The 41,082-nt window shown below is 59.7% G+C and carries 39 protein-coding genes, 1 tRNA gene and 2 rRNA genes (2 of these 42 running past the window's edge); 20 read left to right on the forward strand and 22 right to left on the reverse strand.

The features are described from left to right. The 4 genes in view from LOKVESSMR4R_RS12810 to LOKVESSMR4R_RS12825 are tightly spaced (at most 5 nt apart) and all read left to right on the forward strand, a layout consistent with a single transcriptional unit that may run on beyond the window. Positions 1-507: the 3' portion of a hypothetical protein gene (locus LOKVESSMR4R_RS12810; protein ID WP_087208965.1), read on the forward strand. It extends 54 nt beyond the left edge of the window; the window shows 507 of its 561 coding nt (coding positions 55-561); its start codon lies beyond the left edge, outside the window; it ends in the stop codon at positions 505-507. Between the two features lie 5 nt (positions 508-512). After that, positions 513-920 carry a DUF6950 family protein gene (locus LOKVESSMR4R_RS12815; RefSeq protein WP_237331784.1) on the forward strand — a complete coding sequence of 136 codons (408 nt, stop codon included), beginning with the start codon at positions 513-515 and terminating at the stop codon, positions 918-920. A gap of 3 nt (positions 921-923) precedes the next feature. After that, entirely contained in the window at positions 924-3,518 is a 2,595-nt protein-coding gene (locus tag LOKVESSMR4R_RS12820; protein ID WP_087208967.1) for a host specificity protein J, read from the forward strand. Beyond that, positions 3,518-3,748 (forward strand): hypothetical protein, encoded by a 231-nt coding sequence (locus tag LOKVESSMR4R_RS12825; protein WP_087208969.1) that lies wholly within the window; start codon positions 3,518-3,520, stop codon positions 3,746-3,748. The genes LOKVESSMR4R_RS12820 and LOKVESSMR4R_RS12825 overlap by 1 nt, the downstream gene beginning before the upstream one ends. On the opposite strand, the gene LOKVESSMR4R_RS12830 is transcribed toward LOKVESSMR4R_RS12825, so the two are convergent. Both LOKVESSMR4R_RS12830 and LOKVESSMR4R_RS12835 read right to left on the reverse strand, forming a co-directional pair. Further along, positions 3,745-4,035: a type II toxin-antitoxin system RelE family toxin gene (locus tag LOKVESSMR4R_RS12830; RefSeq protein WP_087208972.1), complete on the reverse strand. Its 291-nt coding sequence runs from the start codon at positions 4,033-4,035 to the stop codon at positions 3,745-3,747. The genes LOKVESSMR4R_RS12825 and LOKVESSMR4R_RS12830 overlap by 4 nt on opposite strands. Next, positions 4,025-4,270 (reverse strand): type II toxin-antitoxin system Phd/YefM family antitoxin, encoded by a 246-nt coding sequence (locus LOKVESSMR4R_RS12835; protein ID WP_087208974.1) that lies wholly within the window; start codon positions 4,268-4,270, stop codon positions 4,025-4,027. The genes LOKVESSMR4R_RS12830 and LOKVESSMR4R_RS12835 overlap by 11 nt, the downstream gene beginning before the upstream one ends. A gap of 97 nt (positions 4,271-4,367) precedes the next feature. On the opposite strand from LOKVESSMR4R_RS12835, the gene LOKVESSMR4R_RS12840 reads away from it, so the two are divergent. Continuing rightward, entirely contained in the window at positions 4,368-4,679 is a 312-nt protein-coding gene (locus tag LOKVESSMR4R_RS12840; protein WP_087208976.1) for a phage holin family protein, read from the forward strand. Positions 4,680-4,776: 97 nt separating this feature from the next. Beyond that, positions 4,777-5,586 (forward strand): TIGR02594 family protein, encoded by an 810-nt coding sequence (locus tag LOKVESSMR4R_RS12845; protein WP_237331785.1) that lies wholly within the window; start codon positions 4,777-4,779, stop codon positions 5,584-5,586. Positions 5,587-5,969: 383 nt separating this feature from the next. Here LOKVESSMR4R_RS12845 and LOKVESSMR4R_RS12850 read toward each other — a convergent pair whose 3' ends face one another. After that, positions 5,970-7,010, reverse strand: coding sequence for an IS110 family transposase (locus tag LOKVESSMR4R_RS12850; RefSeq protein ID WP_087213186.1), 1,041 nt, complete (start codon positions 7,008-7,010; stop codon positions 5,970-5,972). 283 nt (positions 7,011-7,293) lie between these two features. Here LOKVESSMR4R_RS12850 and LOKVESSMR4R_RS12855 point away from each other — a divergent pair, with 283 nt between their 5' ends. The 8 genes from LOKVESSMR4R_RS12855 (at position 7,294) to LOKVESSMR4R_RS12890 (ending at position 11,630) form a co-directional block, all read left to right on the forward strand. Beyond that, the gene (locus LOKVESSMR4R_RS12855; RefSeq protein ID WP_087208978.1) at positions 7,294-7,551 is read left to right on the forward strand and encodes a hypothetical protein; all 258 of its coding nucleotides are present in this window, start codon (positions 7,294-7,296) and stop codon (positions 7,549-7,551) included. 132 nt (positions 7,552-7,683) lie between these two features. Beyond that, positions 7,684-8,037, forward strand: a complete 354-nt coding sequence (locus tag LOKVESSMR4R_RS12860; protein ID WP_087208981.1) for a hypothetical protein — start codon at positions 7,684-7,686, stop codon at positions 8,035-8,037. Next, complete coding sequence (locus LOKVESSMR4R_RS12865; RefSeq protein ID WP_087208985.1) at positions 8,034-8,240, forward strand: hypothetical protein; 207 nt, start codon at positions 8,034-8,036, stop codon at positions 8,238-8,240. Before LOKVESSMR4R_RS12860 ends, LOKVESSMR4R_RS12865 begins: the two co-directional genes overlap by 4 nt. Next, on the forward strand, positions 8,240-9,355 hold the full coding sequence (locus LOKVESSMR4R_RS12870) for a head decoration protein (RefSeq protein WP_087208988.1): 1,116 nt from the start codon (positions 8,240-8,242) through the stop codon (positions 9,353-9,355). Before LOKVESSMR4R_RS12865 ends, LOKVESSMR4R_RS12870 begins: the two co-directional genes overlap by 1 nt. Before the next feature lie 47 nt (positions 9,356-9,402). Beyond that, positions 9,403-9,693, forward strand: coding sequence for a hypothetical protein (locus LOKVESSMR4R_RS12875; RefSeq protein WP_157898221.1), 291 nt, complete (start codon positions 9,403-9,405; stop codon positions 9,691-9,693). Positions 9,694-9,696: 3 nt separating this feature from the next. Then, positions 9,697-10,479 carry a hypothetical protein gene (locus LOKVESSMR4R_RS20235; RefSeq protein WP_157898222.1) on the forward strand — a complete coding sequence of 261 codons (783 nt, stop codon included), beginning with the start codon at positions 9,697-9,699 and terminating at the stop codon, positions 10,477-10,479. A gap of 12 nt (positions 10,480-10,491) precedes the next feature. Next, entirely contained in the window at positions 10,492-10,974 is a 483-nt protein-coding gene (locus LOKVESSMR4R_RS20240; RefSeq protein ID WP_157898223.1) for a hypothetical protein, read from the forward strand. Continuing rightward, the gene (locus LOKVESSMR4R_RS12890; RefSeq protein ID WP_087208999.1) at positions 10,971-11,630 is read left to right on the forward strand and encodes a hypothetical protein; all 660 of its coding nucleotides are present in this window, start codon (positions 10,971-10,973) and stop codon (positions 11,628-11,630) included. The genes LOKVESSMR4R_RS20240 and LOKVESSMR4R_RS12890 overlap by 4 nt, the downstream gene beginning before the upstream one ends. A 54-nt stretch (positions 11,631-11,684) precedes the next feature. Here LOKVESSMR4R_RS12890 and LOKVESSMR4R_RS12895 read toward each other — a convergent pair whose 3' ends face one another. From LOKVESSMR4R_RS12895 to LOKVESSMR4R_RS12915, 5 genes are all read right to left on the reverse strand, one after another. Further along, the gene (locus tag LOKVESSMR4R_RS12895) at positions 11,685-12,215 is read right to left on the reverse strand and encodes a hypothetical protein (RefSeq protein WP_087209002.1); all 531 of its coding nucleotides are present in this window, start codon (positions 12,213-12,215) and stop codon (positions 11,685-11,687) included. Positions 12,216-12,603: 388 nt separating this feature from the next. Next, positions 12,604-13,842 (reverse strand): GIY-YIG nuclease family protein, encoded by a 1,239-nt coding sequence (locus LOKVESSMR4R_RS12900; protein WP_087209007.1) that lies wholly within the window; start codon positions 13,840-13,842, stop codon positions 12,604-12,606. Between the two features lie 3 nt (positions 13,843-13,845). Beyond that, on the reverse strand, positions 13,846-15,930 hold the full coding sequence (locus LOKVESSMR4R_RS12905; protein WP_087209011.1) for a DEAD/DEAH box helicase: 2,085 nt from the start codon (positions 15,928-15,930) through the stop codon (positions 13,846-13,848). Continuing rightward, positions 15,930-18,614: a class I SAM-dependent DNA methyltransferase gene (locus LOKVESSMR4R_RS12910; RefSeq protein ID WP_087209014.1), complete on the reverse strand. Its 2,685-nt coding sequence runs from the start codon at positions 18,612-18,614 to the stop codon at positions 15,930-15,932. The genes LOKVESSMR4R_RS12905 and LOKVESSMR4R_RS12910 overlap by 1 nt, the downstream gene beginning before the upstream one ends. Positions 18,615-18,659: 45 nt before the next feature. Beyond that, entirely contained in the window at positions 18,660-19,532 is an 873-nt protein-coding gene (locus LOKVESSMR4R_RS12915; RefSeq protein ID WP_204248672.1) for a WYL domain-containing protein, read from the reverse strand. 201 nt (positions 19,533-19,733) lie between these two features. Here LOKVESSMR4R_RS12915 and LOKVESSMR4R_RS12920 point away from each other — a divergent pair, with 201 nt between their 5' ends. From LOKVESSMR4R_RS12920 to LOKVESSMR4R_RS20720, 3 genes are all read left to right on the forward strand, one after another. Continuing rightward, positions 19,734-20,177: a glycine zipper family protein gene (locus tag LOKVESSMR4R_RS12920; RefSeq protein WP_087209018.1), complete on the forward strand. Its 444-nt coding sequence runs from the start codon at positions 19,734-19,736 to the stop codon at positions 20,175-20,177. Positions 20,178-20,204: 27 nt separating this feature from the next. Then, positions 20,205-21,503, forward strand: a complete 1,299-nt coding sequence (locus LOKVESSMR4R_RS12925) for a peptidoglycan-binding domain-containing protein (RefSeq protein WP_087209020.1) — start codon at positions 20,205-20,207, stop codon at positions 21,501-21,503. A gap of 78 nt (positions 21,504-21,581) precedes the next feature. Then, positions 21,582-21,716 (forward strand): hypothetical protein, encoded by a 135-nt coding sequence (locus tag LOKVESSMR4R_RS20720; RefSeq protein ID WP_257790132.1) that lies wholly within the window; start codon positions 21,582-21,584, stop codon positions 21,714-21,716. A gap of 462 nt (positions 21,717-22,178) precedes the next feature. Here the strand turns inward: LOKVESSMR4R_RS20720 and LOKVESSMR4R_RS12930 are convergent, their stop codons facing one another. The 8 genes from LOKVESSMR4R_RS12930 to LOKVESSMR4R_RS12965 form a co-directional block, all read right to left on the reverse strand. Continuing rightward, positions 22,179-23,303: a Gfo/Idh/MocA family protein gene (locus tag LOKVESSMR4R_RS12930; protein ID WP_087209023.1), complete on the reverse strand. Its 1,125-nt coding sequence runs from the start codon at positions 23,301-23,303 to the stop codon at positions 22,179-22,181. Then, positions 23,300-24,358: a sugar phosphate isomerase/epimerase family protein gene (locus LOKVESSMR4R_RS12935; protein WP_087209026.1), complete on the reverse strand. Its 1,059-nt coding sequence runs from the start codon at positions 24,356-24,358 to the stop codon at positions 23,300-23,302. Before LOKVESSMR4R_RS12935 ends, LOKVESSMR4R_RS12930 begins: the two co-directional genes overlap by 4 nt. Further along, complete coding sequence (locus LOKVESSMR4R_RS12940) at positions 24,355-24,666, reverse strand: putative quinol monooxygenase (RefSeq protein ID WP_087209028.1); 312 nt, start codon at positions 24,664-24,666, stop codon at positions 24,355-24,357. Before LOKVESSMR4R_RS12940 ends, LOKVESSMR4R_RS12935 begins: the two co-directional genes overlap by 4 nt. Before the next feature lie 4 nt (positions 24,667-24,670). Then, positions 24,671-25,624 (reverse strand): ABC transporter permease, encoded by a 954-nt coding sequence (locus LOKVESSMR4R_RS12945; RefSeq protein ID WP_087209031.1) that lies wholly within the window; start codon positions 25,622-25,624, stop codon positions 24,671-24,673. Further along, positions 25,617-27,185, reverse strand: a complete 1,569-nt coding sequence (locus LOKVESSMR4R_RS12950) for a sugar ABC transporter ATP-binding protein (protein WP_087209035.1) — start codon at positions 27,183-27,185, stop codon at positions 25,617-25,619. Before LOKVESSMR4R_RS12950 ends, LOKVESSMR4R_RS12945 begins: the two co-directional genes overlap by 8 nt. Continuing rightward, positions 27,182-28,348 carry a Gfo/Idh/MocA family protein gene (locus LOKVESSMR4R_RS12955; protein ID WP_087209038.1) on the reverse strand — a complete coding sequence of 389 codons (1,167 nt, stop codon included), beginning with the start codon at positions 28,346-28,348 and terminating at the stop codon, positions 27,182-27,184. Before LOKVESSMR4R_RS12955 ends, LOKVESSMR4R_RS12950 begins: the two co-directional genes overlap by 4 nt. Positions 28,349-28,452: 104 nt before the next feature. Continuing rightward, entirely contained in the window at positions 28,453-29,574 is a 1,122-nt protein-coding gene (locus LOKVESSMR4R_RS12960) for a substrate-binding domain-containing protein (RefSeq protein ID WP_087209041.1), read from the reverse strand. 58 nt (positions 29,575-29,632) lie between these two features. Beyond that, the gene (locus tag LOKVESSMR4R_RS12965; RefSeq protein ID WP_087209044.1) at positions 29,633-30,454 is read right to left on the reverse strand and encodes a sugar phosphate isomerase/epimerase family protein; all 822 of its coding nucleotides are present in this window, start codon (positions 30,452-30,454) and stop codon (positions 29,633-29,635) included. A gap of 229 nt (positions 30,455-30,683) precedes the next feature. Between LOKVESSMR4R_RS12965 and LOKVESSMR4R_RS12970 the strand changes: the two genes are divergently transcribed. Continuing rightward, a complete protein-coding gene (locus tag LOKVESSMR4R_RS12970; RefSeq protein WP_087209047.1) occupies positions 30,684-32,048 on the forward strand; it encodes an ROK family protein in 1,365 nt (454 codons plus the stop codon). A gap of 101 nt (positions 32,049-32,149) precedes the next feature. Beyond that, positions 32,150-33,088 carry a substrate-binding domain-containing protein gene (locus LOKVESSMR4R_RS12975; protein ID WP_204248673.1) on the forward strand — a complete coding sequence of 313 codons (939 nt, stop codon included), beginning with the start codon at positions 32,150-32,152 and terminating at the stop codon, positions 33,086-33,088. A gap of 344 nt (positions 33,089-33,432) precedes the next feature. Here the strand turns inward: LOKVESSMR4R_RS12975 and LOKVESSMR4R_RS12980 are convergent, their stop codons facing one another. Together LOKVESSMR4R_RS12980 and LOKVESSMR4R_RS12985 are read right to left on the reverse strand one after the other, a co-directional pair. Continuing rightward, complete coding sequence (locus LOKVESSMR4R_RS12980) at positions 33,433-34,818, reverse strand: IS1182 family transposase (RefSeq protein WP_087209052.1); 1,386 nt, start codon at positions 34,816-34,818, stop codon at positions 33,433-33,435. 251 nt (positions 34,819-35,069) lie between these two features. Beyond that, positions 35,070-36,449: an exodeoxyribonuclease I gene (locus LOKVESSMR4R_RS12985; RefSeq protein WP_087209055.1), complete on the reverse strand. Its 1,380-nt coding sequence runs from the start codon at positions 36,447-36,449 to the stop codon at positions 35,070-35,072. A 140-nt stretch (positions 36,450-36,589) separates the two neighbouring features. On the opposite strand from LOKVESSMR4R_RS12985, the gene LOKVESSMR4R_RS12990 reads away from it, so the two are divergent. Further along, a complete protein-coding gene (locus tag LOKVESSMR4R_RS12990; protein ID WP_237331786.1) occupies positions 36,590-37,843 on the forward strand; it encodes a Fic family protein in 1,254 nt (417 codons plus the stop codon). Between the two features lie 109 nt (positions 37,844-37,952). Here the strand turns inward: LOKVESSMR4R_RS12990 and LOKVESSMR4R_RS12995 are convergent, their stop codons facing one another. The 4 genes from LOKVESSMR4R_RS12995 to LOKVESSMR4R_RS13010 all read right to left on the reverse strand — a co-directional run. Then, positions 37,953-38,675: a hypothetical protein gene (locus LOKVESSMR4R_RS12995; RefSeq protein ID WP_087209057.1), complete on the reverse strand. Its 723-nt coding sequence runs from the start codon at positions 38,673-38,675 to the stop codon at positions 37,953-37,955. 449 nt (positions 38,676-39,124) lie between these two features. After that, positions 39,125-39,201: transfer RNA gene (locus LOKVESSMR4R_RS13000), tRNA-Met, on the reverse strand. 83 nt (positions 39,202-39,284) lie between these two features. Then, positions 39,285-39,399: ribosomal RNA gene (gene rrf, locus LOKVESSMR4R_RS13005) — 5S ribosomal RNA — on the reverse strand. A 225-nt stretch (positions 39,400-39,624) separates the two neighbouring features. Next, positions 39,625-41,082, reverse strand: a 23S ribosomal RNA gene (locus tag LOKVESSMR4R_RS13010); it runs 1,386 nt beyond the window's last position.

Raw genomic sequence — 41,082 nt, forward strand, 5'->3', positions numbered from 1 at the left:
AGGCCTGCCATCTTGTTTGAAGGCGCCTTCCCCTCCGGCATGGTGCGGATCTGGACAGGGGCTGGCCCTTTGGAATGGGACGACAAGACCTGGACCGGCGTCGGTGTACTTCTGGGGCTTGGTGCGCTGGAAGAGACCTCCGATGTTGTGGCCTCTGGTACCACGGTCTCGCTCTCTGGCGTGCCGCTTGATCTTGTGGGGCTTGCGATTGATGAGGCGCGCCAGGGTCAGCCGGGGCGCATCTGGCTGGCACTTCTGAGCGAGGACCGTCAGATCATCGCTGATCCCGTGCAGGCCTTCTCGGGCCGCCTTGATGTGCCGGAGATCCAGGAGGATGCGCAAAGCTGCCGGCTCACGATCAGCTATGAGAGCCGGCTCATTGATCTGAATGTGCCGCGCAACTGGCGCTACACCCATGAAAGCCAGCAAGTCCTATTCCCGGGCGATCTCGGCTTTGCGCATGTCACGGCCATCCAGGACCGCGAGATTACCTGGGGGCGGGGGTGAATACCATGACCCGCATCCCGCATTGGGAACAGCTTTTTGCCGCCGCCATTACTGAGGCCCACACGCGCCCCTTCGCTTGGGGCCAGCATGATTGCGCAACCTGGGCCTTTGATCTGCGCCGGAATCTGACGGGCGGGCCGGACCATGCCACACTCTGGCGGGGGCGGTACCGCACGCCCGGCGGCTGCCAGCGGGTGCTACGTCGTCTGGGCTGGCGCAGGCTCGAAGACGGTGGGCGCGCCCTGCTTGGAGAACCGCTGCCCGATCCGCGGCTGGCACAGCGCGGTGATATTGTTTTGGGCGGGGATCCCGAGGCCTTTGGCGTCTGCATCGGCGCGCGGGCTGCCTTTGTCTCGCCTGTTGGTCTGGTGACCCTGCCACTGAGCTCTTGCCGCCTCGCTTGGAGAACCTGATCCATGCCACCCATTATTCTTGGCGCCGTCGCACTTGGCGGTGCGGCGATCGCTGCAGGCGGCGTGGCGGCCGCTTTTGCAGCGACGGGTCTGATCGGCTTTGCTGCCAACTTCGGCGCGTCGATGCTGCTCTCAGCGGCGGCGCAATCGATGATGCCGAAACCCTCGGTGGGCCAGATCGCGTTACAGGCCCGCACGGTGACCGTGCGCGAGCCGGTGATGCCGCGCCAGATGGTTTATGGACGGACGCGCAAGGGCGGGGTCATCACTTTCCTGCATTCCACGGGGGAAAAGGACAAAGACCTGCACCTCGTCGTGGTGCTGGCCGCCCATCGCGTGCAATCCATCGGCGCGATCTACTTCGAGGGCGAGATGGCGCTCGATGCCGCCGGAACGGCCCAAGGCCGATGGGCAGGTAAGCTCGCGGTCGAGAAACGCCTCGGGCATGACGATCAAAGCGCATTTGCAGGGCTGATCACAGCAGCACCTGATCTGTGGACGCCCGCCCATCGACTGGCGGGCTGTGCTGCAATCTATCTGCGCCTGACCTATGACTCGGATGCCTTCCCAAGCGGGATCCCGAACATCACCGTCGATCTGGAGGGCAAGGACGATATCTTCGATCCACGTATGGGCACGCGCGTCTATACTGAAAACGCAGCCCTCTGCGTCGCGGATTACATGGCGCATCCCATCTTCGGGATCGGGGCGGGTATTGGCGCGCCAGATGGGATCGAGACCGACAGCCTGATTGAGGCCGCCAATATCTGTGATGAACAGATTGCCTTGGCAGGCGGTGGTACCGAGCCACGTTACAGCTGCAATGGCGTCGTCTCGCTCTCGGAAACCCCCAAGACCATTATCGAGGCGCTGCTGACGGCGATGGCCGGGCGCTGCATCTGGCAGGCAGGTCAGTGGCGGATACGCGCGGGCGCCTACCGCATACCATCAAGCCTGCTCACAGCCGATGATGTGCGCGAAGGCGGCATGACGCTGACCACGCGCCAAACCCGCGCTGCAAACTTCAACGCTGTGCGCGGCCAGTTCGTGAGCCCGCAGAACAACTGGCAGCCTGATGACTTTCCGGCCTATGCCTCTGATGCTTACCTCACCGAGGATGGCGGTGAGCAGGTCTGGCGCGATATCGCGCTGCCCTTCACCATCTCGGCGGCGATGGCGCAGCGTCTGGCCAAGATCGCGCTGGAGCGCGCACGGCGGCAGATGAGTGTGCGGCTTTCCGGCAAGCTCAAGGCCTGGCGTGTGACAGCCGGCGATACGACGCTCTTGCGCTATTCCCGCTGGGGCTTTGGCGGGCCGGATCCAAATGATGGCAAGCCCTTTGAGGTGGAGGCCGTGCGCTTGGACCTGACCCAGATCGGGTCCGGCCCGCGGATCGCACCAGAGCTTCTGCTGCGCGAGACCTCGCCCTTGGTCTATGACTGGGACGCCTCTGAGGAACAGATCTATGCGGCCGCCCCGCGCACCACGCTGCCCTCGGCTTTTGACATTGCACCGCCTGGCGCGCCGCAGGGCGAGGAAGAGCTCTACGTCACGCGCGACGGCTCAGCCGTAAAGGTGCTGTTGCGGGTGCGTTGGACTGCAGCCCAAAGCGGCTTTGTTGAGAGCTACCAGTTCGAGGCCCGCCGCGATGGGGGCGATTGGCAAGACTATGGGCGCACCACCGGCACGCTGATCGAGCTGCGCGACATTGCGCCAGGGCAATGGGACTTCCGCGTCAAAGCACTCTCTGTGCTGGGTGTCTCCTCGCCCTGGCGCGAGGGAACGCGCGAGGTGGTCGGGCTGACAGCCCCGCCGGCTGCCTTGGAAGGTCTGACCATCCAGTCTGCAGGGGGTCTTGCGGTCTTGAAATGGCAGCGGGCAGTCGATGTCGATGTCCGCGTGGGTGGCAGTGTGATTATCCGCCATAGCAAGGATGCAAATGCCTCTTGGGCGAACTCGACGCTGATGGACCGTGTCTCGGGCGGGGAGGCCATTGCGGTCGTGCCGCTCAAGCCTGGCACCTACTTGCTGCGGGCCGAGGATAGCGAGGGGCGGATTGGTCCCGTCAGCACGGTTGCGACCAAGGGCGTGCAGATCCTGAGCTTTGCGCAGCTGAACACGCTTGTGGCTGATCCGGGCTTTGCGGGGACAAAGATCGGCCTTGAAGCCGCTACGGGCACGCTGAAACTGGAAACTGGAGTCGACGCCGCAGGCAGCCCTGTCGTGCTGGCAACCGAAGGGCTCTACCAGTTCGATGGGATCCTTGATTTTGGGGCGCTAAGGCGCGTGCGCTTACGCTCGGACATCATGGTCGGTGCCTCCGCCCTGTCGGATTACATCGATGACCGCATGACACCGATCGATAGCTGGGCTGACTTCGACGGCTCGGAAGGCGCCGATATCGACGTTGTGCTCGAGGTTCGTGAAACCGATGACGATCCAGCAGCGGCACCCCCCCTCTGGGGCCCATGGGGACGGATCGACAACAGCGAGATCGAGGCGCGCGCGGTTGAGGCGCGGGCGTGGCTTAGAACGAACGACCCCGCATTCACGCCGATCGTGTCGGAGTTGCGGCTGATAGCAGATGAGGTGGCCTAGTGTCTCAAGTTCCAAGCTTTGTGATCATCAATGACAATGGCGCAGCTGTGCGCGCGCAGATCAACCAGATCATCGCAGCGCTGAGATCGACCAGCAGCGCCGCTATCGCCCCAACGGCGACCGCGCCGGGGATGCTGTGGGTCGATACAAGCACCACACCGCCAACCCTCAAGATCCGCAATCTTGCCGACAGTGCCTTTGAGGCGTTGCTCGACGGCGGAGACTATTAGGGGGCAGCACGTTTCTGCGCGGCTTTATAAACGGCGTTCCGCTCGCGTTTGCCCACAGCCACCACTGTTACCGTGACAGTGGTGTCCTCAACGCGGTAAACGAGGCGATAGCCCGCGCTGCGCAGCTTGATTTTGTAGTGGCTCGGCATGCCGTGCAGGCGATCAGCAACAACATGGGGCTGAGCAAGTCGCTCTTTTAGCTTCTTTTTGAACTGCGACTGCAGCGTTGCGCCGAGTTTGTCCCATTCTTTGAGGGCTGACGGCAGGAATTGCAGCTCATAGCTCATCCAAGCTGACCCGAACCGGTGTCTCATCGGCACGTTGTTTGATGGTCTCGGCCAGCTCCAAGTCGTCAAGATGCTCCATCATCGCCTCATAGCGCGCGGCGGGCACCATATAAGCCATGACACGGTTATGGTTCAGCACAGCAACGGACTCGCCATGCGCCATCGCCATGACCTGCGACGGGTTTTTTTTGAGGTCCGAGACGCTCACAGCGACATTGGCTTCGACCCGCTGCATGGTGTCCTCCTAAATAGGTCTAAAGACAGGTCTGAATATAGACCAAAATACCATGCGCGCAAGTTGTCTTACCACCGCAACCAAAAGGAAGGTGTTCATGTCCGAGCCGGGCTTTTTAGAAACGTTAAACAGCCTGTTTGGCGGAGCAGTCACGACGCTGATCGGGGCCTTTACCGGGCGGCTGATGTATCACTCGGGCGAGGTCAAGCTTGGTCGGCGGCGGTTTTTTGGCAAAGAGCTTTTGTGGGAAATCCCTGTCGCTATCGGCATGGCGATTATTGGTGAGGCCATCGCAAGCCACTTTGATCTTGGCCAGCCGGTCCGCACGGGGCTTGTGGCAATGCTGGCTTACCTTGGGCCACGCGGAGCAGAGGCCCTGATGACGGCGTGGCTTTGCCGGAAAAAATAAGCCGCGCTGCGCCGATCTGACCAGAAGACCAACACATTCAGAGACACCAGAGTGCCGCCCCTGTCCAAGGCGGCGCTTTGCTTTTGCATGGGAGAACATGATGACACCATTTGAGATTGCCCGCGGCTATATCGGCACGACCGAGGGTCCCGGCCCTGAGAACAACCCAGTCATCGTGGCAATGTATGCCTCGGTCGGCCACGACTGGGTTGAGCACGACAGCGTGGCCTGGTGCGCGGCCTTTGTGGGGCACTGCCTTGAGCGGGCCGGCATGCGCTCGACGCGCAAGCTGACTGCGCGCTCTTATCTCGACTGGGGCATTCCGGTCGATATCGCCGACGCCCAGCCCGGCGATATCGGGGTTATCCCGCGCGGGACCTCCAGCTGGCAGGGACATGTGTTCTTCATCGACCGGATTGAAGGTCCATGGGTCTGGGGCCTCGGCGGTAACCAGTCTGATGCGGTCAATGTGAAGCGCTATCCGGTCTCGAAACTCTTGGGTATCCGGCGCGCTGGCAATGTGGCGCCTGCCGTCACCCTGAGCGTCCGCGATGTGCAGACCCGTTTGCGTGCACTTGGCTATCACGAGGTGGGAACGGTTGACGGTATGATAGGGCCCCGTACGCGCGCGGCCATCCTTGCCTTCCGCGATGACCATGCGCTGCCGCTCGTGCCAATCATCGATGTGGCGCTGACAGAGGCGCTGGAGCACGCCGCACCGCGCGAGGTCGCACCTGCGCGCGCCGCGGGCAGCCCTGAGCAAAGCCGGATTGTTGCCGCGGCCAATGCCCAGATCGGGCTGGGCATTGTGGGTGCTGCCGGCACGCTTGGCGCGCAGATCGCGCCCGCCTTGGCTGAGGCAGAAGAAGTGCAGGATTTGGCGGGGCGGATGATTGCGCTTCTGTAACAGGGTGGTCGAGGTCAAGAGAAATTTTCGACACGAAGCCAATGGCCGAACGGTTAAGTTGGCCACCACGTGCTGCGTCATCGGTGTTGTGAGTTATGGGTAAACGCGTTGCTGGATACGCTGGCGACCGAGTGTTGTCCCGCATCGGGATCGTGCTTCTGTCCGTAGTCAGCGCTGCGGCTGCCACATCATGCCAAGTCCAAGAGCGGTTCCCGCGTGCCTATCTCAACAGCGTCCTCAGACAGCGTGCCTGATGACTAGCGCACTCACGGCATCATCGGGGACCGCGTCCCGGGTTGGGACATCGGTGAACCAGCGCCATCGGGCGCGGCCAAACCTCCTATATTTCAACCTTGTTTTGGGCGTGCATCGCAGAGTTACTCCTATGCAGTAGCAACGTGTGCGGCCTCTTCCCGGGTGAAGCGGAAGTCCGTGCCGTCCTTCCACATACGATGCAGAACCACCCCGATCCGTCGCGCGAGCGCAACAGTGGCGCGCTTTTTGCCCCGCCGCTTGGCGACATTCAGCGCCCATGCGGTCAGCCAGTTCTTGCGGCCGCGATGCAGCATGACCGTCGCTGCCTGGTACAGCGCCGTGCGCAGCCCAACATCGCCAGCCCGAGACACTTGGCCAATGATGTCGCGCTCGCCTGACTGCTCACGTCGCGGGGTCAACCCAACCCACGGACCGATGTCCTTGGAAGATCGGAACCGCTCCGGGTCATCAATAGACGCCTTGACGGTCAGGGCCACGACGGGACCAACCCCAGGCATCGTCATGAGCGAGTGACAGACCGGGTCTTCCTTGGCGTGGTTGCGCAGGAGCTTCTCCAAACTGGCCAGTTCCTGTCGCAGCATCCGTCGTGATGCAAGGATCGGGGTAGCTGCAGCCTCCAGCATGGGATTACCTTCGGTCAGTTCCTGCACCCGCGCTTCAAAGCGACCCTTTGCAACACGTCCCATCTTCAGTCCAAAGTTTCGCAACACACCACGGATCGATAGTTCGAGATTCATCGCCGCCTGCTGGACAGTCTTGCGCGTGGCCAGAAGGGCGCGCATCTCTTGAGCTGATATCGATTTGCAATGGACAGGCCGGTACCAGCCCATCTGCAGCAGCCGTGCAATCCCCTCTGCATCCCGACGGTCCGTCTTGATGGGCATCGCTTTCAGCGCACCCTTCACCTGCCGCGTCTCCATCAGCACTGTGGCAAAGCCTGCGTCGGTCAAATGCCGATAAAGCCATTGCGAGAGAGGACCGGCTTCTAGGCCCACTGCAACAACAGCCCCAGGAATTGCCTTTAGCGTCGCAACAAGGTCCTCCGGTTCACTGACTGCGGTCGTTTCCTTGACGATCTTGCCCTGCGCGCTCACCGTGCAGATCGCAGTGCTTGCGAGAGAGACATCCAATCCGATATAAGTTTCCATGTCGTTGTCCTTTCGTTGTTCAAAACTTGGGGCGCGCATCACAGCACCACCCCGTCGACACGCCGCACAGCGTGCCAAGGGCAACGACACCTCACATCGAACGGTCGATCAACTCACAACGATGCCATTTGGGTCGAACCCTGTTACGGCATCTCTTTGGGATGGATGGCTGGCTGGCCGCCGCACTCCCCTGGATTGGCATGGCCGTGTTTGTCGGTGTCATTCTCTACGCGCTGAAGGCACGCACCGCCCGGATTGACGATCACCGCACAGGGCGCACGCCATGATGGGGTTTGCCTATGCCCTGCTCTCGGGGTTCGGCCGACGGGCTGTTTTTGCGGGCGCCATCACCTTTGCTCTGATCACCGCGCTTTGGGTCGCCATCCGTCAAGGCCGCCAGGCCGCTGAAGCCAATTACGCCATCCGCCGCGCCGATGCCCGCATCCGCGCGCTCCAGACCGCCAAGGACACCCGCTATGATGTTGAGACTGCCAGCCCTGCTGAGCGTGAGCGCCGCCTTGCTCGCTGGATGCGCGACTGATGTCCTCTTCCAGACGGACTGCGACTGGGCAGCACCCATCCGCCCCTCACGCGCTGATCAGCTGACCGATGGCACCGCGCGCCAGATCCTCGCCCATAATGAAACAGGCGCCCAGCTCTGCGGGTGGCAGCCATGAGTATCACCACCATGACCGAAGGCCCGGCGGTGATGATCGGCTATCCATGGCGCTTGCAGATCGAGGCGGCTGCCCCCGTCTTTGTCGAAGGGGCCGCCTATGCCGGGCAGCTGCGGCGGCGGGCCAGTGATCCGACAGTGCTGGCGTTGATCAGCACCGCCGAGGGCGGCGTCTTGCGGGTAAGTGACACGATACTGGAGCTGGGCTTGCGCGCGGACCAAACCGCAGGCCTTCCGCCCGGGCGTGTGGTGCTTGATCTGGTGCGCGTCGACGTTGATCCCGATCTGCATCTGGGCTTCTTTCTTGAGATACCCGTCGCACTGCCAGTGACACGCGGGCTTGCACCATGAGCTACGTTTTGCCCCAGATGGGCCCCATCACCCTCACAGCACCTGTGCGCCTGCGGGTCGCAAGCGGTCCTTACCGCATCCGGATCGGTGGTCAGCCCGGGCCGCAAGGCGCGATTGGTCCGCAAGGTGACAAGGGCGACCAAGGCGATCCCGGCATCACCATCCTTCCCACAAACACACCTATCAACGGAGGCTTCTTCTGATGGCCAATACGATCCAGTTCAAACGCCGCCAGGCCGGCAATGCCGGCGCGCCCGCTGCCCTGAAATCCGGCGAGGTCGCCCATAACGAAGTCGATGACACGCTTTATATCGGCAAGGGCGATGACGGCGCAGGTAATGCCACAGCCATCTTGCCGCTGGCCGGACGCGGGGCTTTTGTGGATCTGACCGGGGCCCAGAGCATTGCGGGTGCCAAGACCTTCGCGGTGGTGCCGAAATCAAGCCAGGATGCGAGCGCCAGTACCGATCTTGTGCGTAAGTCGCAGTTCGATGCTGGGCTCGCGGGCAAGGCAGCCAGTAGTCATAGCCATGCGATCGCGGATGTGAGCGGTTTGCAGACGGCGCTTGATGGGAAAGCCGCAGCCTCCCACAGCCATGCCATTGCCGATGTGACAGGATTGCAGACGGCGCTGAACGCCAAGGCCGCACTCGCCTCGCCCGGCTTGACCGGTACGCCAACGGCCCCCACAGCGACCGGCGGTACCAACACCACCCAGATTGCCACCACTGCCTTTGTGCAAGCCGCCCTAACAAGCTTTGGGGCAGGCGACATGGCCAAAGCGACCTATGACAGCAACAATAATGGCAAGGTGGATGCGGCAGAGGCCGCTGACAGTGTCCCTTGGACAGGGGTGACGGGCAAGCCCACGAGCTTTACGCCCGCCACCCACAGCCACGCGATCGCGCAGGTCACTGGGCTGCAGGCAGCGCTTGATGCCAAGGCAGCACTGGCCTCGCCGACGCTGAGCGGCACGCCCACCGCGCCAACACCTGCTGCCGGGACCAACACAACACAGCTTGCAACCACGGCCTTTGTTGCGAGCGCGATTGGCGCGCTGGTCGATGCAGCCCCCGGCGCGCTTGATACGCTGAATGAACTTGCCGCCGCCTTGGGCGATGATCCGAACTTTGCCAGCACGGTGACCAACGGGCTGGCCGGCAAGCTGGCCGCAGCCTCCAACCTCGCGGATCTGCCAAACAAGACCACGGCGCGCAGCAATCTCGGGCTTGGATCGCTTGCAACCCAAGCTGCCAACTCGGTGGCCATTACCGGTGGCAGCATCACCGGCATCACCCTTGACGGCGGCACGTTCTGATCCGCCTTGATCCTTGCCTCACATGAGGCTGAACCGCAGGAGGCCACATGGCCAGTATCATTCGTATGAAACGCTCTTCGGTTGCCACCAAGGTGCCAACAACGGCTCAGCTTGATCTGGGCGAGCTCGCAATCAACACCCGCGATGGAAAGCTCTTTCTTAAGCGCGCTGATGGCACAGAGCAGATCGTCGAAGTGGGAGCCCGCTGGGGCGCCTTCACGGCACATGCCACGGGCACGACCCTGACCTTTCGCCACAACGGCACCAATATCATGGTGCTCGACGCCTCGGGCAATCTGACTGTGCTGGGCAATGTCACAGCCTTTGGGAGCCCGTGACCCATGCCGCTTCCTACCATAGGGCCGCTCTCACTCTCGGCCGTTAACACCGAGCTTGGCCGCCCCGCCACGGCGACCATCTCGCTTGGCGAAGCGGCCGTGCGCGCACTCGCGGGCGTGCCGACCGGGCCCATCGGCAAACTCAGCCTCAGGGGCAAGTCTGCGCAGTTCTCGCACACACTCACCGCGCATCAGCTGCATTTGAACTTGCGCAGTTACCTCTTGGGCCAAGGCTGGAATGGGGTATCTGCCGCGAGGGTCACAATCGCGGCCGGAATCTACATTTGGTCCGATAGTGCCGCGACACCGGCACTCGATATGGGCGGCGCTTTCCCTGGTGGGCTCACACTGATCAACAAAGGCTTCATCATCGGCAAGGGCGGGGATGGCGGCTATCTGCAAGCCGACCGTGTCACATACGTCGCGCCAACACCGGGTGGGCCAGCCATCGCCCTGACCGGTCCGATCAGCATTGATAATGCGGGCGGCTATATCGGTGGTGGCGGTGGTGGGGGTGCAGCCCAAACCGGCACACCAGCAATCATCGTTACCAATGCAAGGATCTACGCCTCCGGCGGCGGTGGCGCAGGTGGGGGTCGCGGTGGTCCTGCCAACATAGGCAACACCAACGGGACAACACTTGGCAGTTTTGGCGCAGGCGGGCCGATCGGACAGGTTGGTACCGTGGCACTCGATGCCAACAGCTGGGCAGGACAAACAATTGCCACGCACGGCGGCGCAGGCGGCGCGAGTGGTGCGGCCATGCAAGAAGGTGGCGGGCTTTAAAAGGAGACTGGAATGGGTGGTGGAAGTGGAAACCCCGGTCCGTACAAGATCGGTGGCATATCGGGGCAAGGTGGCGGCCGGGTCATACCAGGCACTGCGGGCGGTGTGGGTGAGGTGTTTACGACGACAAGTCGCATACAGGTCACCGCGGATACGGGCTTTGCGGACTTGCGGCCAGTAAAGCCGTTTGGCTCAGCATTTGATACCGCCTTTGCGGCCCCCGGCGGTGGGGCCGGACAAGCCGGACGCAGCGATACCTTCGCGGTTTACCGAGACAGCGCCAACAACGGGGCCTTCATCACGCCGTTGGCAGGCGGTGGTGGTGGCTGGGGTGCAGCCGGCGGCGCTGGCCTGATAGACACAGGTGGTTTTGAAGAGCCAACTTCCATTACCGCAGGCAACCCCGGCGCGGCAGGCGGCAAAGCCATCAACACCAACGGGCATGCCGTCACATGGCTGGCCGGATCAGCACGCACATATGGGGCCGTCGGATGAAAACCACATTGCAATTCTTCAAAGACATGGGTGTGTGCGACGGCGCATATCAGACATTGCAGCGGGTCTTTGACGCGGCCGGTGTGACGGAGTTCGACTATGCGCAGGGGTATGAGGTCATGCTCGGCATGATGGATACAATTGAAGTTGATGCAGCCCAAAGTGCGGACCCCGACCACGCGACAGCCGAAGGGTGGCTGAAATGGTGTTACGATCTGCGCACGCGCCCTGAGGCCATCATGTACTTTGGTGACCACATCGCAGAAAACGTCTTCCGCACCGCCGATGGGCAGATCCATGAAAGCCTGGTCGCTGCTCGGGATTACGATCGACGTCGCTTCGCCGCGTTAAAGCAGGATCATGCCGCGGCGCGCGTGATAAATGGTGTGCGCATCGGCGATGACGGTGCCGAGACTTGGGAACTGGTCGATCCCGCACGCGATGATCTCGCAGGCTTTGACGCCTTCATCTGGCATGACAGCACCACGGGGCTGAACCATCAGACCGAAAGCATTGATGAGGCTCTGGCCTTCAATGCCGCGCAGGCCAAGATCCTTGATGCGATTGATGCCGCAGAGCAAGCGGCGCGAATCGAGCAAAGGATCACAGACGAAAGTGGGGTATTCTCTGTTTGGGTGCCGATGGCGGAAGGGTGACTGGGTGGCCCGAGCGCTGGGCACACGATACGTTGGCAGTTCTACCTGGTAAGATCAGCTACTGCGCACGCCTTGCACAAACCCGACGATCAAGTCCCAGATGAACAAGACAGGCAACGATAAGAGCCAAGCCAGAAACACGAAGATCTTCACGCCAAAGACGGCGGCAAACACCACGGCCATGATCAGCATATAGATCATCTGTAGTTCTGCTGCCTTCCGTCCGCGCAATTGGATTCCAGCAAGTTTAAAGGATGAATACTGCGGTTTGAGAAAATTAAAGGTGCCAGCTTTGTTCTTCACAGATGCGCTGACGCCGGTTTTGGACAGGTTAAAGCCAAGAGGGCCCGACCGCCAGCGTCCGATTAGCTGAAACCGGCCATTCTGCAAGGCGACGCGGGTGCCGTTCGCGATGCGCGTTGATGCACGCAGGCCCTTGGACGAATTGGCGGTCAGATTGACCGGGCCGACCTTCTTTTCGGCACGAACGGCCACGCCCCCAGTACGCGAGGCACGCGTATACTTTCCACGGTGCTCAATTCGGACCTGTTTGCCGTCTTCGTCTTTTTTGCCCAGGCCAAACATGCTTTAGTGCCTAACCCTTCGATACAAGGTGCTCACGTTGGCCTCTTAGGCAATGCCCGATCAATCTGAGCATGGAGCTCTCTGCCAGTCTTGGCAAAGCCAAGGATGCGCGCAGTTGCTACAATCAGATCATCGCGGGGCATTTCACCACTTTCTGCAATTACGCGCGCAGCGGCGGCTCGAGTCTCCAGCGGGGGGATTAGATCGGCCTTAGTCGGAGCACCTTCGCCTGACCGATCCCGCACTGGGCACTCATCGCGCTGGGCATCTGTCACCGCAAAATCACCATCCGTTAAAATGCCACCAGACCGAACAGCACAACCGAGTGCCTGGTCTGAAGCCGTCTGAATGCGTCCGCCGGTCCTCGCCTTAGCATCACTAGTCACCTTCACCTCTTCTTTCTGATGGCCTGGCTCTCCGGGTCGTATTCCAGTTCATGGAGATTACTTTCCCGGATCGCCTGCACCGCCCGGCTAACATGTTCTGGTAGGACATAGAACCATTCCCGCGGGTAGACCTTCCGACCAAACCGGTCCGTGATCCACAGGTCCCGTGGCCGGGCAGCGTCGAAGAAGCGGTGCAGGAGCTGTTCAACCTTCCGCCAGGACAGGTTCACAAGATCATAGGTCGCGACTAGTTCTACGGGGGCCAGCAGAAACGTCGGGTCGTTGCGCGCGTCTGCGATCCGGCGCCGCACCTCCTGCGTGGTTACCCCGATTTTAAGAAGGATCCCGCTGACCTCCGCAATCGCCGGCTCTCTGGATTTGCTCCGGACCACGTAGACCGTCCCGGTCAGGTCGATCCGGTCAGCCTCCCAGGCTGGGTCCATCGCACCGATCCCGTGCCGGTGGATGGCGCGCGCGGTTGCATCATCCGCCAAGGCCTTCCGGAACGAGGACAGAAGCGGGTCACTCTCCATCCCGTTTGAGAAGATGATCCGGAGCCGGTGGTCCCGTTTGCCCGCCCGGGCGGTCATCTCCGCCTTCTCCGCCACGTAGGTAAGAAGCCCCTTGCGGATGAACAGAGAACCCTCATCGACTCGGACCTCCTCGTTATGGTTGATCGAGCGCACCTCCCGCTCCCCCGCCTCAAGCGCGGCTTGCGTCTGCGCGAACATATCACGGAACCGCTCAAAATCGTGGCAGGGGTAGAATTCGGCCCGGTGGTCCGGAACCAGTCGGTCCTCCGCCGGAGTCACATGCTTGATCGCCGTGAACGCGTCCGAGACGTCCAGCTCGTCATCATCGAAGATGTCATCGAGCGAGGTGGGGACCTCATCCGCATCGGGCTCATCGCGCCAGTCGCGCTCCGGTGCGGCGGGCTCAGCGGTCAGGGTCAGGGACACACCAGACAGGAGCCCGTTCACGTCCTCCTCCGCAAGATGACCCGCGGGTCCGCACCTGGCCAGCCCGGCCCAGAGGATCGCGAGGCGCATCTCCTCGTAATCCGCCGCTTCAGGGTCCGGCACCCGACCGGTCCGCTCAAAGAACCGGTTTACCTCCCGGACCAGCTCGGCGTCCCGTTCCCCCTCAGGGCGGCGGGCGGCGCGGGGCCGGAGCGTCACATTCAGAAGCCCCAGATCGTCCTCCTCCCCGAGGATCTCCTCGATCGACCGGTACCGGGCCATGCGTTACGCGCCCCCTTGGGCGGCGCGTAGCCGTTCGGCCTTCTTGGTGCGGATGTACGCGTGCGCCTCCGCCAGACGACGCTCCAGGTCGTCCGCCGCGTGTGGGTTGGGTGGGCGCCCCTCTTGCGTTGTGAACCGCTTGATCCGGGGCCACAGGACCAGCGCCTCCTCTTCGGTCATCTGGATCCGTTGGGCCACCATCGCGCTCTGGATCTGCTGGAGCAGCGGCGTGTCGAGCGCCTTGGAGGCGACGTCGAACCCCTCCCGGAACGGGTTGATGCTATCGATCAGGTCGATATCCAGCTCGCGCACGTTGATGAACTTCTTCACCATCCGAATCAGATTCAACGCGTCCGGGGCGTCCTTTTCCTCCGGCACGGTCCCCTCGGCGTCATCCATGTCAGACCCCTTCCCCGCCTCGGTCTCCTCCAGCGCCATCTTGCGGGCGATTGCGGCGATGTTCATCCGGGCGGCCAAGTCTTGGCGGATCGACTCCGTCTCGTCCGCGGTCAGGTTCTCGTAGCTCTTCTCGATGATCTCGGTCAGGACCATCTGGGTCGCTACCTCCGGCGCCACGTCATCCGCCACGGTACGCCGGTCGATTTGCTGGCACGCCTTGGCGACCAGCTCGTGCATGTCGTTCTCGACGATCTCGCGCGCCCGGGAGGTGGGCGGGACCATCAGGCCTCCGATCCCGATATGGACCCGACCCTCATCATCCACCTCGACCGGAGGCCGGTAATCCCCGTCCTCGCGCCGGTAGAACTTGAAGTTCGGTTGCAGGACCTGCTCCATCAGCAGCGCCCCAGAGATCGCCTTGAGCATGTCGTTGACCGCGTCCGTGACCACCCCGGTCTCGACCCCGGGCTCCGCCACCAGGTTGGTGAACTGGGCGTGGCGCTTGCCGGGCGCGTCCCTTGTCGCGCGGCCGATGATCTGCACGATCTGGGTGAGGGAGGACCGGTACCCGATGGTCAGCGCATGCTCGCACCAGACCCAGTCGAACCCCTCCATCGCCATCCCAAGCGCGATGATGATGTCCACCTTGGCCCGGTCCGCCACATCATCCCGTTTCCCGTCCGGCCCGAGGATCTCGCGCGTGAGGGACGCCTTGACCCGGTCCCGTTCCGGACCGTCATCGACTAGGTCCGCCACCTTCAGGACCCGTCCGTCCGGCTGCCGAACGAGATCGAACCCGGTTGCCTCCTCCTTGCCGATTACGGTCCCGAGCACGTTCAGGATCGCACCCACCTCCGCCTGTTTGACGTCATAAGCCTCCGCCCCTCCGCGGTGCGGGATGTGGATGATCGTCTTAAGGTCCGGGTTCAGCACATCTGGGATCGCGCTGATGTACGTGTCCCGGTAGAAGCTGTAGGAAATCCCGAGGCTTTTCAGGAACCGGTACCCGTCCAGCTGCTCGTAGTAGCTGTAGGTGATGGACCGGAACAGCGCCTCATCCTCGGGACGCAGGACCGGGATGCTGTCACCACGGAAATAGGACCCGGTCATTGCCATCACATGTGCCTGACCCCGGTTCAGGATCCGGCGCAGGATCTCGCCCAGCCGGTTGTCATCCCCGGCGCTGACGTGATGGAACTCGTCAATCGCGATAAGGCAGTCATCAAACGCCGCCGTCCCCTTGTCCTCCGCAATCTCATCAAAAGCAAACCGAAAGGTGGCGTGAGTGCAGACCAAAACCCGGTCGTCAGATGCCATGAATTCCTTCACCGCGCGCACCTTGCGGGTCGTGGATCCTTCTTCGGCCCCGTTGAGGCACAGGTTCCACCGGGTCTGGACCTCCCAGTCCGCGAAGAAGCCGTAGGAGGTGAGATCGGTGGACCGAAACGACGCCCCGATCGAGGTTTCCGGAACGCAGATGATCACCTTCCCGACCCCCTGGTTCTCCAGCTTATCGAGCGCCACGAACATCAGCGCGCGGGATTTCCCAGCGGCGGGCGGGGCCTTCAGGAGGATGAACTGGGCGGCGCGGGCCTCATAGACCCGGGCCTGCATCGGGCGCATCCCCATCGGGTTGGGTGCCTGGGTCTTGCCGGTCTGGCCGTAGGTTACCTTGACGAAATCGGACATCAGGCGGCCCCCTTCTTCAGTTTCTTGACCCGGGCTGCGTAGAGCTTGAACAGGTGTTCCAGCCGCTCCGTGTCGTTCCGGAAAGGACGGCCGATATACATGCTCTCCAGGAGGTCATCATTCGCCTTGTGGGCGGCGCGCAGGTCCTCCGGCATCTTGTCCGGGTCGTAGAGGTCCGCGATCGTCTTCGGGTGATGGGTGAGCCGGCAGCGCAGGATCGCCATGGCGGATTTGGTCAGCGCGGCCAGCTGGTCCTCGGTGAATTTCGGGACCGGGAAAGTGTTCCAGCCGAGGGTGTTGGAATACCGGAACCGCGTCTCCAGTTTCCCGCAGACAGTGCTGATCCAGACCAGATGCAGGCGCGAGGCGATCACTGCGACACACCAGTCAGGGGCGTCATAAAGGGCCATAGCCGCGTTAGAGAAGATCACATCTGACGAAAATCGGGCGACCGGGAGGTAAGGCCGCGTCTCACCTGTATGGATCGGGACTGCAATCGTATGTCTTTTTGCTTCAAAAACTTGTTTGAAGGCATGTGATCGGGGAAGAAGTTTTTCCCTGACGTACGCATCGGTGCTGCCTCGACGAAACGCTTCTACGCGACCTATCCTAATTCTAATCTCTTCAAACTCACGCGCTTCCAATAATTCTTCATCGCGGATCCAAAAACAGTAACGGGTTGTGCCTTTCACAACTTCGTTTGACCCCATGAAAGGTCTGATGAACTTTTTAATGCCTGGATTTTCCCGAATGAGATCGTCCCTTTCCGCTTGGTCGAGCAAAAGATGCCCTTGCTCCACCGGCTTGTTTCCGTAATCCATTGGTGGAAGGCTGAAGAGACCATTTCTAGTCCCTTCAATGTATATGTTTTGATACGGAACCAAGTAAGCGTTGATATTCGACGTATCCATCGAAACACCGGCACTGAATAAACGGGCCGGAAGTCCTGATCGGTTACGAAGTCCTACAACGACACACATGACGGTAGCATTAGCTGAAGCGTTATTGCGCCATTTGAATGACGTATGAGCAAATCCAATTTCTAGATCATCTCTAAGCAAGTGCGGCCAGAATGCTGCTACTGATTGCCCCTGACAGAGGGAGTTGGTCGACACAAACGCAGATCTAGCAGTCCTTCCCCGAAGGTAGAGCGAAACCTTATAGAACCAGCCAGCGACATAATCAAAGGCCGCAAAGCTCTCAACTTGGCCCGCGAAGACGTGGGCAAGATCAGCTTTTTGTTCTTTGCTTTGGTTCGTCGAGCCCAGAAACGGTGGGTTCCCGGCGATGAACACCTCACCCCCATCCTCCGGGACCGGGCAGACCGCCTCCCAGTCCAGCCGCAGCGCGTTCCCGCAGACCACATTCGCCGCGTCTCGCAACGGCAGGTCAGCCGGCTTGCGCCCGAACGCCTCCTTGAACTGCGCGTTCGCTTGATACTCTGCGATGAACAGCGCCAGCTTTGCGGTCTCCACCGCGAAATCGGTCAGCTCGATCCCGTAGAAGTTCCGGATCGGGATGACGGACCACATCTCGGTCTGGGTGCCGCCGGTCAGCTCCGAGATACGGCTCAGGATGGTGATCTCCCGCTCGCGCAGGGCCCGGTAAGCGACCACCAAGAAGTTTCCGGACCCGCAGGCCGGGTCAAATACCCGGATCTTCGAGATCCGGTCCAGCACCTGGCGCAGAGCGCGCTCCCGATCCCAGGACCTGTCGATCTCTGCGTCCAGCTCATCCAGGAACAAGGGCCCCAGCACTTTCATGATGTTCGGGACGGAGGTGTAATGCATCCCCAACTCGGAGCGCAGCTCTGCGTTGGTCACTGACTGGATCATGGAGCCGAAAATGTCCGGGTTGATTCCCTTCCAGTCCTCCGCGCTCACGTCCCGCAGGTAGCGGGCGGAGGGGGCGTCAAACATCGGCGCGTCGATCGCACCTGCGAAGAGGCCCCCGTTCACGTATTCGAACTCACGCGTCCAGGCGGGCAGCGCATCACGCTTGTCCCGGGAGGTGTTCATGGCGGTGAATGCGCTGATCAGCACCTCGCGCATCCCCTCCCCTTTGTCGCCCGCGTGGGTGAAGATGAGGCGGCTGAACTGGTTGTCCGGGAAGATCCCCACATCCTCCGCGAAGAGGCAGAAGATCAGCCGGGTCATCAGCTGGTTCATATCATGCCGCCGGTCCTCGGCGGCCCAGTCCGGGTTGCGCCGGATCAGCGCGTCATAGAGCTTGGCTAGCTTGCCTGCGACCTTGATGTCGACCGGGTTCTCTTCTGCGGCCCGGTAGCGTTCCTTTCCGGCCGCGGGCAGGAAGAAGCCGAACCGGTCCCCCAGCTCCGTGAATGCGCAGTGGAGCGTATCGCCGGATTTCAGGTGTTCTGCGGAGACCTCGACCCCGTCCGAGGTGATCAGGATGGCGGGTTTGTGTTTCAGGGTCCGCTTATTGGCGCGCAGCGCGTCCAGGGTGACCGAAGTCATCCCGTTCAGGGCTGGCGCGAAATGGAACTTCTGGTTCATCAGGACCCCGCCGGGGAGGTCCGATTTATTGAAGGATCCATTTTGGAGCTTGGCGATGGTGGCAGGGTTATTGTCCGTCGCCGCCGCGAACTCGAAGGGAAACTCGACCGGATCATAGGGCTTGGCAGCCAAGGCAGCGAGTGCATCAGAGATTTCAGCCGGATTCACTCAGTCACCTCACGCAAAACATCAAGAAGCCGCCGAATGATTTCATCACGCAGGTTCATTTCCAAGCTCGATGACACTGTCCCGGTTCAAAAGAACAATCTGCTGATCCTGTGGGCGCCGCGCCGCTGGGTCGGTATCTAGTCCAAGTCGCTTAAGGGCATAAAATAGGAGCGCTCGGCGGACCCTGATTTGCGCCCTGCCCCCGTCCATTCCGTAATCCATCTCAATCGCCCGGCGCTGATTATCTGAGAGGTCGGGGTGCGGACCAATCTCTAGCACGATCTCTGTGTGCCATGCCGCATCAGCGCTGGGCTCAGCAGTCACAGGCCCCGTTTCGCCAACCTCAACGATCCGCGATAACAAAAAGTCCTTGAACACTTGGTCGTTCTGACAAAACGCGCGAGCATGCCAGCGGAACCCGTCAAAGGCCAAGGCATGCGGTTCAATCCAGCGCGCGCTGGGCTCAGGTCGCGACATGGACTGATAGGTCACCTGCAAGGCTGCTGGCTCGCGGATCGCTGCCAGCACGTCCCGCAGAGTCTCAGGCGTCACACCACGCGCAGGCGTGGGCGTTGCTCCAAAACTCGGGAAAAAGCTAATCCAGCTCTGGTCGGCACTGACCAACCCCTGATCGACCGCCCGCAGCTGAGCGAAATACTCCTCCGCATCAGGCTTGAGGTATTTAGGCTTGAAGTGCTTGCCGCGCAGATATGTGCGCAGGCTCTTATCATAGACGAGATTGCGCTTAGCCTGTTCGATATAGGCGTTCAGGTCCAGCGATGCCTGCTGTGTTGAAACCCCAAACGCGTCCATCAAGTCCCCTCGGTTTATTCGCCCATTCCAAAACAGGCGAAACTCGATGAACTCATATCGACGTTCGACACCCCAGTTCAGCTGTTTGCCCTTCTTGCGAGTCACCCTGCGTCCTCACCTATATGTCGCACGAATACATGCGTCTAGTTTTTTGATTGACTCACCAACCGGACCGTCGGACCCTTAGGGGGTCAGAATGCCGATTCGTGACAAGCCCGTCACGTTATTAGACGTATCACAAACCTGGGGGCTCACCCCAGCATAACCCTCCCGTTCTGCTCACGGGAAGGGAAAAGGAGCTGCTGCATGAATTTTTTGACGAAAACTCGGTCTATTGGCCTAATCGCTGTGGCACTACTTGCTGGCTGCGCCGAGCTCGAACCGCTGACCGAGTACCGCCCCGTTGTGGATCAGCAACGCACGGATATGCCGCGCTTTGAGCGTGACTTGGAAGCTTGTCGAGCGGTCGCCGTACAGGTTGAAGCGGACTATCGCCAGCGCCAGCAGGAACAGATGGGCGCAAACCTGATGACTGGGCTCCTTCTTGGCGCAATCACTGGCGCTGTCGTGGGCGGCGGCACAAACTATCAACGTGAGCTTACTGCTTATGGCGCAGCATCAGGCATGGCCGCGGGCGCAGCAGCTAATGATTACTCCTACGATCTTGTGACCTATGGACCCCGCCGCGTCGTCGATCGTTGCATGGCCGAGCGGGGCCACACGATCCTCAACGATATTGGCCGCGGCTAAGTCGTACCTGCCCAGAGGACCCTCCATATGACCAAATTGTACACACTTACCGCCTCCCTGATGATCAGCACCTGCCTCGCTGGCAATGCACTTGCTCAGGAGAGCTCTGCCCTGGACGCAGAAATTGCGGCCATCGAAAGTCAGATCAGCGAAGTTGACGGCACGATCGCCCGCTACGATGGTGGGTTAATCCGTATACTTGCAGAAAGCCGCCGTGAAGCGCTGCTACTGTTGCGTACGGTCGTCGAGGCTCGCAAAGAGGCTGATGCCGCAGGCGCGACCATCGAAGTCACCGTTCCAGCGGTTGAGCCAGATCCAGAGCGTGCCGAGCAACTGCTTGGCGAAATGGCCGCCCAACAGTTGCGCGTTGAAGCAGCCGAGCGCGAGGCGGCATCTGCGGGTGGTCTGATCCAGGCGGTTGCCCTAAGTCGTGTGGAAACCGAAAAGCTCACCCTCGCCCAGTTGCAGATGGCCTTTTTGCAGGCGCGTTATGGGATCGCATTTCCGGTGACGCCGAATGCAACTATGTCGGCACCATCGCGTCCAGATACCGAGGAACCAGCCACAACTACCGGAAGCGATGCGGTCATTGATACTGCACTACCCTGGGCGGACCCGGACCACCCCAGCGTCGATTATAGCCTCGCGCCGTTCGAACAGGCACATAAGGAGGGGGATCAGATTGCCGGCTGGTGGGTGATCAATGAAGAACGCGCCGCAATCGATGACAGCCCGTCAGTGGTTGCAATAAACTACTCTGCCTATGACGCAGGCAGCTTCGGCGGTGTAACGGCTCTTATAGCCCAGTGTCGTGAGGGTGTGACCTCTATCGTGTTTATTCAGGATGACTTTGTGATGACCGCCACACGGCGAGACTCATTTGACATCACCTACCGCATCGACGACGCGCCGGCACAATCCACCCGCTGGAGCGAGCTGACAAACAACAAAGGCGCTGGGTTATTCGGTACTGGATCAGAAGGCTTCATTCGTGAACTCTACGATGCGGATAACTTTTTCATTCGTATAGCAGACGGCAACGGCCAGCGTCACGATGCTGAGTTTGATCTTGCAGGAGTTCAGGAAGCGATCGAGGCTGTAGCTGGCGCTTGTGGCTGGTCAACACTTGACCTCTCCCGCGACGACTACCGTGCCATACAGACCATGCTGAACGCTGGTGGCTTCGATCCGGGCACGCCAAACGGGGTTTTGGGGAATGGGTCTCGCAATGCCATGCATACTTTTCAGGAACAAAACGACTTGCCACCAACGGGTGCACCTGATCGCGCGGCGCTTGAGACCTTATGGGTCCAGACGATCGACTAGAGCCATGACAACAACGTTGGCCCACTTGGTGGGCTGGTGCCGTGAGCGCACTGCGGCAACACGAAAAGAAACGACATCATGGAATTCATAATCGCAGGCGCCATCACCTTCGGTATCATCGGCCTCTTCGTTGATGGCGGCAAAGGCGCGCTCTGGGGGGCAATCCTCGGACCCTTTGGCTTGATCATTGCCGCCATTCTGAAAGGCAAGTGAGTGGAGGTAGTACGCTAAAAAGCCGACCTGTCACTTCCGTCCAGATGTTTCATTTGCGGGTTAGCGTGGTTACCGTGAAGGGAAGCGAGTCAACATCGCCTTTCTGACGTGATCGGCCCATTGCGGCCGCTCGCCAAGGTGAGCGGCGCTGCGGCGCAGCTTCACCAGAGCGGCCATTCGTGCATCTTGCAGCATTTTATCAGCGAAAACGTCGGTAAGCGGACCCTTTTTGCTGCTAGCTGCAGGCGCGCAAGCTCTGTTTATGTCGGTGCCGCATTCGGTCTAAAGCGGAATGAAAACCGGTCCCGAGTGGTCTTACTACTCAGCATCAACGTGCATTGGGCACTCATTCATTTGGAGAAAAATACAGTGCAAATTCAGGATTCCAGCCCAGTCTCCCCTTTAGCAAATCGAGGGGCTGGCTCCTCGGAATTGCCGACGTCCTGTCGTCAATCCCATCTTTCATAGATTGATCCAAACCGCGCCACCTTCGTGCGACCGAACACCGGCAGAGATAAAGCGCATACCCGCCAGCCCGTCAGTCACCGTCGGCAACATCGTCGCTTGATCCGGTTTTGCCCTTTCGCGAAACCTCCGAACCATTCCCGCGGCCTCTGTGTAAAGCGTGGCAAAGGCCTCAAGATAGCCTTCAGGGTGACCTGCCGGCAAACGGGATGCTGTGACCACCCCTTCACCGCCACGCCGCAAAGTCTGTGTGGGTTGGCCGATAGGCGTAAACTCCAGATCGTCGGGGTGCTCCTGATCCCACATCAAGCCCCCGGCATCGCCTACGACGCGGAGGCGCAGACCATTCTTTGTGCCCGGCGCTACTTGGCTTGCCCAGATCATGCCCTTGGCCCCGCCCTGGAACCGGAGCAGGAGTGCCGCATTGTCGTCAAGTGCCCGGCCAGGCACGAAAGCTGTCAGATCAGCCAGCAGGGCATGCGCTACAAGACCGGATACGAAGGTGGCAAGGTTGAAGGCATGGGTGCCGATATCTGCGATGCACCCGCCCGCCCCAGACTGCGCTGGGTCAGCGCGCCACGATGCCTGTTTCTGACCCCCACGCTCGACCGGTTCAGCCAGCCAGTCCTGTAGATACTCTACCTGCACATGGCGCACGTGCCCGATACGGCCGGCCGCGACCAGAGCGCGCGCCTCGCGGACCATCGGGTAGCCGGTGTAAGTTTGGGTCAGAATGAAGGGTATTCCGGTCTCTGCCACCAGAAGCACAAGCGCCTCTGCGTCTTTGACAGTCGTCGCAAGCGGCTTGTCGCAGATCACAGGAATCCCCGCGCGCAAAAAAGCCGTGGCGACTGGGACGTGCAAGTGATTGGGCGTGACGATCGCGACAGCATCGATGCAGTCTGGCCGTGCTGCCTCTGCTTTAGCCATTTCGACGAAGCTGCCATAGCTGCGCTCTGCCGCAATCCCCAACTCTGCCGCTGACGTAGCCGCCCGTTTAGGATCAGATGAGAAGGCCCCTGCTACCAGTTCCCAGTGGCCGTCGAGCCGCGCCGCAATGCGATGCACTCCGCCGATAAAGGCGCCCCTGCCCCCACCCACCATCCCGAGTTTCAGGGTCATTCCGCAATCCCCAGCATGGCACACAGCGCCGTACGATCAACCTGTCCGCCCGCAAAGTCATCGAACGCCTGGCCCGTCACCTCAATCAGATGCTGCTTAATGAACGGCGCTCCCTCAGCCGCCCCTTGCACAGGGGACTTGAGGAAACACTCCCACTCCATCACCGCCCAGCCGCGATAACCGTGCTGCGTTAGTTTTGTGAAGATAGCGCCGAAATCAACCTGCCCATCTCCAAGACTGCGAAATCGTCCCGCCCGGTCGGACCAGGCAGAATAGCCGGAATAGACACCTTGCCGACCGTCTGGTCGAAACTCGGCATCCTTTACGTGAAAGGCCGAAATGCGGTCATGATAGAGGTCAATGAAGGCCAGATAATCCATGGCCTGCAGTAAGAAATGTGATGGGTCATAGTTGATCCGAGCACGCGGATGTTCTGCCACAGCCGATAGGAACCTTTCCCAGCTCGCGCCGTCAAAGACATCTTCGCCGGGATGCAATTCAAAACCGATATCGACGCCGACCTCGTCGTAGGCATTCAAGATCGGCGTCCAACGGCGGGCAAGCTCGGCAAATGCTTCGTCGATCAAACCGGCTGGTCGCTGTGGCCATGGGTAAAGGAAGGGAAAAGCCAGCGACCCGGTGAAGCTCACCGTCCCAGAAAGCCCAAGTTTGCGAGCGGCCCGTCCGGCACTGATGACCTGTGCCACCGCCCAATCCTGTCGTGCCTGCCTGTTACCTTTCACCGCTTCGGGCGCAAATGCTTCGAAGGCCGCGTCATAGGCCGGATTTACGGCAACCAGTTGGCCCTGCAGATGGGTCGAAAGCTCGGTAATCTCCACGCCTGCCTCGAAGCAGACACCCACAACCTCGTCAGCATAGGTCTGGCTTTCCGCGCAAAGATCCAGATCAAACAGCCGCCGATCCCATGTCGGGATCTGAACCCCTTTGTAGCCCAGCCCCGCTGCCCACTTCGTGATAGCGGGCAGACTATTGAAAGGCGCGGCGTCAGACGCGAACTGAGCGAGAAATATGCCTGGTCCCCTCATCGCGGTCATGTCTGACTCGCCATATCCGAAAGCATCTTCAAAGGCCGGATTTCAACAGGCCGGGCCAGCAACCTTTCAAGCTGAGAAAACAGCGGCGCAAGGTGGGGCATGGCCATATGCTCGTCCAGATCAGCCTGTGTCTGCCAGTTTTCATAAAAAACAAAGCAGCACGGATCGCTGGGATCGACATGGAAGTCATAGTTGAGGCAACCGGGTTCGGTCCGAGTCGGGGCCACTTGGGCGCTTAGCAGCGCCTGCAGCTCGTCGCGGGTTTCCGGCTTGGCGATGACGGTGCCAATGATGGTGACATGGGTCATGACTTCACCGTTTCTGGCTCAGGGCGACAGCAATGATAATGATGCCACCCCGCGCGATCAGTTGCTGGCTGAACTCCAGCCCAAACAGTATCAGCCCGTTGTTAATCAAACCGATCATCATCGCACCTACAATCGTGCCTATGACTGTGCCTTTGCCGCCAAACAGGCTGGTGCCTCCCAGAACCGCTGCTGCGATGACCGAAAGCTCATCGCCCTCGCCCAGCTGAAAGCGGCCCGACTGCAGTCGCCCGGCATAAAGCATCCCGGCCAGAGCGGCAGCACAGGAGGACAGAACCAGCACCTTCATCTTGATGTTGGCAGTATCGATGCCGGAATAGCGCGCGGCGGTCTCGCCACCACCGGTGGCCAGCACTCGACGGCCAAATCCTGACCGACGCAGCACAATGTGTCCCAAGCCCCCCAGCACTGCGATCCAGACAAGGAGCACCGGGATCGGCCCCATGGAACCGCCGCCGAACAGCCAAGAATAGCCGGGCGACAAAATAGGCACGGCAGCGGTGTCGGAAATCCACATCGCTACCCCCTTGGCGATGCCCATCATCGCAAGGGTCGTCAGAAACGAAGGGATCCCGATGCGGGTTGTCAGCCATCCGTTGAACATGCCGACCGCGAGGCCGGTGGCAATACCTGCCGCGACCCCACCGATCGGGCCCGCTACGGCGATGGCCATAGCAACGGTTACCGTCGTCAACCCGGCAACCGCACCTACGGAAAGGTCAATCTCTCCAGCCGACAGAACGAAGGTCATTGCGATCGCCATGACGGCAATCATCGCCGTCTGCCTTACGATGTTCAGCAAGTTGTTGGGGTTCAGGAATCCCTTGTCGCTCAACGTCACCGCGAAGATCAGAAAGATCACGACAAAGCCGATGTAGATGATGTTCTGCCGCCAATTCGCGAACAGGTTCCTGCTGGGGGCTGATACTGCATTAGCCATGTGTGGCTTCCTTTGCGGTCAGAGCTTTCTGGATCTCGATCTGCAGGCGCCGCTCGGCAGCTTGCAGGGCATGTTCGGGGTTGGTCTCGGTCGGATCATCTAGATCGGCACGGTCCAGCATCTGATGTGCGCGGCCATCGGCCATCACCAAAATCCTGTCACAGGCGGTCAGAAGTTCCGAAAGCTCGGATGAGATCACCAGCACCCCTTTGCCCGCCATCGCAAGGTCGCGCACCAAGCGGATGATTTCGGATTTCGATCCGATGTCGATACCAGCGGTGGGCTCATCCAAAATCAGGATGTCGGGGTCAGTGGCCAGCCATTTCCCGATGACGACTTTCTGCTGATTGCCGCCCGAAAGTGTAGAGACAGCATGATCCCGACTGGCCGTCTTGACTGACAGACGCTGGATCATCTTGTCGGTTATCTCGCGGGCTTGGATCCGATCCACAAGACCACCTTTAGTGATGCGGCCCAGAACGGCCATGACCATATTGTCGGCAACGCTGTGGGCAGGGATAATTCCTTGCGTGGCGCGGGCTTCGGGCACCAGTGCCACCCCTTCGGCAATCGCATCTGATGGACTGCGGATCTGCACCGCGCGGCCATTGATGGCGATCTCGCCCGCGACGGCAGGTTCAATCCCCGCGATCACCCGCGCCAGCGCCGAGCGGCCTGAGCCGAGAAGCCCTGCCAACCCCAGCACTTCACCCCGATGGAGAGTAAAGCTGACGTTTTCGGGCTTGTGCGGCCCAGAGACGGCCTTCAGTTCTAGCAACGCATCGCCTTTAGTCACCTCGCCGCGCAAGACATCAGCAAACCCCTTTGATCGTCTCCCGACAATATGTTCGATCATTGTGTCAACATGCAGATCCACCATTGGCGCCGTGATTACGTGACGCCCGTCGCGCAGGATCGTGGCGCGGTCCGCGATGCGGGCAATTTCATCCATCCTGTGACTGACATAGATGATCGCCACACCCTTGGCCTTCAGCTTACGCAGGAATACGAACAACCGTTCTACATCTGAAACGGCCAGTGCAGTCGATGGTTCATCGAGGATCAGGACCCTTGCGTCCTGGCTGATAGCCTTGGCAATTTCTGTCAACTGCTTCTGCCCAGCTCCCAAATCCCCCACTAGGGCACGGGGGTTTACCTCCACTTCCAGCATCTTGAATATCGCTTCAGCGCGGCGGATAGAGTCGGCGTCGTCGATCAAGCCGCGCGCATCGCGGGCCTCGCGTGTCAGAAACACGTTCTGCGCCACGGTCAGGGTAGGAACCAGTGACATTTCCTGAAAGTTCATCGCTACGCCCGCAGCACGGGCCGCTTCGGGCGTAGCACCGGCAAGTTTCTGGCCCGCCACCTCTACAGTGCCTTCATCGGCGCTATGCACCCCGTTCAGCACTTTTAGGATAGTCGATTTTCCAGCCCCGTTACCGCCCAGCAAGGCATGGACCTCGCCCTCCAGAACTTCTAGGTCGACGTTGTCTAACGCCCGTACGCCGCCGAAGGATTTGGAGATCCCAGTCATGCGAACTGCAGCAACAGGGGTGGTCATTTTACCGATTCCCACTTGCCGGTTTCGCCCGAACGCAACATGGCATCGGCAACCAGCTCGGTCAAAAGCCCGTCTTCAAAGTTGGGGCTGGGCTGCTCGCCAGAGGCGATAGCGCTGAAGAAGTCGAAACATTCCACGATCTTCGTCTCAGAATAACCGATGCCCAAGCCCGGAATCGGCCACAAGCCATTTCCGTAGGGGTGCGCTGGGCCAGTATAGATCGTGCGGAACCCGCGCGCATCCGCCGGATCGTCGGCGAACATGACCTGCAATTCGTCACGGCGTTCGTAGTTAAAGTGGATCGACCCTTTGGTGCCGTGGATTTCGAGCGTGATAAAGTTATTGCGGCCCCAGGCATTCCGCGTCGCCTCAAGACTCCCGATGGCACCGCCATCAAAGCGCAGCATCGAGATCACCTCGTCGTCGACATCCACCGGCGCGCGCTCTACATCGGCAGCCTTTTCCGACGCACCCAGCTTATCGACGCCGCCTTGTTGGATCGGGCGCGTTTCCACATAGGTCTTGGTCATGGCGATCACCTCAGCGATGGGGCCGACAAGATAGTGCGCCAGATCGACGACATGGGTGCCGATATCGCCCACCGCGCCAGAGCCCGCGATCTTTTTCTGGAACCGCCACGACAGCGGGCCATTCTCATCAGCCGACCAGTCTTGCAGATAGGTGCCACGGAAATTCAGGATGCGACCGATGCGGCCTTCTTCGATGAATTTCTTCGCCAAAGCCACGGCGGGCGTGCGGCGGTAGTTGAATGCAACCATGTGGATTATACCTGCGGCCTTGGCCGCTTCGGTCATCGCGCGAGCCTCTTCAACAGTGCGCGCGAGGGGTTTCTCGCAGATTATGTGCTTGCCCGCTTTTGCAGCCGCGATGGCGATTTCGGCGTGGACGTTGTTCGGGGTGCAGATATCCACGACGTCAATATCTGGCCGGTTTATCACGGCACGCCAGTCGCTGCTGGCCTCGTCGAAGCCGAAGCGTTGACGCGCCTCTTCGGCTGCTCCATCAGTAATATCAACCACGATCTTGCGGTGCGGAATGGCCGGGGCGGGCCAGAAGAACATTGGCATCGACGCATAGGCCATGGCGTGCGCCTTGCCCATGAACCCGCCGCCGATCATGGCGACATTCATCACTTTAGTCATTTTCAGTCTCCGTGGCTGAGGGAGAGGCATCGGTTGGGCCAGGAAATAATCTGCCGAGCCGAAGACTCAGATGTCGCGCGGGGATTATCCCCGCGCCACAGTGATCATTGCATCAACGACTTGATGTTGTCGGTCGCTTCGGCGGAGTAGACTTGCGTCCAGGCTTCCAGCAAGTTTTCCCTTGTGACGGGGAGCGCGGGCAGTGCTACAAATGCCGGGGCCTCTTTCCCCAAAAGTGCGTAGCCAGCCAGTTTGGCCTCGACGATACCCGCATCATAAGGACGCTGCGCACCAAGACCCTGAATAAAGCCGTCTTGTGCCATGTTAATCGCCACGTTTTCACCAAGGTCCACGGTTGTGATGACCAGATCATCCCGCCCTGCCGACCTTGCGGCGGAAATCACGCCTTCAGCGGGCACGTCCCAGACAGCCCAAATACCGTTGATCGACTGGTTTGATATCAACATCGCCCCAGCTGCCTTTTCCGCGTCGCCAGAAAAGTCCGGCCCGCCGATCCCTTGTTCTGCCACGATCCTAATTTCGGGGTAATCGCTGGTGATAGTCGCCTTGAAGGCATCGTAGCGCTGCTTGGTCACGAAGAAATCGGCGGCGTGATAGACAAGACCGATATCCCCACCGTCCGGCCCTAGGGCCTTGGCCATCAGATGTGCTGCGGCGACGCCGTTGCCGTAATTGTCCGCCGAGACGACTGAGACAAAGTCCTCACCGGCCACAAAACCGGTCGGCACGTTGTCCATGAATACCAAATGGACCCCTGCCTCGGACGCTGCACGATAGGCCGCCGCAGTGGCGGTGGGGTCAGCGGGGATCGACACGATGATGTCTGGTTCTTGCGCCATAATGGTTTCTAGGTCGCTGACCTGCTTTTCCGGTTTAAACCCAGCATCGGTAACCGCGATCACTTCGATGCCCATCGCGGCAAACTGCGTCTCCAGCCCGTTAATCTGGGCGCGAGACCAGTCATTGCCACCGTAGTGCATGACGATGGCGGCGGTGGCCCCCATCGCCCGGATCTGAGCCATTTCCTCGTCGCTGAGGACAACGGTTGACGGCGCCGTCGGCTCTTCGCCGTTCGGTCCCTTGGATAGCACAGTTTCCTGTAGCGCGGCCAAGGCTGCGTCAGGGTCGGCGAAGGCGGGGGCGCCCAGCCCGAAGGCCAGCGCAAAGGCGGTAGCCGAACCTAAAAGAACACGTCGATTGAGCATAATTTCTTCCTCCCAGAGAAGAGATGGGGGGTCACCCCCCCGGTAAAGGGCCTGGCTGTCAGTCCGCCATCGCCCGGTTCAAATATTCCATGCTGATCCGCGCCCCTGCGGCGGGGTCGTCCCAGCTGTCCAGTTCGGTACAAATCCAACCCGCGAAACCCACGTCCCGGATCGCCTCAAGGATCGGGCCGGTCGGCACGTCGCCCCGATCTAGTGGGGTGAAGGCAAAGGGGTCTTTCTGGAACCCCTTCAGATGGATGTAAGAAATGCGCGCCGCGTGATCGCGGATGAGTTGCGCAGGATCGCCCCCGGCAGCGGCCAGATGTGCCGTGTCCGGGCAGAAATCGATTGCCGTCAGATCGAATATCTTGGCAACCTCGGACGGCCCCTCAACGATGGTGGACAGGTGCGGGTGATAGTGTGCGCGCAATCCCCGGGCATCGGCAATCGCCTTGACGCGGTCTAGCGCGCCGCCCAGCTTGTGATAATCTGTCTCGCGCACTCCGTCGAACCGCTTGGCTCCGCCGCCCACCACCAGATGCGGCGCATCAAGTTCGGCGGCACGGTCAGCTGCACGGGTTACTCGCGCAAGTTCATCTGGCAGGATGTCGTCGAAAATGAAGTTCCCACCGGCGTAGGCTGCGACCAGCGTCAGCCCGTTGTCTGCCAGACTTTGCCTCATTTCCGCAGCTGACGCATCCAGCAAGTTACCGTCGAACAGCTCCACCCCCTGATAGCCCGCCGCCGCTATGTCGGCAAAGGCGCGATCCATTGCGCCAAAGGTGCGATAGCTGAGTTGGGTGATTGAGGTGACGCCCTCGGCATTACCGCCCAGCGCCCCCCAGCAATTGGCGTGATACGCCAGCTTCCATCCGGCCATCTGTGACCCCTCCCTCATTGCGCGTCCGGCGCGGTCTTGCCTGCCGAAGCGATCCTCCTGACGGCCGTCTTGACCGTGAGAGAAGCAGTAGGGCCACAATCGGCATAAGTCAACTATATTTATGCATAAGTTGTATGACTTTTGCATATTAAATGCAAAAGTATCTACTTGAACGACGGAATCAGGCCGACTATTCCTGTTGCACCTACTTGAGGAGCCTCTTTTGCCGATGGACGCGAATGCCGCCGAATCATCCCGCTTGCGCGGCAAGGGCCGTCCGCGCACCAGCGAAACGGCAATCCCCTCGCTAATTGAAATCCTGAACTTGATCCGGACTGAGCGCGCTTCCACGCGGCAGGAACTGGAGCGAGAGGCTGAGCTGGGCCGGGCAGTGGTGGCGGACCGACTGCAACTGCTATCGGATCTGAACCTTGTCGATGAAAGCGAACTCGGCCACGCGACTGGTGGGCGAGCACCGCGCCTCGTTAAGTTCTCGGCCCGTCGCGGGCTGATTTTGCTGGCAACGCTGGATCAGATGTCGATCGGTGTAGGCGTTTCGGATCTGTCGGGCAACCTGCTGACCCAACACCATGAGGCCGCTAACCTGACCGCCCCAGTGGCACAACTGGCAGACAGGCTGACGTCCCTTTTCAACTGGTGTCTGGAACGTCAGGTCACGCCCACCGCGCCTTGGGGGATTTCCCTTTCAGTTCCCGGCACGGTGCCTTCCGGGCGCGACGATGCCTTCATGACCACCACGCCTCCCGTCCTTCCCGCATGGGAAGATTTCCCACTGGTTGAAACCCTGACCCGCCAGTTTGGCGTGCCGGTCTGGATTCGCTCTAGCGTCGAAACCATGGCGATGGGCGAATTGCACGTCGGTGCCGGGCACGGCCTGCGCTCCATGCTGTTCGTAAAGGTCGGGCGCCGGATCGGGGCGGGGATCGTCTGCGATGGGCAACTTTACCGCGGGGCGCAGGGAGCGGCGGGGTTGATCGGTGCGCTGCCAGTGGTGTCGGACGGGGTAGCCGGCACGCTGGACGTGATGGCAGGCTCCAACATGATCGAGCGCGAAGGGCGCGCCGCGGCGGAGAGCGGCCGCAGTCCGGTTCTGGCAGATCTCTTGCGTCGCGGAACCGAGATTACATCAATTGAAGTGTCACAGGCCGCCCAGATCGGCGATACTGCGGCGTCGGCGATCCTGTCGAAGTCGGGGCATCTTATCGGGCAAGTCGTAGCGACCCTCACCAACGCCCTGAACCCCGAGATCATCGTGCTATCGGGCACGCTGGTCCAGACCAATGACAATCTGTTGGCGGGCATCCGAGAAACAGTTTACGGGGCGTCCCATCCATTGGTGACGCGGGATCTGCGGATCATCTGCTCACAGATGGGCAGTTCCGCCGGTCTGGTCGGCGCTGCGCGGGTGGCATCAGAAGCGCTGTTTTCACCTTCCTTCCTCAAGGACTGGATCCTTCACGGAAAACCGAACATGCATCCCGGTTTCGTCGCCTTCCACGGCCTTGCCGACAAGGCCGAACCGCCGCCACCAAATCATTTGCCGCCATCTGACCCACGGAGGATCGAACCGTGACTATTTCCGGACTCGGGCCCCATGGTGAGCGCGCATCGCCGCCCGAACGGGTCAGCCTGCTGCCAGAGGATCTGGCTGCCGCGAGGGCGGCAACCAGACGCGTGGCCATCGTGCTGCATACGCTGGACGGCGATTGGACCAAACAGCAGATCTCCGGTATGCTGGGCATCTTCGGTGATTGTGGCGTGGTCGTCACCGAGGTGATCGATTGCGGTTTCTCCGTGAATCGGCAGGTGTCCGAATTAGACCGACTGATCGTGGCGGCACCGGATGCAATCGTGGCGTTGCCCGTGGCCAACGAACAGGTCGCAGCTGCATTCCGGCGGGTTTCGGAGTCTGGCATCCGACTGATACTTCTGGAGAACGTTCCCACGGGCCTCTTGCCCGGAAAGCATTACACTTCATTGGTGTCATCGGATAATTTCGGGTTGGGAAAAATGGCCGCCGCTGGCCTTGCCCCGCATCTGGTCGAGGGGGCGGCGGTAGGTGTCCTTGGCTTTGCAGCAGACTTCTTCGCCACAAACGAACGCGAGATCGCCTTTGCCAATTGGTTGCAGGCCAACCGCCCCGACGTGCGCAGTCATGTCCGGCGGTTCGGTGCCATGGATGAAGCCGCCGAACTCGCTCTGCAGATGATTGCGGACCACCCCGATATCTCGGCCTTCTTCGTGGTCTGGGACACGCCCGCGAACGCGGTGGCGACCCGGCTGCAGTCGGCGGGTTACACACCTGCTATGGCGACGGTCGATTTGGGCGAAGATGTCGCCATCGCGCTGGCAGCGGGGCGGCAATTCGTCAGCGTGGCCGCCCAATTGCCCTTTCAGCAAGGGGTGGCCGCTGCCCGCACAACGATCCTCGCACTTTTAGACCGGACAGTACCGGCCTGGATCGCCATACCTGGAATGTCCGTGGCTCAAAGCAATGTGGCTGACAGCTTTCAGATCATCTGGAGAAAGCCTGCCCCCGCGAGGCGCTGCGCTTGCTTGGCCTTGCGCCCTGACGGCAAGAGTCGAACCGTTCGCTCGGTGTCAATTGGTTGAGCTGCATAGACTCCCGCAGCGCTGACGAAAAACCGCTATCTTGAACTCCATCGAAACGAAAACGCTGTCAGTCAATGACCGAGGAGGGTCGTCCTTGATGACCGTTGGAAAGCTACGGGTGCGAAGACAGCCAGCAATAGCGCGGTCCGTTTGGGCTCACTGCTGCCTTACGGCAGCACTGATAAAGGTTTAATTTTGAAGATTGCTCAATGTCGGCTCTCGGTGGAGGGGCAATCCGAGTTCACGCTCGCAGCGAATGACCGCTTCCCGCCGATTCTGTGGAAAAACTAACGTTTGCGAGCGCAGAAATAGCTGTTCCAAATCCGGCGCGAGCGCCTTTTCTATCAGGCTTTGCGTATTTGCTGCGGTGCAGGAAATATCTTGGCGAGTTTGCGAAGGTTTTGGGCGGTTGCGGCGAGGAGGAATTCGTCATTTGCACCGCATGGACCACGTAATCGAAGCCGGCTCAGGCCGAGAATACGTTTGAGGTGGGCAAAGAGCATCTCAACCTTCTTCCTGAGCTTCATCGCAATCGCGTATTCATCCGTTTTGGCCAGATCTCTGGCAACTTGACGGGCATCTTCGTGTTCTTCACGGGTGATCGATCTGGCGTCGGCATTAGGGCAGCACTTCGGCTTGGATGGGCAAACCTGACAGGTCAGCTTCAGCGCACGATACTTCGCGGTGCCCTTGCCCGTCGGGCCTCGGTTCGGGTCGGAATAATTACGGCGGAACTGCTTGAGCCCGTGCCCCTCGGGGCAGATGTATTGGTCGTTCTGCGCATCCCAGTCGAAATCTGTGCGTGTCCAGGTCCCATCGGGGCGTCCGGCCTTGTCGATCACAGGGATGTAGGGATCGATCTTGCGATCCACGAGCCAGCCGAGCATTGGGCCTGAGCCATAGGCAGTGTCGGCGATCATCCAGTCAGGAACCAGGCCAAACTTGTCTTTCACCCGCGTCAGCATGGTTTTTGTCGATCCAACCTCGGCTTGCCGGATGGAGCGGGTGGGTTCCACATCCAAGATGACACCGTGATCCGTGTCGATGAGATAGTTGTCGGAATAGCTAAAGAAAGCAGGGCCTTTGCGGGCTGCTGTCCACTGACTGGCGGGATCAGAATGCGAGGTAAACTTGGGCTGCACCTCGCTTGCTGCGCCAAAGGCTGCCTTGTCCAGTGTGTCGAGATACTCGCGGACGGCGCGGGGCGCATCCGCCGGGTCTATGCTTGCCGCGTGCCAGTCTTCCTTCGGCGTGGAGTTCTGCTTGTTGGCATCCGCTTCAATCAGGCTGGCATCAACCGCCATGCGCTGGCCGCTGACCAGACCTTCGGCGATGCAACGCGCGACAGTCGTCTCGAACAGGTGGCGCAGAAGTTCGCTGTCGCGAAAACGCCCATGCCGGTTCTTGGAAAACGTCGAGTGATCCGGGACACGATCGATCAGATCGAGGCGACAAAACCAGCGATACGCGATGTTCAGATGGACCTCTTCGCAGAGCCGCCGCTCTGAACGGATGCCGAAACAGTATCCGACCAGCAGCATCCGGATCAGCAGTTCGGGATCGACCGACGGGCGGCCCGTATGACTATAGAACTCCGCCAGATGGGCACGGATGCTGCTCAGGTCGACGAAGCGGTCGATGGATCGCAGCAGGTGATCCGTGGGAATGTGATCCTCGAGCGAAAACTCGTAAAACAGCGCCGGTTGCGCTTCCTGCCTCGGTCCCATCATCGCCGATCCTCCCCTCAATTACAGGAATTGAATCAGTAGTTCAGCTCTCGATCAAGGAAGAGTTTTTCAACAAAATACGCCCAATGTGCCAGATGCTGCATTGCAACGTTACCGTAACTGTATCGGCTTTGGACTGATCCCGACCGTACATTCCGCACATGCGGCATAAGAACGCTGCAATCGTCCAATTTCGCCGGTCAACCCAAGTGGCCTAAAGCGCCCTAAAATAAGGCAAGTGTACTTTTGGGTTCCTACGCATCACCTTCGAACCGTGCCCTTATAAATAACGCAATCGCGTCAAGATCGCGGTGCTCTACAGCATCGGCAGCACGCAAATCACGTAGTGCTGCTTCCGCTTTTTCGAAGGTCATCCATTCGGTTTCAGGTACGTCAGGCGCCGACCACTTATCACGCAGATAGACTTTGAAAAGCGCCATCTCATCTGATGTCAGCAGCTCAGGGCTGTAAAACGCCACCAACCGCCGACCGAGCTGACGCAACCTAGGATCTGAAAGGCTTGCGGCGATTTCTTGCCGACGCGGCCAGGCCGCATGCTGAAACTCCTGCAAGAGTTGTTTGTCAGCATTGGAATAGAATTCCCCATAAATCTGTCGCTCAACCGACTTGGGCGGGGCATCGGGATCTTCGACGAAGCGTGCCGCCATCGCAGCGCCTACACGCTGACGAAACTCAGGCGCATTGGCGATGACCTCGGCGCGGCGAAGATACTCTGCGCTGGGCGCTGCGGGTCCGAGGAGCGCGGGTGCCTTATTTGTGGACACGCCCCTAATGATCTTCGGGGTGCCGTCTACTGCCGCAAAGATCGCTGCATCCGAAGCTTCGAGAAAATCGGCTGGGTCTGCGGCATCCAGATCGAAAAACGCGGCCTGCGCGCTGTTGCCGTGAGAGTATCCGCAGAAACAGCCCACGTAGGAACGCGGCTCACCACCGCCAAAGCGCGTGACCAGCTCGTAGGGCTGGAAGCTTTCAAGTTTTGCCTGCACACTCGCCTTGTGGGCGTTGTCGATCAACTCGGACCAAAGCGCTGGGCTACGCGTTGCGATCAGACGTGCGATGTGGATGGTCGCCTCAACGTCCCCCAGGGCATCATGCGCGTTGTGGGCATTGAAGCCATTTGCAGGCGCCAGCCGATCTAGCTTGAAGCTCCGCCGGCCAGTGTCATCGGTGGGCCAGACGAGTAGGTCCGGGTGTCGGGCATAAGCGGCATAGACTGCAGGCAGAATGTCAAAGCGCGTGTTGCCATTGAACTGCGTGGCGTAAATGTTCGGTAACAGATTCTGGTAGAAGGTCTGCCGCAGCACTTCCTCGTCGAACTTTATCGTGTTGTAGCCCACCCAGATTGCAGGCGCCCATCGCTGCGTGAACTCAGCCACCTGCTGCGAGAACTCAAACAGCGATGGCAGGCTTGGGTCTGTCAGCTGATCAGGCGTAACGCGAGTAACAACCAACGCCTGCGGTGAAGGCAAAATATGGGGCGCCAACCGGCAGCGGATGTTGACCCGGTCCTTTTCCACGAAATTCTCATCCGTCCAGATCGCGGCGAACTGCAGCGGCTGGTCGAACTCGGGAGAGATCCCCGTGGTTTCAAGATCGTAAAAGACAAAATCCATGAGATTTTCCTACACTGTAATATTATGCAAATCCATCTTCCGGCACAGCGGGGCAAACGCGACGGTTGCCTTAGCCCCATGGTGATCTGAAGGCGGGTTGGAGGCCAATTGCCCTATTTGCTTGCCGCAAAGACGCTTTGATGGCAGCCAACAAGCGTCAAAACACGTTGATGGCAACGTTTGCCCAAAATCCGTTGCCAACAGGATTTGATGTGACTAGGGTGCCATCAAACAACGTTGATGACAATTTGAGGCAAAAAATGGCCATCAAAGCATACGATCTGGCAGATGCAGTGAGCTATCATGAGGGCGCGTTTTCGCCCAAGTCACTGGATTACGAACGCCTGCTTGGCCCTCTGGAAGAGGCTGCAGCTTCCCTGGCACGCTATGACGCCAAAATATCAGGCATGGTGAATGGCGAGCTGTTCCTCGCTCCATTGCGCCGCCAGGACGCGGTGACCTCGTCGCGGATGGAGGGCACTATCTCGACGATTGAGGACCTCTATCGCCTGGAGGCAGAGGAAGATTCCGGAAGCACGGACCTCTATCGCGATGCCCGTCACGACGACATTGAGACTTACCTCTATTCGCGCGCCCTCCGAAGCGCGCAAGTTGCCCTTGCCGAAGGTATGCCCCTTGGGGAACACCTGATCCGGTCTGCGCACCAGCAACTGCTCTCCGCCGGGCGTGGCGCTAGAAAGCGTCCAGGCAGCTATAAGATCGAGCAGAACTACATCGGGGATGAGCGCCGCGGGAAGATTTATTATGTCCCCATCGCCCCCGAGCAGCTTGAGCCTGCGATGGCGGCTTTGGTGCAGTTCATCAATACGAGCGAAACGCGCCCACTCATCCGCACGGCTCTCGCACATGTTGAATTTGAAGCGCTTCACCCGTTCGAGGATGGCAATGGCCGGATCGGGCGCATGCTAATCACGCTGATGCTCTGGCGACTAGGTGTGCTCAGCCAGCCCAACTTCTTCGTCTCCGGCTACTTTGAGACCCACAAGGACGAATATGTCGAGCGGATGCGGGCCGTGTCTGCAGAGGGCGACTGGACTGGTTGGGTGATATTCTTCCTGCAGGCCATGCATGAGCAGGCCACGGTGAATATCCAGACGGCCGATGCGATCTTTAAGCTGCATAGCGGAATGCGCGAGCGCTTCCGTGAGGTGCTAAACTCACAATTTCATGATCAGGCACTGGACTTCGTGTTCGCGAGCCCGGTGTTTCGCAATGATCGGTTCGTGGAGAGATCGGGCATCCCAGCGACCACCGCGCGCTTGCTATCGCGACGCCTTGTCGATGCCGGCCTTCTAAGGACGCTTCAGCCCGCAGCGGGGCGGAGAGCTGCCCTTTATGCCTTCGACCCCTTGCTGGATCTCCTAAGGGTGTGAAGCCGCACTGCAAACAATCATGGTTCGGTCCGTTCTGTTCTCAATAGCGCCTTCACGTCGCGAATGGCGGGTGGTCCGTCAGTAGGTGCACCGAATGGAGTATTGCCGATTATTGTACGGGCGTCGGCTGCAGCATCTCATCGGTATCGAGCTTGAGTGCGCTGCGCCAAAGCGGTGTCTTGAAAACATGACAGTCACGCTTGCCTGTGCCCTCGTCCCGAGTCTCCATCAACAATCCTGCCCATTCAAGGGGCCGAAGCACGCATGATGAGAACGCGCCCATGGCCCGCCATCCGGCGGTGTGCCAATCCTCTGGCTCGCCGTAGAAGGCTTGGTACAAAGCCGCCTCAGTGGTTCCATGGTCAGCCTCGACGTTGATGACATTCATCCAGACATCCCATTTCCCAAACGGCCGATCGTCAAAACGGGCATAGGACGCGTGATCGATGCGGAGAACGAAGTACGGGATCAGCTCGGCAAACAAGCGCCCTGGCGATCGGGCCAGCTCAGCACCCTTCTTCGTCAACCGAAACGCCCCCTTATAATGCCGTCCGAGGCGTAACGAGATTAGCAGGAAGTGCAGAACCTCAAGTGGTGGGAATTCGTACTCATTAACGACCTTGTTGTAGCGGAACATTTCTTCGGCGCTTTTTCCCGGCCAATCGAAGTGCTCCACGGCCCAGTGTACGAAGACGCGCTTAAACGCCTTGGTTTGGGTGAGGCCGATCGAACCGTGCTCTTGGGCATATTGCAGCGTCAAAAATGCGCCCCGCAGCAGCAGCGAACGCATTAAATCTGGATGATCATCAGGGAGCGTACGGAATTCAATCATGCGCAAGTGATGCCACGAGCACAACGGCGATGCCAAGAGGCCCGTGTGTGCAGGCTCAAACGAGACCGCTGAGCATCCGTACGAGGCGCCGAATAGAAAAGGCGGATCTAGCCGACGATCCTTGATAGACTAGTCGTACTGCGCGAAGATTATCTGATCAAATCTCCGCAGAATTTTCGGACATTAAACTGCGGGCGGCAATGGACGCACAAGCTGCCGACTAGTTCCGTGACGCAAGTGGTTACGATTACCGCCATCAGCTGGCCGAGGCAATCCGCTTCAGTATGCCCGATTGTCACCTGCTGTCACTGAAAGCAGCTGATTATCAGTGATTACGGCTTTTCGGGGGGTGCGACTCGCCAAACGTTGACGTGGTGTTGACGTAAACCGCAAAATTGCCTGTGGTATCTGAGTACCATCAGGCAAGCGTTTGATTTATTTTTATATTTTGGTTGCGGGAGTAGGATTTGAACCTACGACCTTCAGGTTATGAGCCTGACGAGCTACCGGGCTGCTCCATCCCGCGCCATTTATGGCGCACCTAATCTGATTAGGTGCATCGTAAGAGAGATACGCTTGCTGTGTGGCAAGCATGACGTTGTTTATTAGGTTTGGCAGTGACTTACTCTCCCACGTCTTAAGACGCAGTACCATCAGCGCTGCGGCACTTAACTGCCGAGTTCGGGATGGGATCGGGTGTTTTGCTCGCGCTATGACCACCAAACCAAAAAAACAACGCCAGGTCAAAACGACCCGGTTTTGACCTGGGTGAGCAAGGCATGTTTGCGCAGCAAACGTGCAGCTCACTCAGGTGCTATGAGGCACTTCTTTCCAAGGTTGTTGGTTGAAGTGCCCTTTTTACCGGGCGTTTTGTTTGTTCCAAGTCTTATACGACTGTTGGTGTTTGTGTATGTATCCTGATTTTTCGCCAGTCTTACTATTACTGGATCAAATCAAGCCTATCGGGCAATTAGTACCAGTCAACTGAACGCATTGCTGCGCTTACATCTCTGGCCTATCGACGAGGTGGTCTACCTCGGCCCTCAGGGATACCTTGTTTTGAAGGGGGCTTCCCGCTTAGATGCCTTCAGCGGTTATCCTGTCCGATCATAGCTACCCTGCACTGCCGTTGGCACGACAACAGGTCCACCAGTGGATCGTTCACCCCGGTCCTCTCGTACTAGGGGCAACTCTTCTCAAGTATCCTACACCCACGGAAGATAGGGACCGAACTGTCTCACGACGTTCTAAACCCAGCTCACGTACCTCTTTAAACGGCGAACAGCCGTACCCTTGGGACCTGCTCCAGCCCCAGGATGAGATGAGCCGACATCGAGGTGCCAAACGGTGCCGTCGATATGGACTCTTGGGCACCATCAGCCTGTTATCCCCAGCGTACCTTTTATCCGTTGAGCGATGGCCCTTCCACTCGGGACCACCGGATCACTATGGCCGTCTTTCGACTCTGCTCGACTTGTCAGTCTCGCAGTCAGGCTGGCTTCTGCCATTGCACTCAACGAGCGATTTCCGACCGCTCTGAGCCAACCTTCGCGCGCCTCCGTTACAATTTGGGAGGCGACCGCCCCAGTCAAACTACCCACCACGCAGGGTCCCGGACCCGGATAACGGGCCGCGGTTAGACATCAAGCAAGATAAGGGTGGTATCTCAAGGGAGGCTCCACAAGGACTAGCGTCCCTGCTTCAAAGCCTACCACCTATCCTGCACATATCGTGCCTGATGCCAATGCGAAGCTATAGTAAAGGTGCATGGGGTCTTTCCGTCTAACCGCGGGTATCCTGCATCTTGACAGGAAATTCAATTTCGCTGAGTCCACATTTGAGACAGCGGGGAAGTCGTTACGCCATTCGTGCAGGTCGGAACTTACCCGACAAGGAATTTCGCTACCTTAGGACCGTTATAGTTACGGCCGCCGTTTACCTGGGCTTCAATTCGGAGCTTGCACTCCTCCTTTTAACCTTCAGGCACCGGGCAGGCGTCAGACCCTATACGTCGTCTTACGACTTCGCAGAGCCCTGTGTTTTTAGTAAACAGTCGCCACCCCCTGGTTTGTGCCCCCGCCCAAAACTTGCGTTCTGAACGGGCCTCCTTCTCGCGAACTTACGGAGGTATTTTGCCGAGTTCCTTAAATGTGGTTCTCTCAAGCGCCTTGGTATTCTCTACCAGTCCACCTGTGTCGGTTTAGGGTACGATCTAGCGGAGGGCTATTTCCAGGAACCTCTAAACGGCCTGCCCAATCCGATAAGGGCAAACAATCTTCGAGATCCGTCACATCCTCCTGGCCCAGGAATATTAACCTGGTTCCCATCGACTACGCCTTTCGGCCTCGCCTTAGGGGTCGGCTTACCCTGCTCAGATTAGCTTTAAGCAGGAACCCTTGGACTTTCG

Origin of the sequence: Yoonia vestfoldensis (assembly GCF_002158905.1) — a bacterium.
GTDB lineage: Bacteria > Pseudomonadota > Alphaproteobacteria > Rhodobacterales > Rhodobacteraceae > Yoonia > Yoonia vestfoldensis_B.

Excerpts from the sequence above, each read along its gene's own strand:
- LOKVESSMR4R_RS12895 (WP_087209002.1), bottom strand. The coding sequence starts at position 12,215 with ATGTTTGGCCTGGGCAAAAAAGACGAAGACGGCAAACAGGTCCGAATT.
- LOKVESSMR4R_RS12820 (WP_087208967.1), top strand. The coding sequence starts at position 924 with ATGCCACCCATTATTCTTGGCGCCGTCGCACTTGGCGGTGCGGCGATC.
- LOKVESSMR4R_RS12925 (WP_087209020.1), top strand. The coding sequence starts at position 20,205 with ATGACCAAATTGTACACACTTACCGCCTCCCTGATGATCAGCACCTGC.
- LOKVESSMR4R_RS12930 (WP_087209023.1), bottom strand. The coding sequence starts at position 23,303 with ATGACCCTGAAACTCGGGATGGTGGGTGGGGGCAGGGGCGCCTTTATC.
- LOKVESSMR4R_RS12840 (WP_087208976.1), top strand. The coding sequence starts at position 4,368 with ATGTCCGAGCCGGGCTTTTTAGAAACGTTAAACAGCCTGTTTGGCGGA.
- LOKVESSMR4R_RS12850 (WP_087213186.1), bottom strand. The coding sequence starts at position 7,010 with ATGGAAACTTATATCGGATTGGATGTCTCTCTCGCAAGCACTGCGATC.
- LOKVESSMR4R_RS12940 (WP_087209028.1), bottom strand. The coding sequence starts at position 24,666 with ATGACCCATGTCACCATCATTGGCACCGTCATCGCCAAGCCGGAAACC.
- LOKVESSMR4R_RS12830 (WP_087208972.1), bottom strand. The coding sequence starts at position 4,035 with ATGAGCTATGAGCTGCAATTCCTGCCGTCAGCCCTCAAAGAATGGGAC.
- LOKVESSMR4R_RS12960 (WP_087209041.1), bottom strand. The coding sequence starts at position 29,574 with ATGCTCAATCGACGTGTTCTTTTAGGTTCGGCTACCGCCTTTGCGCTG.
- LOKVESSMR4R_RS12955 (WP_087209038.1), bottom strand. The coding sequence starts at position 28,348 with ATGACTAAAGTGATGAATGTCGCCATGATCGGCGGCGGGTTCATGGGC.
- LOKVESSMR4R_RS12945 (WP_087209031.1), bottom strand. The coding sequence starts at position 25,624 with ATGGCTAATGCAGTATCAGCCCCCAGCAGGAACCTGTTCGCGAATTGG.
- LOKVESSMR4R_RS20720 (WP_257790132.1), top strand. The coding sequence starts at position 21,582 with ATGGAATTCATAATCGCAGGCGCCATCACCTTCGGTATCATCGGCCTC.
- LOKVESSMR4R_RS12935 (WP_087209026.1), bottom strand. The coding sequence starts at position 24,358 with ATGACCGCGATGAGGGGACCAGGCATATTTCTCGCTCAGTTCGCGTCT.
- LOKVESSMR4R_RS12980 (WP_087209052.1), bottom strand. The coding sequence starts at position 34,818 with ATGATGGGACCGAGGCAGGAAGCGCAACCGGCGCTGTTTTACGAGTTT.
- LOKVESSMR4R_RS12970 (WP_087209047.1), top strand. The coding sequence starts at position 30,684 with ATGGACGCGAATGCCGCCGAATCATCCCGCTTGCGCGGCAAGGGCCGT.
- LOKVESSMR4R_RS12905 (WP_087209011.1), bottom strand. The coding sequence starts at position 15,930 with ATGTCCGATTTCGTCAAGGTAACCTACGGCCAGACCGGCAAGACCCAG.
- LOKVESSMR4R_RS12985 (WP_087209055.1), bottom strand. The coding sequence starts at position 36,449 with ATGGATTTTGTCTTTTACGATCTTGAAACCACGGGGATCTCTCCCGAG.
- LOKVESSMR4R_RS12900 (WP_087209007.1), bottom strand. The coding sequence starts at position 13,842 with ATGGCCCGGTACCGGTCGATCGAGGAGATCCTCGGGGAGGAGGACGAT.
- LOKVESSMR4R_RS12835 (WP_087208974.1), bottom strand. The coding sequence starts at position 4,270 with ATGCAGCGGGTCGAAGCCAATGTCGCTGTGAGCGTCTCGGACCTCAAA.
- LOKVESSMR4R_RS12845 (WP_237331785.1), top strand. The coding sequence starts at position 4,777 with ATGATGACACCATTTGAGATTGCCCGCGGCTATATCGGCACGACCGAG.
- LOKVESSMR4R_RS12855 (WP_087208978.1), top strand. The coding sequence starts at position 7,294 with ATGATGGGGTTTGCCTATGCCCTGCTCTCGGGGTTCGGCCGACGGGCT.
- LOKVESSMR4R_RS12950 (WP_087209035.1), bottom strand. The coding sequence starts at position 27,185 with ATGACCACCCCTGTTGCTGCAGTTCGCATGACTGGGATCTCCAAATCC.
- LOKVESSMR4R_RS12890 (WP_087208999.1), top strand. The coding sequence starts at position 10,971 with ATGAAAACCACATTGCAATTCTTCAAAGACATGGGTGTGTGCGACGGC.
- LOKVESSMR4R_RS20235 (WP_157898222.1), top strand. The coding sequence starts at position 9,697 with ATGCCGCTTCCTACCATAGGGCCGCTCTCACTCTCGGCCGTTAACACC.
- LOKVESSMR4R_RS12815 (WP_237331784.1), top strand. The coding sequence starts at position 513 with ATGACCCGCATCCCGCATTGGGAACAGCTTTTTGCCGCCGCCATTACT.
- LOKVESSMR4R_RS12990 (WP_237331786.1), top strand. The coding sequence starts at position 36,590 with ATGGCAGCCAACAAGCGTCAAAACACGTTGATGGCAACGTTTGCCCAA.
- LOKVESSMR4R_RS20240 (WP_157898223.1), top strand. The coding sequence starts at position 10,492 with ATGGGTGGTGGAAGTGGAAACCCCGGTCCGTACAAGATCGGTGGCATA.
- LOKVESSMR4R_RS12965 (WP_087209044.1), bottom strand. The coding sequence starts at position 30,454 with ATGGCCGGATGGAAGCTGGCGTATCACGCCAATTGCTGGGGGGCGCTG.
- LOKVESSMR4R_RS12870 (WP_087208988.1), top strand. The coding sequence starts at position 8,240 with ATGGCCAATACGATCCAGTTCAAACGCCGCCAGGCCGGCAATGCCGGC.
- LOKVESSMR4R_RS12875 (WP_157898221.1), top strand. The coding sequence starts at position 9,403 with ATGGCCAGTATCATTCGTATGAAACGCTCTTCGGTTGCCACCAAGGTG.
- LOKVESSMR4R_RS12865 (WP_087208985.1), top strand. The coding sequence starts at position 8,034 with ATGAGCTACGTTTTGCCCCAGATGGGCCCCATCACCCTCACAGCACCT.
- LOKVESSMR4R_RS12995 (WP_087209057.1), bottom strand. The coding sequence starts at position 38,675 with ATGATTGAATTCCGTACGCTCCCTGATGATCATCCAGATTTAATGCGT.
- LOKVESSMR4R_RS12860 (WP_087208981.1), top strand. The coding sequence starts at position 7,684 with ATGAGTATCACCACCATGACCGAAGGCCCGGCGGTGATGATCGGCTAT.
- LOKVESSMR4R_RS12920 (WP_087209018.1), top strand. The coding sequence starts at position 19,734 with ATGAATTTTTTGACGAAAACTCGGTCTATTGGCCTAATCGCTGTGGCA.